Below are 42,069 nucleotides of genomic sequence, written 5' to 3' on the forward strand. Positions count from 1 at the left end.
TATATGCACCTTTTTATAAATTTCTTTATTATAAACTTCTTGATATACTGTAAGTCCATCTACTCCTGCTTCTACTACTTTTCTGTAACTCTCTTCATTCATTGGATATATTTCTATAGATACAGATGGGAAGTATTTCTTTAAAATCTTTGTAGCCTCTACTATATATTCAGTTGGATTATGGTACTCGCTTTCCCCAGTAAGAATCAATATATGCTTAAACCCTTGACTTGATATAGCTTTAGCTTCAACCTCTATTTCTTCCATAGTTAGCTTTCTTCTTTTTATTTTATTTTTAGCACTATAGCCACAGTAAGCACATAAATTAACACAGTAGTTAGCTAAATATAAAGGAGTGTAAAGTAAAACCGCTCCTCCAAAATACTGTTTAGTCAATTTATTAGCTCTTTGAGCTATTTCTTCTAAGACCTCTACAGCCTTAGGTGAAAGAAGATTTAAAAGATCCTTTGGTGATAAATTATCCTTATAGATGCTTTTTCTAACATCCTCTATAGTCACCTTAGAAAAGTATTCATCAAAATCAAAATCTTTATAACTATCTACTACCTCTTCATAACTACTATAGTTATTCATTTCTATCGCCTACCTTTAAAAATCCTGTTAATGGAGATGATGCCTTTGCAAAATCTGATACGTGTCCAGCTCCAGCTAAGTAGGATAATCTGCCTGCTTTTATAGCCAATTTAAAAGCTTCTCCCATAAGTACTGGATCATCTGATGAAGCTATTCCTGTATTAACTAAACAAGCTGCCGCTCCCATTTCCATTGCTTCTGCTGCATGAGATGGCTTCCCTATACCAGCATCTACTATAATTGGGGCATTTATTTCTTCTATCATTATTTTTATTATTTCTTTTGTCTTAATCCCTCTATTTGATCCTATTGGTGCACCTAGAGGCATTACAGCTGCTGCACCTGCTTCAATCATCATTTTTCCAAAATATATATCTGGATTCATGTATGGTAAAACTACAAACCCCTCTTTAGCTAAAACTTCTGTAGCCTTTAAGGTTTCAAGGTTATCTGGCATTAAATATTTTGAATCTGATATAACTTCGATTTTTATCCAATTTCCACAGCCCATAGCCTTAGCTATCCTAGCTATTCTTATTGCCTCCTCAGCATTTCTTGCTCCTGAAGTGTTAGGAAGTAACACCATATCTTTAGGAATATGTTCTAGTATGTTTTCCTCTTTGTTATCAAAATCTACCCTTCTTATAGCTAACGTAATAACCTCTGCACCTGATGCTTTAACTACTTCTGGTATTAATTTGTTTGATGAATATTTTCCTGTTCCAATTAATAATCTGCTATCTAATTCTTTACCTGCTATAACTAATTTATCCATTTTAAAACTCCTCATTTAATAATTTTATTTTGAGCCTCCGCCCATAAAACTAATTATTTCTATAGAATCATCTTCATTTAATAATCTGCCTTCAATGTCTTCTCTATTAACTATTTCATAATTAATTTCTACTACAATTCTATTTGGATCTACATTAAGATCTCTAAGTAAGTCAATTAAACTTCTACGCTCTTTAAGTGCATATTCTTTTCCATTAACCTGCATTCTATCACCTCCTCTAACTTTATTTATATATCTTGAACCTGACCGGTTGACTACTTGACCGGTCAACCGGCCAAGTAGTCAACCAGTCAAATTATCATAAAAAAGTGGCTCCGCCACTTCGCTAGGGAACCCTATGTCCTTTCAGGCCTGGGTAAACCCGTTAAAGACCATTTAGGTCTTTAACCCTTCGACGACACTGCGTGTCTTGCCCTCTTAGCCAAGCTTTGCTGGTACATAAAGATTATTAATCTTTATGCCCTCCTTAAGAGGTGGGGAGCACAACCTCCCCTGCACCCCTTGCATTTTTATTGCATAGGAAGAATACACTTTCCTATGCAATAAAAAAAGACTTCCCGAAGGAAGCCTAAAGTTTTCTAAAAGTAGATACTATGTGTATACACTTATAAATCTGCTTCCCTACGGTGGTACTAACCACGTCAGGTTCTTAGAGTTAGAATATCAATTCCTCTCAGCCAAAAGGCACCCCTAGCAAAAAATTATTCTATTTTGGTACATTATACATCTTATAACTTTATATGTAAATGCTTGTTTTATAATTTAATATATTAACATAAACTCCACATGTTGTTTAGTTTATCTCTAAATCGGTCTATAGCCTCTTTTGTTTCTTCTCTATCTTTTTTTGATAAGTTTCCTCTACCACATCTATCTGCATAAGATAATAAGGCAATCTCTTCTACAGAAGTTTCTTCAACAAGTTTTCTTGGGTTCCCAAAAGGAAGATTTTTTTCAACATAAAGATAATGCATATGATATTTTACTAACTTACTAACTTTATCTATAAAATCCTGGTCATCCTCAACTTCTCTTAATAATCTTATAACCATCTCTGCACCTACTGTATCATGATCATAAGACGTCCATCTCCCTTTTCTCTTGACTGTTGTTTTAATCTTTCCTATATCATGTAACAAAGCTCCCCACATAAAGGCTCTTTTATCTGTACTCTTTTCTCTAAGCAGAGCCGCCTCATCTACAACCAACATAACATGGTTCCACACATTTCCCTCTGGATGATATTTAGGCTCTTGAGGTATATCCATTAGTTCTCGTATTATACTAAACGATGTGTCATCTATTTCTTTAGATGCAATTAATTCATTAAGCTTATTTGATGGTTTTTCTTCTTCCAAAAGATATTTTTCAATTTTATTAAACACTTCTTTATTGTCCATATTTACCTCTCACTAATTTAATATTCTTTATTCTTATTATTACCTAAGCTCTTTAGCTGTATTCAATGGCTCAAAAAGCAAAAAAAGTTGCAGAACTATTATATAACTAGTTCTACAACTTTTCATCTAAATTAAATTATTTTCTTTTAAGAACTCTCTTGCAACTGCATCTGGATCCATATTCTCTTCATCAACTTTATAATTTAAACTTCTCATTTTTTCCTCTGTTAACACCCCTGCTAACTTATTTATTAATGGTTTTAGCTCTGGGTATTTTTCTAAAGTATCTTCTCTTACAACTGGAACTGCATCATATGGTGGGAAAAAGTGTTTATCATCTTCTAAAACTTTTAACTTAAAGCCTTCCAGTAATCCATCAGTTGAGAAAGCATCTATTACGTCTGATTCATTTGATTGTATAGAGGTATATCTTAAACCTCCATCTATTCCCTTTGTATCTTTAAAGTTCATGTTATATGTCTTTTGAAGTCCTAAATATCCATCTTCTCTATTCAAGAATTCCATAGTTGAACCTAACCTAAGTTCACCACTTACTTTAGCTAAATCAGAGAAGGAATTAAGATTATATTTATCTGCTGTTTCTTGTTTAACTGCAAGTGTATAAGTATTATTAAAACCTAATGGTTCAAGCCAAGTTGACCCATAGTTCTTCTCAAATTCATCTTTAACAGTATTATAAGCTATATCCTTATCGCTTGTACTTTCCATTCCAAGTATGTTAACTAAGGCTGTTCCTGTATATTCTACATACATATCAATTCCACCAGCTTTTAAGGCATTAAATGCTATAGATGAACCGCCCAAATTCATTTTTCTTTCTACTTCTATATCTGTATTTTCTTCAATAAGTGTTGCTACCATATTACCTAATATTAGCTGCTCATTAAAGTTTTTAGAACCTATTACAATTTTATCTTTATTTACAAACATTGTTTTTGAAAAATTAAATAATATAACTAAAGTCAATACTCCGCATGTAACAGCTAATATTTTTTTAGTTAGCTTTCTATTTTTAATAGTATTATCTACAGCTATTCCTTCTGGAGTAACAACATCTTCTATCTTACCTATTAAGAAATCTATGACTAAAGCAAGTATACAGGCTGGAATTGCACCTGCTAAAATCATATTTGAATTAACAGTTTGTACACCTGAGAATACTAGGTATCCAAGACCTCCGCCTCCAACAAAGGCTGCTATAGTCATTAACCCTACAGCTGTAACTGCTGATATTCTAATACCTGCCATTATTAAGGGAAGTGATAGTGGTAATTCAACCTTTAATAACATCTCTGTTTTGGTCATTCCCATTGCTCTTGCAGCTTCCATAGTATCTTTGTTTAAGTTATTTATTGCTGCATAGGTGTTTTTAAGTATAGGTAAAAGTGAATATAGTAGTACCATTAATATAGCAGGCTTAGATCCAATCCCAAGTATAGGAATTAAAAATCCTAATAGGGCTAAGCTTGGTACTGCTTGAACTAAATTAGCAAATCCAATTATAGGCTTTGCCAAAGAACGCTTTCTAGTTATAAATATTCCTAATGGTACACCTATTATTATAGCTAAAAGAACTGCTATAAAAGTAAGCTGTATATGCTCAATTACTAAACTTATAATTTGATCTTTTCTACTTATTACAAAATCTATAAATGCCTTCATAAGATATTCCCCCTACTCTAAATATTGATTCGATAGTACTGATACCAATGTTGATTTGGTTATTAATCCTAATAACTTTTTATTTTCAACTACTGGTACATACCCAATAGATTTTTCATTCATAGTTTCTAATATCTCTATTATTGAGGCATCCTTAGATACTGATATTATATCCTTTTCCATAACTTCTTCCACAAATTCTTTATCTTGATTTATTCTTATGGATTTCATGGTTATTATACCTTCAAGCTCTCTCTCTTTATTTACTAGTAGTAGAGAATCTACTTTTTTACCTCTCATTAACTCAAGCGCTTGGAATAGAGTTCTTGCTTTATTAGATACTACAGGCTCTTCTATCATTATATCTGTAGCCTTTATCATTTCAGGATTGTTCCATATTCTGCTTTTTCCTATAAACTCTTCTACAAATCCTTCTGCTGGATTTTTAATAATATTTTCTGGTTTATCTAACTGCAGTATGTCTCCATCCTTCATTATGCAGATTCTATCTCCTATTTTTATTGCCTCATCCATATCATGAGTAACAAACACTATTGTCTTTTTAAACTCTTGTTGTATATTAAAAAGCTCTTCCTGTAATTGTGCTCTTGTAATAGGGTCAAGTGCACTAAATGGTTCGTCCATAAGTATTACTTCTGGATTTGTTGCAAAGGCTCTTGCTACTCCTACCCTTTGCTGCTGACCACCACTTAAATCTCTTGGATATCTATCTATATATTTTTGTGGCTCTAGTCCTACCATATTTAATAGCTCTTCAGTTCTAGCTTTTATTTTTTCTTCATCCCATTTTAATAACTTTGGAACTAAAGCTATATTTTCACCTACTGTCATATGAGGAAATAATCCGGTTTGTTGTATTACGTACCCCATATTCCTTCTTAAAGCTATGGTATCTATATCCTTAATTGCTGTATTATTTAGCAATATTTCTCCTTCGGATGTTGGTATTAATTTATTAATCATCTTTAATAAAGTTGTTTTTCCACATCCACTAGGACCAATTAGCACCATCAACTCTCCTGTGTTTATGGTTAGATCTATATTCTTTAGTACTTTTGTTTTCCCGTAGCTTTTGGAAACATTTTTAAATTCTAGCATATATTCTTCCCCCTTTTAAACTGACAACTTTTTTATAAATGTAAGTTGTCTCCAACTAGCAACTCTATGATATCACAAAGTTGTTTCTTTTGCAAATCACTATATCCCTTTTCTAAATGTAAAAAGCTGTTAAATTTTATTATTTCAATAAAATCTAACAGCTTTTTTGCCTTACATCACTATGTTATTTTTACTCATACAGGAATTCATTTACCTTTTCAAAAACATCATCTTTTCCTATTACTACTATAATATCCCCTTCTATAAACGTGTAATTTGGACCAGGAGATACTATTATTTCTTTATTTCTTCTATAGGCTACTATAGTTGCCCCAGTATTTTGCCAAAACCTACTATCATTAACGCTTCTTTCTAAAAACTTACATGTATTCTTTATAGGTATCTCAATAAGCAAAAAAGGAGATATACTTTTAAATCTTTCTAAATAGTCATATATTTCATTTAAGTTTTCTTCTAATCTTCTATCTAAATCATTTTTTGTATTTATTATTTCAACTATATCTTCTCTTATTGAGGATATGTACTTTCTATCTTGGTTTGAAGAAATAAACCTTTCTGCATTTGTAACTGATAATATCTGAATTCCGCTTCCTGGGTTAGCTTTAACTACTTCCATTCCCTCCAAAAGTGCTATTGCTCTTCTGATTGTTTCTGGAGATACATTGTATAGTCCAGCTAAGGTAGAACGCCCACTAATTTTCTTATCTGTTTGGATTTCTCCCCTTACTATTTTACTTGCAATGTCTAAGGCTATTTTTTTATATATTGGAACTAATTCTTCTTTCATCTTTTCACCTACTAAAATCATTCATCTTAAATATTTTATTCCAACCTTATGTAAAAAGCAATTACTTAACTAGGATATTTTATAATATTTAAATTTTCAGAATATATATTCTTTATTGCCTCTACATCTCTTATTTACTAGGTTTCAGCAGAAAAATAATGACTTAGATAAATTTTTAACAATTTTTCTCTTGAACTTCTGAATAAAGATGATAAAATTTAATTGTCGGTATTCATTTTGAAACTGAACTAAATTTATTTCAATTCCTTTAACCGAATTATATCTATAAAAGGAATAAGAACGGAGGTTTATCAATGGAAAGAGGAAAAACTACTACTATGAGTGTAAGAAAGCTTGTAGTAACAGGAATGCTAACAGGCATTACTATCTTTATGGGACTTACAGGACTTGGCTTTATAGCTATTCCACCTGTAAAAGCAACTATCATGCACATACCAGTAATAATAGGTGCAATTATTGAAGGACCACTTGTTGGTGCTGCTGTCGGACTATGTTTTGGATTATTTTCTATGTATCAAGCTTTTGCAAATCCACTTCCAACATCATTTTTATTTTGGAATCCTATTATTGCAATAGTACCTAGAGTATTAATCGGCTTAGTTGCTTATTATGTATATACTTTAGTTAAAAAGAAATTCCCTAAGCTTGGTGTAGGTGTTGCCGCTTTAGCTGGAACTTTAACTAACACTATCTTAGTTTTAGGACTAGCTTATATATTATACGCAGCAAAATTTGCTGAAGCAGTTGGTATAAATCCTGATACAGTTGGAAAAGTATTATTAACAACAGGAGTTATTAATGGTATTCCAGAAGCTATAATTTCTGCATTAATAGCTATCCCTGTAATAACTACCTTAAAAAAAATTAGAATATAAATTTAATATAAAATTTATGGCATCCAAGATTATGTATACTTGGATGCCTTTGTAATAAGGAGATTTACATGTTTGAAATTAAATTTAATGATATAGATGGTATTAAATTAGGTCACGCTCACAATAGAGATGCAGCTACTGGTTGTTCAGTAATTATATGTCCTGAAGGTGCTTCTGGTGGTGTAGATGTACGTGGAGGCTCACCTGGGACTAGAGAAACTGATCTTTTAAATCCAGTTGAATTTGTAGATAAGGTTCATGGGGTTGTTTTATCTGGAGGAAGTGCTTTTGGTTTAGATGCTTCTGCTGGAGTAATGAAATATTTAGAAGAAAATAATATTGGGTTTGATGTAGGTGTTACAAAAGTTCCAATAGTATGTAGCGCTGTACTTTTTGATTTAGTTATAGGTGATTCTAGTATTCGCCCTGACAAAACTATGGGATATGAGGCTTGCATAAACTCTGAACAAAATCTTGATGATATAAATGGTAATATAGGTGCTGGTATGGGTGCTACTGTAGGTAAGATTAAAGGACCTTCATTTTCCATGAAAGGTGGGCTTGGAACCTATGCTCTTCAAGTTGGAGAGCTTCAAGTTGGAGCTATAGTCGCAGTTAATGCTTTAGGAGATATTTTAGATTCTGAAAAAAACTCCTTTATAGCAGGGGTTTTAGCTGATGATAAATTAAGTTTAGATAATACAGAGAAGATTATGATTTCACAATATGATAATCAAAAAAATGTTTTTTCAGGTAACACTACTATTGGAGCTATAGTTACAAATGCTAAATTAAATAAAGCTCAAGCTAATAAAATAGCTACAATGGCTCAAAATGGTTTTGGTAGAGCTATAAGACCTGCTCATACCATGTTTGATGGTGATACAATCTTCTCACTATGCACAAATAAGATTGAAGCTGATATTAATGTTGTAGGTTTACTTGCTGCAAAAGTTATGGAAAAAGCTATAATAAACGCTGTAAAAGAGGCTGATACACTACATGGCATAGTTTCTGTTAAAAATTTAAATCAAAAAAAATCTTAATAAGAATTATTAATTAAAAAGAGTTTTCCATTTTTATGGGTATACATGTACACTTTTCCTCCATTGCCTTTAGTTATATAGATTATTTATTTTATCTGTGCACACAATAATAGTGCAAAGCAAATAAAGCTTAGCAAAAACAAAAAAAATTATAAATCCTATAAAGGATAAAAGGAGGAAACTATTATGGCAAGAAACAATAAAACTTTAATACCAGAGGCAAGAAACGGACTTTCTAAGTTCAAAAATGAGGTAGCAAGTGAATTAGGTGTTCAATTAAAAGACTACAACGGAGACTTAACTTCAAAACAAGCCGGATCAATCGGTGGAGAAATGGTTAAGAGAATGGTTGAACAATACGAAAAATCAATCCAATAATAAATTTTAAGGTGTTTTCCTATTGGAAAACACCTTTTTTATTTTATCTTTCTATCTTATAATAGTATAGAAATAATCTTTCCTTAAGGAGCTGTTATATTGAAGAAGAATTTAAAATATAAATTTAAAATTCTCTTATTTTCATTAATTGCAATAAATGGATTAATGATTTTTCTATCTATATTTAAATTATTTAATATAAGAAAATCTGTGGACGAACTTATGACTTATAACTTTGAAAGCATAATTGCTATAAACGATATGATAAACTATAGTGAAAAACAAAATATAGCTTTATTAAATTACATAGCTACTCAAAATCCTTCTTACAAAATGGATTTTTATAATATGGAGGATTCTTTTATTAATAGCTACGAATTTCAAATAAGTAGAGCAAAAGAAACTGGAGAGCCAGAAATAACAAAAGAAATATATAATAGTTATAGAATTTATTTAAATTCATGTGATGATATTTTCTCTAAAGAAACTTCTGAAATCGTTAGTGTACATTTAACAGATTATTATGATAAAATACAAGTTAATTACATAAAGTTAAAAGATCATTTAAAAGCTTTATATGATATTAATAAAGATGCTCTTACTATTAAAATGACTCATGCACAAGAAGAAATTCGTTTGTCATTTAATTTATTACTTTTTATATGTTTATTTACAGTTGTTTTTAGTTTAATAGTGTCAAACAGATATTTAAACAAGCTTTTACTTCCTTTATCCACTTTGCATAAAGCTATAAAGAGTTTTAAAGATGGTAACTTTTCCTTTGAATCACAAGTATATTCAGAAGATGAAATAGGTGAATTATATAAGGAATTCAAAAATATGTCCGATAAAATAGTTGAATTTAAAAATTCAACCTTAGGACAATTAGTTGAAGAGAAAAACAAATCTCTTTCAATTGTTAAAAGTATATCAAACCCTTTAATAGTATTAGATAGTAATTTTAAATGTATTTTAGTAAATAACTCATGTGAAAATTATTTTAATATTGAGGAACAAAATATACTTGGAGAGCACATTTTAAATTTTATCCCTAATAAAGATTTATATGATTTTATATATGAATCAAAAAAAGAAAGAGTTCAAGGAAAAACTAAGATCATGAGTTTTGATGAAGAAAAATATGTCTTTAACATATCAATATCCACAATTATAAGCATGAATTCTGATTTAAACGGAATCATTATATATTTTCAAGACATAACTAAAATCAAAAAACTAGATCATGTTAAATTTGATTTTATAAGCACTTTATCTCATGAGCTTAAAACACCACTTACTTCTATTATGATGGGAGCTTCCATGTTAGAAGAAGATAGTATCATAAAAAACGAAGAAGAAAGTGGAAAAATAATTGAAACACTTCAAGAAGACTCGCAGAAACTTTTAGATATGATTGATAATCTTCTAAGATTAACTGAACTTGAAAATGAACAAAATTATTTAAACTTAGAAGCAACCGATATATCCGAAATAATAAATAATTCTATAAGAAACTTTATAACTATTGCCCTTTCAAAAAATATCAAGATAGTTTTTGAAAAAGATAAAAATATTCCTCTATTAAATATTGATAGGGAAAAGTTCTTTTGGGTTATAAATAACTTACTTTCCAATGCAATTAAATATTCTCTTCAATATGGAGAGATTATTATAAAATTAAAATATAGAAAAAAGGTTGTAATTCTTACAATAAAGGACTTTGGTATAGGAATTAGTCCTGAAAGTATACCTAAAATATTTGATAAATTTTATAGAGAAAATGAACTTTCTAATGGAACGGGGCTCGGTCTCCCATTATCAAAACAAATAATTGAATTGCATAGCGGAACTATTTCATGTGAAAGTAAGCTAGGAGAAGGTAGTATATTTGAGGTAAACATACCAATTACAGGAGGAAATTTATGAAAAAGATTTTAGTAGTAGATGATACAAAAAATATTAGAGAAATGTTAAAGACATTTTTGGAGATGGAGGGTTTTACTGTTTTTGAGGCAAAAAATGCTGAAGAAGCTTTAAATATATTTAACACTGAAAATATAGATTTAATATTTACAGATATTAAACTACCAAATGTATCAGGAACAGAGTTATTAAAGCAAATAAAGAAAAATAATCGCTTTGTGACAATTATAGTTATGACTGCTTTTGGAACTATAAAAAATGCTGTAGAATGTACTAAATACGGTGCTGCTGCTTACTTACAAAAACCATTTACAACTAAAAGAGTCAAAGCAGTTTTAGAAGAAGTATTAAGAAAAGATACATTAAAAAAAGATTTAAATTCTTATATAACTTTATCTAAAAAACTGATAGAAGAAGAGGATTACCCAAAAGCTGAAGAAGTTTTAAATAAAGCTTTAACTATAGATAATCAAAATTGGGAAATATATCATTTAATTGGGAAAATATCTGAACTTCAAGAAAATGAGGAAAAAGCAAAAAAATTCTATTATATGTCTGACATACTTAAACAGGGTTAATTATTTTATTAAAATAATTAACCCTGTTTCTTTAAATTACTGTGAACTTTAAATTATCCTCTTCTCCATCAATAATAACTTTAACTCCGTCATATACTTCTCCACTTATTATCTTTCTAGCTAAATTTGTTTCAAGAGTATTTTCTATATATCTTTTTAGCGGTCTAGCACCATATATAGGATCATATCCTTCATTAGCTATAATCTCTTTTCCTTTATCAGTTATTTCTAGGTGTATATTTCTTTCTGTTAACTTGTTTCTAACCTTTTCTAAGAAGATATCTATTATATGCTTTATACTATCTGATGATAATGGATTAAAGGTTATTATATCATCAACTCTATTTAAAAACTCTGGTTTAAACCTAGCTTTCATTTCCATCATAACTTTCTCTTTTGCTTCTTTAGTTACCATGTTCTCTCCATTTTCAAGGATATAAGAACTTCCTATATTAGATGTCATTATTATTATGGTGTTTTTAAAATCCACAGTTTTTCCTTTATTATCTGTAAGTCTTCCATCATCTAGAATTTGAAGAAATATATTAAATACCTCCTCATGGGCCTTTTCTATTTCATCAAATAATATAACTGAATAAGGTTTTCTTCTTACAGCTTCTGTTAATTGTCCCCCTTCATCATAACCCACATATCCTGGAGGTGCTCCTATTAATCTAGATACTGAATATTTCTCCATATACTCTGACATATCTATTCTTATTATATTCTCCTCAGAATCAAATAAAGTTCTTGCTAATGTTTTAGCTAGCTCAGTTTTACCTACACCTGTTGGTCCTAAAAATATAAATGAACCTATTGGCTTATTTTCATCTTTTAGTCCAGCCCTTGCCCTTATTACTGCATTTGTAACTGATTTTATTGCTTCTTCTTGCCCTACTACTCTAGTTCCAAGCTCCTCTTCAAGCCTCAACAGTTTTTGCTTTTCCCCTTCAACTAATCTAGTTACAGGTATTCCAGTCCACTTCGAAACAATATCTGAAATCTCATTTTCAGTAACCTCTTCTTTTAATAAAGCGCCTTGGTAGTTTTCCTTCATTTGAGCTTCTTTTTCTTCTATTTTCTTTTCAAGATTCGGAACTAATCCATATCGTAATTCTGCTACTTTATTTAAATCATATTCTCTTTCATATTTTTCAATTTTTCCTCTTACATCCTCAAGTTCTTTCTTTAAGTTTCTTATTTCAGTAATATGATCTTTTTCTTTTTCATATTTAGCAGTCATTTCATCATTTTTACTTTTTAATTCTTTAAGCTCATCTTCTATAGATTTTGCCCTAGCTTGTGACGCAGCATCTTTTTCTCTACCTAATGCCTCTTTTTCTGTTTCTAATAAAAATATCTTTCTTCTTATCATATCTAGTTTTGTTGGCAGAGAATCTATTTCACTTCTTATCATAGCTCCAGCTTCATCTATTAAGTCAATTGCTTTGTCTGGAAGAAATCTATCTTGGATATATCTATGAGATAGCTTAGCTGCTGCAACTATAGCTGAATCATGTATTCTAATTCCATGATGTATTTCAAATCTTTCCTTTAATCCTCTTAAGATTGAAATAGTATCTTCAACTGTAGGTTCATCAACAATTACAGGTTGAAATCTTCTTTCTAATGCCTTATCTTTTTCGATATACTGTCTGTATTCATCAAAAGTAGTTGCTCCTATACAGTGAAGCTCTCCCCTTGCTAATAGCGGTTTAATCAAGTTCCCTGCATCCATAGCCCCTTCTGTTTTACCTGCACCTACAATAGTATGAATTTCATCTATAAATAATATTATTCTTCCTTCAGAACTTTGAACTTCTTTTAGAACAGCTTTTAGTCTTTCTTCAAATTCACCTCTGTACTTTGCTCCAGCAATTAACGCACCCATATCTAGAGAGAATATTATTTTATCTTTTAATCCTTCTGGAACATCTCCTTTAACTATTCTATCTGCTAATCCTTCTACTATAGCTGTCTTACCTACTCCAGGTTCACCTATTAATACAGGATTATTTTTTGTTCTTCTAGATAAAATTCTTACTGTTCTTCTTATTTCTTCATCTCTTCCTATAACAGGGTCTAGCTTATGTTTTTTAGCTAAGTCTACTAAGTTAGTTCCATATTTAGCTAACGCATCATAAGTTCCTTCTGGATCTTGAGATTCCACTCTTTGACTTCCTCTTATTTCTCTTAATACCTTTAAAAAACTATTTTTATCTATATTAAACTTCTTTAGTATTTCTCCTATTTGTCCTTTTGATTCTATCTGCATAATACCAAGCATAACATGTTCAACACTTATATAAGAATCCTTAAATTCATCAGCATATTCTTCTGCTTTAATAAGAACCTCTTCTATTTTTCTTGTTGCATATACTCCTGAAGTAGACGCTCCACTACCTAAAACTTTAGGCATTCTATCTATTATTTTATCTAACTCATTTCTTAATAAACTCACATTTACATTCATTTTTTCAAATAAGTTAGGAACTAATCCATCATTATCATTTACAAGAGCATAAAACAGATGAATAACATCTAAATTTTGATGATTAAATTTTACAGCAGCTACATGGGCATCATTTAAGCTTTGCTGTACTCTTTTTGTCATTTTTTCAATATTCATATGATCACCTCTTAAACTTTTTTTCTTATTTTTTACTCTAATAAAATAATAATACAAAGGTCAAAGAAAGTCAAAGTGTATTTTTTCTTTTTATTATAATATATATTATATGATATAATATATATTAGGAGATATGAGAATGAGGTGAGATTTTGAGAAGAGAACACATTAGTTATCCCTTAGATATGCCAGTTTCTATTTCCTATTGTTCCATTAAGGAATATCCTATCCACTGGCATAATGCTATAGAGATAATTTTTGTACTTAAAGGTACATTAAACATTACTATAGATACAGATACTTATGAAATAGAAGAAAAAGAACTTGAGATAATAAATATAGATGAAGCTCACAGAATTTATTCTGATGACCCAAATAACAGGGTTCTTATGTTTCACATAGATCCAAACTTCTTTGAAAAATACTATAGCGATATAGAAAACATGTTTTTCTATGTAAATACATCGGATGAAGGTGCCCAAGAAAGTGAAGAATATGATGATTTAAGAATATTTTTATCTATAATACTATGTGAGGCTATTCAAAAGAGAGAAGATTATGATGAGGAAATTGAAGATAATTTAATAGATTTATTATATCATTTAATCAATAATTTCCACTACTTAATCTATGAAAAAGAAGAACTTAGAGAAAATGAAGAACAGTTAGAGCGTTATCATAGAATAGCTAAATATATATTTAATAACTATAATAATAAAATAAGTCTTCAAGAAATAGCAAAAAAAGAATTTTTAAGCGCAGATTATCTTTCCCACGAAATTAAAAATGCTACTGGTTATAGCTTTACTGACCTTCTTAATCTTACAAGAGTAGAAGAATCAATAAAGTTACTTTTAGATAGTGATTTAAGTATTTCTGAAATATCAGATGAGGTCGGATTCTCTCATACTAGATATTATAATAAGAATTTTAAATTCTATCATAAATTAACGCCTCTTCAATATAGAAAGAAATTTAAATTAGATGAAAAGGCATATGAAAAAGCTAAAAAAGTTACTCAACTAGACAGTAATGATTCTTTAAAATATCTTTATCCTTATTTACAAGACTATGATAGATTTAATTATGAAAATAAAATTCATAAAATCAATATAAATATGGATGAGGAGTCTTCTGAATGGACTCATAGGTTTAAAGAAGTAATAAATGTTGGAGATGCTTTTGATTTACTTATAGAAGAAAATAAAGATAATTTAGAAGAACTTCAAGAAGAAATCTCTTTTGAGTATGGAAGAATATTTAATTTGTTTGATAGAGACATGGGTATTTTCCCCGGCAGTCAATTTTACAACTGGAATAAGACTAAAACAGTTTTAGAATTTATGCAGTATATAGAACTTAAAGCACTTATACTTATAGATCAAGGGGATTTATCGCAAGAAGAGTTTATAAATGCTTTAAAAAGTTATATAGAATATTTCTCTGAAATCGAAACTGTAGATTTTTTTAATACTAAATATCAGTTTAAAAATTCTCTTGATAAAGCATTCAAAACTTCTATAATTGAGATTTTAGAAGATGCTGGTTTAGATTATTTTAGTGATGATTATGAAGGCAATCATTTAGAAATTAATAAAATATATGATACAGCTTATATGATACCTTATATTATTCATCAAGTTATTAACTACAAAACTCCGCTGAACTTTATAAGGGCTTTTGATGTTTTAGAGAAAGAAGTTATGCTTACAAACGAAGTGTTTTTTGGCTCTTCTGGTTTAGTTAATGATATGGGAATAAAAAAACCTTCTTATTACGCCTTTTATCTTCTAAGTAAACTTGGAGATGTTTTAGTTCAAAAAGGTGATGGTTATATAGTTACTAAAAGCGATGATGAATTCCAAATATTATTATATAACTATGGAGAAGAACTTGATTATTTAATAAGCTCAGAAACCCTAGAAAAAAGAAGAGGAATAAAAAATACTACTGAAAAAAAGATTTCTTTAAATATAGTTAATATAAATAGTGCTAACCAAGTTACCACTTATATGATTAATGAAAAAATAGGTTCTTCTTATAACTATTGGCTTGGTATGGGAAAACCAAATAGATTAAATAAAGAAGAACGGGAGATACTTCATAAGGCATCTTTCCCAGGTATAAACTTTATATATAACAATAAAAGTACAATCTTAAACCTATTACCAAAACTAAAAGGTTATGGAGCCCAACTTATTTTAATAAAAAAAGTACAGAAACACCTTAAATAAGGTGTTTTTTTGTTTTTTTATTAATTATAAATAACTTAAAACCCCTTAATTGTACCTATAATTCATCATAACTATCAATGATTTTTATAATAATTAGAAATATAATATAGACAAGAAGTAAGAAAGCGAGCGTGGATTTATGAAAACACTAAAAAACATGTTTAAATCTGTTAAATTAACTTCATTTAGTCCTAAGTTAAGTTTATTCCAATTAACCTTTGACTTAATTAGCAAAAGATATTAATTAAACTTAAATTATATATTTTATAAAAAAGCTTTAGCCACTTAATGCAGCTAAAGCTTTTTTTATCTGATGTCTAGCCACTGTACCACTCCCACACGCTGTGTGAATGGGAGTTAGCAGTGGCACGACCCTAGATAANNGTTCAACTAAGATTCAGATGGAGATCAAACCCCACCTGAATCAAGTTTCACTTGATTTAAATTCAAGTATTATATTTACTAATTCAGATCTACTTCCAATCCTTATTGGTGGCCCCCAAGTTCCAAACCCTGATGAAACTATAACATTTAAATTTTCTTTTTTAAGATATCCCCAGTCTATTTCAAATAATCTTTTAGTTATTAGATTACTAGGAGATAACTGTCCTCTATGAGTATGTCCTGATACTTGCAAATCTACCCCTGCATCTACAGCCTCTTGAAGATACTTAGGCTGATGATCCATAACTATTATAGGTAAGTCTTTATTGATGTTTTTTGTTATGTCGCTTAAATCTTTTCTCTTTGTTTCCTGATAACTTCCTCCAGAAACATCATCTCTTCCAACAACATAAAAACTTCCGTTAATCTCTGAATAATCATCTCTAAGAACCTTAACATTATTCTCTTCTAAAATTTTTACAAACTCATCAACTTTTCCACTTATATATTCGTGATTACCAGTTACAGCATAAATGCCTAATGGAGCTTCAATTTGTTTGAAATATTCTCCAACATTTCCTTCTATAAAGGGCTCTACTCTGTCATCTATAATATCTCCAGCTAATAAAACAATATCTGGCTTAACTGAATTAGTTAATTCAACTAACTTCTCCATTCTATTTCTATAACCTACACTTCCTATATGTATATCTGAAGCCATTATTATATTTAACTTTTTCATATCTCCTGCAGTTTTATCAACACTTAAGGTATATTTATTTATTACTGTACTTGATCCACTCCAAGTTCCATATATAAGTACAAAGGCTAATATACAAACTATTACTATCCCCATATAGGTTTTAAAGGTATCATTTACTCCTAAAATATTAAATTTCCAATTAACCAACCTAAATAAATCTACTATTACAATTATTATAATTGAATATAAAAGTACAGCCATATAATAGGAACCTAAATAATTAAACACCCCTGAAATCTTATTAGGCATATATCTCTCCAAAAGCTTACTAACAATGTAACTAAAAGCAAATAAGTAAAATATAACCCAATATATTACCCTATTAATGTCTTTATTAAAAATCCCTACTAATTCTAAACCTCTTATCCCTATGTAATAGTTCAGTAATGTATACACAATAAGCATTGCTGCCACAACTAAAAACATCATCTTTTTATTCAAATTCCTTCCTCTTCTCTATAACGTTTATATTTTAATACTTGCCCAAAAGGGAGCTAATCAGTACACCTAATATGCTCCCTTTTAAATATTCTATAAATTTTTTTCTAATGCAAATGCTAATGAGAAATATTTTAATGCATCTCTTATATCACCCAAATGATAATACATATTCGCCATATCTATATATCTATTATATCTTTCTTCTTTACTTCCAAACTTAAATAATGAGTCCAAAGAAAGATTCATATACATTTCAGCTTCTTTATATTTACCTTGCTTTTGTAAAATACTTCCCTTTAAGTAATATGATTGCTCAATTAATCTTATATTATTACAATCTATTGCTAAATTTAAAGATTCATCTGAAACCTTATAAGCTTCATCATATTCACCATTCTCTATAAAAAGCTTGATGAAATTATTCATAAATTCCACATATCTAACCTTGTTGAATTTAGGAAAAATATTTAAACCTTCATTAAACTCAGCTTTAGCTTTCTCTTTTTCACCTATTTCAAAATAACATTCTCCATAATTACCTTTAGACAAAGCTAAATAAACTGGATTATCCTTTTGATATTCATAAGCTTTTTCTATAAACTCTCCTGCTTCTGGTTTTCTTAATTTAATACAAAGTGTTGCTAGCAGATTATATATTTTCCCTTTACTTATATTGTCTTCAACATAATCTATATATTGAACTACTTCTTTCATATTTTCAAGGGCTTGATTATTATCTTTTAGTTTATAGTAGCATAACCCTTCACTGTAAAGTGCATATGCATATTCACCTTTATCATTTAATCCATTCTCTTTTAGAATTTCTTTAAGCCTTGAATAGTATGATAAAGCTTCCATATACTCTTTGTTATTAAAGAAATATTTAGCCATATCATAAAAATACTCAATTACTTTCTCAGAATTTTTATTACTTTGATGAAGGAAATAATATTGAGATACTATTATTTGTATATTTTCATATTTCCCTTCTTCCAGGTAATAATTAAATAATAAGTGCATTAAATCGAAAGCAAGATCATAATATTTATATGCCTGTGCAAAATCTAGATTATACTTTATCTTACTTTCTATGTCCTTATCTGAGAAAAGACCTTCTTTCAATAATTCTAAATTAGAAATTAACTGCTCCCTAACATCTTTTAATAAATAATCTACATCAATTAAGAGTTTAGATGAAACATATTCTAGGATTTCAATTTCTGCTTTTATCTTCTCATTCTCAATACAACTCATCTTTGATATAGATATTTTATCTCCGCAAAGTTCCTTTAAGGTAATCCCCTTATATATCCTAGCACGTTTTATTTTTTCTCCTGTTGAAAGTATCTCCATTACTTACCACCCATCTGCCATTAATTTCTTAACAACCCAATACTATTAAATATATCAATCCCGTAATCCAAATATTTAGCAGCTTCTTTTTCCCTTTTACTATCCATATAGAATTTCCCTAGCATTATAGCAATTTGTCCTGCTCTCTTATTGCAATCATTATTAATTGCATATTTATATGTATCTATAAGTATGTTTTCAGCTTCATTTTGAATGTCTTTAATTAAGTTAACTCTATACTGTAATAAATTACATTCTATTCTATTTTCATGGTCATCATCCCTAATATGTTTATGTATCTCTTTTATACCCTCTTCGCATTTATCTACATCTTTTATCTTTAAATAGTTTTCACATATGTTAATAAGGGTATTAACAAGTTTCTCATCATTATTACTAAGTCTGATGCCTTTAGCCAAGTTATAATGAATAAAGGATTCTTCAATATTTTCGAATTCATAAAATAGCCTTCCCAAGCTATTTTCTATTTCTGCTATACTGGATATGTCTTCTAACTCTTGATATACTTCTAAAGCTTTTTTAGAATATTTAATAGCATTAATAAGGTCTCCACTTTCACTATATTCATCTGAAAGCAATAAAAGTGTTCTAGCATAATCTTTTTTATTATATATCTTTTGGAATTTTTCCTTAGCTAAAAATGCATAATCTATTGACTGCTTAACATTATCCGTCTTAAAAAATGAATTTGCCATATAATAATATATTTCTCCAAGTAGCTGATCATTACCTATATTATTATCTATATAAACTTTTTCTGCTTGTTTTAAATAGGAGCTTGTAGAATGGTATGCTTTTAATTTTAGTGTTATTTTCCCTAAACAAAGAAATGTCTTAACTACCTCTTCAAAATTATTATTTTTTATAAAGATTACATTAGAAGACAAGAAGTATTGTTGAGCTGCAACCAGTTCATCTTTTAACATATGAATTTTGCCTGTTAAAAACAATATTCTAGCTTTTCTATATTCAAGATTATACTTTTCAGAATAGTATAATCCATTTTCTATATACTTCTCTCCCATAAAATAATCTCCAGATAGTATATATGCTTCAGCTACCTGCTCATAATACATACATATCTTCTCTGCTTGAGTTTCCTCAGATTCCATTAAGTACTCTACAGAGGTTTTTAAAGCATCTGCTAAATATTCTAAAAGATCCATTGATGGATTTGAACGCCCAGATTCAACTAAAGATATCTGTCCTGGAGTTATTCTATCCCCTGCCAAATCTTTTAGAGTCATATTTAACTCTTTTCTTTTTCTTTTAATTTTTTCCCCTAATGAAAGAATTTCCATAAATCACTCTTCCTTCTCTTATATCATTGCTATAGCATTACGAAAATATTAAATTTATTCTAAAAATTTATTTAAATTATACCATATAACCTTATTTTTTAATATATTTTATAAAAAAATTACCTGTTAAAATTTAAATTTTCTACAAAATTCTATGAAAAAGATTTAATTCTGTCAAAAAAAAAGTTCGAGAGAATCTCTCGAACTATTTCATCCATCCCATCATGTCTCCGTAGGTATCGCCTGCCGCATTCATGACTTTTTTGCCAGCTTTTCTAAAAGCTTTTTGTGTTTTTCTATCTAGCTGTGGTAGGACCATCATACCGAAAGCTGCTCCTACTATTGCCCCTGTAGTTATTCCGCTCACAAATTTTCCCATACTACTGCACCTCACTGTAATATTTTATTTTTTTTTGTCGATTATAGTATATGCAGTAATAAATTTAATACTCACTGAAAATTTTGGATTAATTGTTTGTATTATCTAGTGCTTCCTTTGCAAGTTTATCTGCTAAATCATTATATTTATCACCACTGTGACCTTTGATTTTTTTAAAGTTCACCTGTATAAGGTGCATATTTTTTTTCATAAATTCATGATAATATTTAGTTAAATCCTTATTTCTCTGCCAAGTTCCTTTAGCCCAACATTCGATTCCTTGATAATCATAGCATATTGTAATCTCCTTATAATCATTATTAATAGCATATTCAACTGCCTTCATGGAACCCATAACTTCTCCTGCAACATTTCTTAGAGAAATATCTTCCTTTTTATAACCTACGCCCTTATCCTTATGAATTACTTCCCCATCTTTTACAACTACTAATCCATAAGAATAATTGTTTTTAGCTTCCATAAAGCTACCATCAACATATATAAAAACTCCATTTTCAGGCTCTTCACCCTCAACCTTATCCCCTAGATGAAGTGCTATGAAATTTTCTGCCTCTTTTCTATTTCCAAAACTTTTATATATAGCCCCTTTACAACCTATAACTTCCTTTTTACATTCATCCCAGCTCTCAAGAATAAGAGGTAAATTACTCTTACCTTGTGCTACAGCATAAAACTTTCCCATTTTATCCTCCTTACTAAGTCAAAGCCTCAACTACTGAATAAAATTTATCCAAGTTATTTGCTTTAGTAAATCTCTTTACGTACTCTAAAGCATTTTTTAAAACTATTATATTCTTTTCATTACCTGCCCAATTTTCTAATATAACCTCTAGTGGAACATCATTTATTAACTTATTTAATGCAAATAATACTACCGCCATATCATCTATACTTCCCACTATAGGTATTTTATCAAAAATAATATCTTTAGGAACAACAATATAACCAATTGATGCTGCAACTGCTATCTTTGTTTGATTATTAATTCTGTTGTCTTTCATAAGCCTTACTATTAATGCAAGTATATCTGGAACTAATAATATGTAATCCTCAACAGACTTAAACCTCTCAGGAATCTTATTCTCTACATAATCTCTTCCCTCACTATAGTAATCCTTTGTCTTTTCTACGATAACTTCAGTAGAAACAGCCTCCACGTTCTCTTCAATTTTCTCAGTCTCTTCTAAAGTTTTTACTTCTTCTCTTACTTCAGATATTTCCTCTATAACTTCTGATTTCTCCACAAGACTTTTATCCATTAACTTCTTTACTTCTATCTTTGAGTTATATAAATTTACTGTTAGACTATCTTTATCTTGAACTATATTTAATGAACCTAGTCTTAAGAATTTAAAATCTTTAATTAACTCATTTAAGTGTATAATTACAGTATCATTTTCAACTTCAATTCCTAACTTTTTAAAATCAGTAAGTATTTTTCTAAGGATCAACTTTCTTATTGGCTTTATTGCTGGAATACCAAGAGCTTTTAATTCTGATAACCTTATAACTAAATCCTGCTCCCTTACTTCAACAATATTAAAGAAAATCGAAAATTTTATATTAAATAATTTTTTATATGTACCTTTTATTCCTATTTTATTATCTAGCTCTATTGAGTTTATAATCAATCCTTTTAAATCAATTACCTCTCTTAATAAATCTAACAAATCCTCTTTTGTAAGTTTTACTTTTACTTCTGATATGTTCATGGTTCCCCCTACAATTACACATTTTAACTTAATTAAGTATAACTCATATTTGGTCAATTATCCATAACTTACATTACCAAAACTTATGTAATTCATTAGACAATATCTATTAAAAATATATAATTTAAAGTATATAATCGTTAATATTCTAAAAACTGGGGGGCAATTATGAATAAACTAAAGAAGAAAATACTTATAATACCATTAATAACAGCCTTACTTTCTATAGTTTCTCTTATATATGTAGATTTAGGCTTTAACTCTTATGAAAAAAAATCCTATTTAAACTTTAAGGAAGACTTTCAAAGTAGAAATATTCAAAAAGTTGAATTAAATAACACAGATAATATCCTTGTAATTTTAAACTCTGGTGAAAAATATATAACAACTAACCCTCAAAGCCCTGATTTTCAGGAAGAACTTCTAAGTAACGGAGTTATAGTAAAAAGACAAAGTAGCACCCCCTTGGTTAAGACTATCCCTGCTTTAACTTTAGTTGCTTCAATACTTTTTATAGTATTATATTCTGTTAATACTAAGAGATTACCTATAGGATCTTCATTTTCTCCTGAAGATGTTTCAACTGATATGAAGACAAAATATGATTTTTCAAAAGTTGCTGGAAACGATGAAGCTAAAGAAAGTCTTCAAGATGTGGTAGATTTTCTAAAAAACCCTGACAAATACGCACGTTATGGAGCTAGAATTCCTAAAGGAGTCATTTTATATGGCGAACCCGGAACAGGCAAAACACTACTTGCAAAAGCAGTTGCTGGAGAAAGTAATGTTCCTTTTTATGCTATGAGCGGTTCAGACTTTATGCAAATGTATGTAGGTGTGGGCGCTTCAAGAGTACGTTCTGTATTTAAAAAAGCAAGGGATAAAGGAAAAGCTTTAATATTTATAGATGAGATTGATGCTATCGGTAAAAAAAGAGATGGTTCTAAAAACTCTTCTGGTACAGATGAAAGAGATCAAACATTAAACGCCTTATTAACTGAGATGTCTGGATTTACTGAAAAAGAAGGTATTGTAGTTATCGCTGCAACGAACAGATTAGATATATTAGATCCTGCACTATTAAGACCTGGAAGATTTGATAGACATATAGAAGTCTCTCTTCCAGATATAACTGCCAGAGAGCATATACTTAATCTACATCTAAAAAATAAACCCTATAAAGATTTAAATATTAAGGACATAGCTGAAAAAACAGCTTATTTTTCTGGTGCTAAACTTGAAAGTTTAACTAATGAAGCAGCTATATTAGCAGCAAAGGAAGAAACAGAATTTTTAACTAATGAGCATATAAATTCAGCTTACGATATAGTAATTGCAGGTTATGAGAAAAAAAATAGATCTCATATAACTGATTTAGAGAAAAAAATAACAGCTTATCACGAAGCTGGACATGCTCTTTGTTCTTTATTAAAAACACCTGAAGATAAAGTATCAAAGGTTACTATTATCCCCACCACAAAAGGTGCTGGAGGATATACCTTAACAGTTCCTAAGGATAAAGCTTATCAAACTATTACAAATTTAAAAAATAAAATAATGGTTTTACTAGCTGGAAGAGCTGCTGAAGAATTAATCTTTGGGAAAGATAATATTACTACAGGAGCATATGGAGATTTAAATTCATCAACTGAGATAGTTATGTCTATGATATCTGAGTATGGAATGGGACAAAATTTAGGCTTATTAAAAATGTCCTCTTTAGGTTCACTTTCTACTTCCTATGGAAATGTAGTAATTGAAGAAGCTAAAACCCTTTTAGAAGAGCTTTACGAGGATACAAAACTTTTACTTAATGAAAACATGGATCAGCTTGATAAGATAGCTAGAATGCTACTAAAAGAAGAAACTATTTACTACGATGATTTAGTTGCTATGGCTTAAATAAAATGCAGAAGAACTTTTGTACAAAGAGTTCTTCTGCATTTTTTACTTTTCTACCAAGTCTTTGCATGTTTCTTAGGAGAATTCTTTAATTCTTTAATTCTTTACTTCTTCGGAACTTAAGTTCTTTACTTGTTTACTTCTTAAGTTCTTTACTTCTTTGGTGCTTAAATTCTTTACTTCCTTGTTTTATTTTTATATAATGCAAACCCTAATAAGACACCAACAATTAATCCACCTAAATGTCCTAAGTTATCTATATTTGGAAGCATAAATCCTATTACTAGATTGGTTGCTATAACAGATATCAGATTCGTTAAATACCCTTTACCTATTCTACTTCTCTCTTTAAATGCAAAAGCAGCTATTGCTCCAAGCAACCCAAAAATAGCACCAGAAGCCCCTACTGAAAGTGACTGGCTATTCACCATAGATAAAGTTGAGGCGCCTACAGCACTTAATAAATACATAAGTAAATACTTTTTATTACCATATATCCTACTTACTTGGTTTCCAGCATAATATAGAGAATACATATTCACAGCTATGTGTACAATCCCTCCATGTAAAAAAGCTGATGTTATAAGTCTCCAATACTCTCCATAGTTTAATATTGCATAATTAAATTTGGCCCCCATTATATAAAGAACACTATAATCTATATTAACTATACTTTTTGAAAAATAAGCTGATATTAAAAACACTATAACATTAATTGCTATAAGTCCAAAGGTTATAGTAGAATTTTTATCCTCTGAATCTCGAGATGTTTTTTTATAAATAGAATCTATCATCTGTATAAACGGAGTCTCATTATTCCAAGCAGCTACTACTCTCTTTTCTTCTGGAGAAAAATATACATCTCCTTGCTTTAACGGTTCTCCATCATAACTTCCATATATAACCCTAATAAAAAAACCTTCCTCTACAGCTATTTCTAAATCCTTATAAGTTTTATCTACTACTCCTACAGCAAGTTCCCCATTATCAATTTTTAATTTTGCTACCCACTTTAAGTGTTCATTTTCAATCTCTTTTATGTAGAAATTATATTGGTTTACTAAAGTATCAAATAATCTTTTTTCAAAATTCTTCATCTAATAAATTCCTTTCAACTTCTTATAGACTGTTTTTACTTAACCCCATTCTATCATTAAATTAAGTTTATAGATATTTTTTATAAAAAACAAGTGCTGCAAATTATGCAGCACCTAAAATTCTTATCTAATTTCATTTTCAAGCATATCTAATAATTCTTTAAATCTTTCCATAGTCGCATCTATAGGTTCTGGTGTAGTCATATCAACCCCAGCTTTTTTAAGTATATTAATTGGATAATCTGAACCACCGCTCTTTAAGAAACCTATATAGTTTTCTACTGCATCCTTTTCTCCATCTAATATAGAATTAGCAAAAGCAGATGCCGCTGCATAACCTGTAGCATATTGATATACGTAGAAGTCAGTATAGAAGTGTGGAATTCTACTCCATTCACTTTCTATTTCATTGTCAACCACCATATGCTCTCCGTGATATTTTTTGTTTAAATCTAACCATATCTTATTAAGACTTTCTGAAGATAAAGGTTCTCCTTTTTCTATACTTTCATGAGTTATAAGCTCAAATTCTCCAAACATCAATTGTCTAAATACTGTTGTTCTTATTTGCTCAAGTTCTTGATTAATTAGATATAATTTTTTATTTTTATCAGCTTCTTTATTTATAAGATGATGTATTAATAAAGCTTCATTGGTAGTTGAAGCAACCTCTGCACAAAAAATTGTATATGAGGAATAAAAGTGTGGTTGATATTTTCTTGAATAATATGAATGTATAGAGTGACCCATTTCATGAGCTAAAGTTGATACATCATTAATGTCATAATTGTAGTTTAAAAGTACATAAGGCATTGTATCATATGCACCCCAAGAGTAAGCTCCGCCTCTTTTTCCTTTATTCTCATATACATCAATCCAGCCATTATTTATTCCTTCTTTAAAAATGCTTAAGTATTCTTCACCTAATGGTTTTAATCCTTCTAATATTATATCTATTCCATCCTTATATTCTATGTGTTCCTTTGGAACCTCTATAGCAGGAACATATAAATCATACATATGCATTTCATCTAATCCAAGTAACTTCTTTTTAAGTCCTATATATCTATGAAGTAATGGTAAGTTCTTATTGATTGTATTTATTGCATTATGATAAACCTCTAATGGAATGTCGTTAGGTTTTAGAGCATACTCTAGAGAATTTTTATAGTTTCTAGTTTTAGCTCCAAATATAAAGTTTTTTAATGATGCACTTAAACTTGTTGCTAAAGTGTTTTGAAGTCCTTTATATGAAGTATATAGAGTTTTAAAAGCACTTTCCCTTACTTCCCTATTTTTACTTCTAACGAAAGAAGAATAGTTACCTTCTGTTAACTCAACATCATGACCATCCTCATCTTTTATGTTTCCAAAGGTCATATCAGCATTTGTAAGCATATTGTGGATATTATATGGTGCATCTAAACAATCAGAAACTGAAGCCATTAACTCTTCCATTTCTTTTGTAAGAGTATGTGGTTTCTCCTTAAGTATATCTTTAAATAAAAACTCATATACTTTTAGTTCTGGGATTTTATTTATTTCTCCCATTAAAAACTCTTCTGATAATTCTAATATTTCTGGTACAAAAAAAGCTCCATAGCTACCAAGTTCTGAAAGATATGTATCTATCTTATCTTTTAAAACTTGAAACTCCGAATTAGCTGTATTTTCATCACTTCTTAAGTGAGCATAAATTAACAACTTCTCTGCTTTTCTAGATATTACTTCATTTAATTTTAAATATTCTAATATCTTTTCTCCCGTAGTTAACTTCCCAGAAAAATCTTTAAGTTTAATTCCCTCTTCCTTTAAAGATTTGAAGTCATTTTCCCAAGCTGTGGTATCTTCATAAACCTTTTCTATTTTCCATTTATATTCACTAGGAATTTCTTCTCTAAGTTTAACTTTTTTTGTTTCACTCATAAATTTCACCTCTTAGTTATTATTCTTCATATTCTGCTTTTTTATCTTGTATATTTTCAAAAACTTTTTCTATATTATCCTTAATTAAAGTACATAATTCATTTAATATAGCTCTTACTTCTTCATGCTCCTCATCAAAAGGAAATGATATCATCCAAGTTGGATTAAACTCATCATCAACTTCTTCAATGTCATATCCTAAGGTTTCAAAAGCCTCAACATCAAAAAGATCATATACTGCTGAGTATTCCCAATCCTCTACATCTTTATTTACCTGAAAATATAAGTTTACTTCTCCATCTATTACATATAGTTTATTAACATACACAGCACCTTCATTAACTGCATAACTTCCTATCTCTTTCATAAGGTGACCTGTATCTTTATCTTTTTCCATTAATACTAATGCCGAAAAATCCATCTTCAAATACCTACCTTTCACAAATGTTATGATTCTATTATATTGTTTTTTGCCACTTCTATGCAACAACTGTATTTTTATTTTACAATTATTGGAATATTTAAGATTTATTCATTTATTTTTATTCCATTATTTGGTAATATATTTAGAGGAGGTGGATATTATGTTAAATTCTCAAGTTCAAGTCCAAAGAAAATATTCAAAAAAACTTAGAAAGAAAAAAAGGATTTATAAGTTTCATAAATATAAAAAAATTAGACTTCAAAGAAGATTATTAAAAATATTAATAACTTCAATAATGTTAATTACTCTATTTGTCACATTTAAAGCTTTATATATAAGAAATAAATGCAAGGACATCTATTATTCTATAGATTACTACATGACATCCTCTTACTCTAAAGATAACAGGCTCCTACGAGTTAAGGAAATGAATGTACTTTATTCAGATGATAAAACTGCTGTTGTTATTGCCTCAGGTTTAGATGATAAATCACCTCATAAATATTTAACTTATCGAGTCTCTTTATCTAAAACTGAAAAAAAATATTGGAAACTAGAAAATATTGCTTCCGTGGATTAACTTTTTATTGTTGCAAACAATTCGCATTTAGTTATATAATTTAATATATAATTATAAATACAGGAGCTGATAAATTTTGCTAGAAGTTAAAGAACTTTTCTTTTCTTATACTGGAAAAGATCCTTATATATTAAATAACGTTAATCTTAACATTCCCCAAGGTGGATTTTTATCTATAATAGGTGAAAACGGTAGTGCAAAAACTACTTTACTCAAGTTAGTATTAGGACTACTAAAACCTATTAAAGGTATTATAAATACTTCTAATTACTCTGTAGGTTATGTTCCTCAGCGAATGGACAGCTTTAATAGCAGTTTCCCTATTACTGTAAAAGAACTATTAAAAGTTCACGCTAAAACTCTAGGTATTAAAGATAATAAAGCCATAGATGAAGTTTTAAGATATGTTAATATGACCGCTTTTAAAAATAGTCTCATAGGTTCCTTATCTGGAGGACAGCAACAAAGAATTTTTATAGGAAGAGCTTTATTAGGTAATCCAGGACTACTTGCACTAGATGAGCTTTCTTCAGGATTAGATGCTAAAACTCAACAAGAACTTTATGAACTACTTAGAACTTTGAATAAAGAAAAAGGGATTACAATTCTTTCTGTTGAACATAATATTTCTAAAGCTTTAGCTTATTCTACTCATATAATAAACGTTAAAGACTGCTGTGCTAATCTTTATACTATAAATGATTTTAAAAATACAATATATACTCAACAAGTACTTATATAATAGTTAAAGGCACAAAATAATTTTGTGCCTTTAGTTATGTTTTCCTTTATTGTTTTTATCATTACAGTCTTCACATATTCCTTTTAGGGTTATAGAATGATCTGTTATCTTAAAATTTGCTTCTGAGTTAATTAGTTCTTCTATTTGTTTAAATGGGCAATGAACTAATATTTCCTTATTACAAATTTCACATTTTAATCTATGTTTGTGATCATCCTTCTTTAATGAAAAACCATTAACACCTTCTGGAAGGAACACTTTGTCTACAATATTTTTTTCCTCAAATAATTCTAGACTTCTATATATAGTCGATATGTTTACATCTTTATTATGCTCACAAAATATAGAGTAGATATGTTCTGCTGTCATACTTTTTTGGCATTCTTGTAGTATTTTTAAAATATCTATTCTAGCTCTAGTAACTTTTATTTTTTTATCTTTTAATAAATTCTCCCAATTCATACGTTCCCTCTATTGTTACTTTTCTTTTCATTATATCATAAGTATATGTCATTGTATTCAAATTTTTATTATTATGATTACATATTAAACATCATTTTCATTCCAAAAAACATTAATATTATTCCACCTAAATAATCTGCATATTTAGCTACAAAGCTTATCCTTTTAGCATATCTAGATAAGTAAAAAGAAAAGAGACAAAGTATTAATGTTACCCCTCCTATAACTAGTGTATCCATAAGTATAAGCACAGGATTTATTATATCATGTAGTGCTGTGAATCCTACTACTAATGCATCTATACTTACAGACAGTCCTAATATTATATACATTTTAGGATTTAATAAAATACACTCATCCTTACTTTCCATTCCCTCCTTTATCATCATAACACCAACTATAGCGATAACCCCTCCTCCTAATATATTAGGTATGTCTGCTACATAATTATTGAAGAAGTATCCCCCTACAGCTCCCATTAATGATAATAAAAACTGAAACACTCCAAATGATAATGCAAAATAAAATTTATTTTTTCTTTTTACTGCACAATTTATACCTATACTAAGAGAAACTCCAAACGCATCCATTGCTAGAGCTAATGCAATAATTAAAACCTTCTCCATTTCCGTCTAATCTCCTCATTAATACTATCTTTATATAATATTTCACATTAACATAATTATTCTCGAAATTTTTAATATTTTTAATTTCTATTAAATTTATATAGTATAGCACATTTAACTCTTTTTCTTATATTAACTATGTAAATTCTGAGTTTTTTCAACAAAATTCCTTTGACATATTATAATAATACATATATCATATAATAGGATAACATTTAAAAGAAATAGTATAGCACATTTAGAGTGATATACCATTTAATATAGGGAGGAAAAAATGGCTAATTGTATTATTGCACAATCTGGCGGACCAACGTCAGTAATAAATTCTAGTGTTGTAGGTTTAGTTGAAGCAAACCATAATTTAAATGCATTTGATACTGTTTATGGAGGACTACATGGAATTGAAGGTATCTTAAATAAAAAATTTATTAACTTAAGTGATGTATCACAAAGTAAATTAGATATATTTAAGTACACCCCATCTTCTGGCTTAGGTTCTTGTAGATATAAATTAAAAAGTCACACAGAATCCCTTGAAGAATATGAAAAATTAATGGAAATATTTAAAGAATTAGATATAAAGGCCTTTTTCTACGTAGGTGGAAATGATTCTATGGACACAATTTCAAAATTAAGCGCCTATGGAAAAGAATATAATATAGATATAAAGTTTATAGGTATTCCTAAAACTATAGATAATGATTTAATGTATACTGATCATACCCCTGGATTTGGTTCTGCTGCAAAGTTTATCTCTACTACAGTTTTAGAAACAAATTATGATGCTTCTGTTTATATGAATAACGGAATATTCATTTTAGAAACTATGGGAAGAGATACTGGATGGCTAGCTGCTTCTGCTGCTTTAGCTAAAGAGAATGGTTCTTCAGCTGCTGATTTTATATATTTACCTGAAAAACCTTTTGTTGTAGGAAAATTTCTAGAAGATGTTAACACTCGTTTTAAGGAAAAAAACAGAGTTTATGTGGTTGCATCCGAAGGTTTAATAAATGAACAAGGTGACTTTTTAGCTCAAATTAACCCACTTGGTTCACATGATAACTTTGGACATGCTCAGTTGGGTGGTGTAGGAAATTACCTAAAATCCACAATTGTTGATGCTGGTATTACAACTAGAGTTAAAGCATTAGAGCTTGGAATACTTCAAAGATGCTCTATGCATTCAGCTTCTGATCTTGATATTGATGAGGCTTACCAAGTAGGCTATGATGCATTAAAGTATGCTCTAGAAGGCTTAACAGGTATGATGGTTGCTATAAAAAGAGAGTCTAATACTCCTTACGAATACTCAACTTTCCCTATAGAGACTACTAAAGTTGCTAATAAAGTTAAGTATTTCCCAAGTGAATGGATTAATGAGGCTGGAAATCATGTAACTGAAAAAGCCCTAGACTATTTAAATCCTTTGATTTCAGGTAATCCTTCTTTACACTTTGAAAATAGTCTTCCAAAGTATAAAGCTTTTAACAAATAAACCCACTTTAAAAGGTGATGGATTAATCCATCACCTTCTACTTATAATTTTTTGCAATATACTCTAATATATTTAAAAACCTCCATACTTCATCTAAGGTATTATAAACTCCAAAGCTTACTCTTACCATACCTTCCTTTACTCTATGAGGATTCCTAAAATGTTCTTCAATAGTTTCATTATCTATATTTAATAATCTTTGGACATATGGCTGAGCGCAAAAACATCCATTTCTGACACTAATCCCTCCAAGCTCAGATAAAAGACTAGCTACGTGCCCATGCCATAAACCTCTTACATTAAAAGCCCCTATTCCTAATCTATTGCCATCATAATATGGATATCCATATATATCAATATTACCAATATTATTCAATCCTCTTAATAGTTCTCTTGTTAGCCACTCTTCTCTTTTTTCTATTGTCCTATAACTAATTTTATTAATTTCATCAATTGCAGCAAGTAAAGCTATTACACCTAAAAGATTTGGAGTTCCAGCTTCATCTCTACTAGATCCTTCCCCCCAAATAACATTATCATCAGTTACAAAATTTACAGTTCCGCCACCCTTATAATCAGGCTCTCCATGTATAAACCCTTCCTTCAAAGCTACAATAACGCCTATTCCAAAAGGTGCATACATTTTATGAGCTGAAAATACCAAGTAATCTATCTCTTCCCCAGGCTCTAATCCTGCCATATTAACTCTTTCATGCGGAATAAGTTGAGCTCCATCAACTATGATTTTACCACCGTATTTGTGAACTAATTTAGCTATCTTATTAACCGGATTTACATATCCAGTTACATTTGATGCTCCAGTAATAGTTAAATATTTAAATTGTCCTTCATTTTCTTTAAGCTTTTTTTCTATATCATCTACTGATAATCTTCCGTATTCATCCACCTCAATATAATCTAATCTGCATTTTCCTCTCCATGGCAAATCATTTGAATGATGTTCCATTCTAGTGCTTATAACTAAATCATTTGGGGAAGTTATCAATCTATTTGATAACTTATTTAGTCCTTCTGTTGCATTTTTTACATATATTACTTCATAATCTGTCCTACCTGATAAAGAAAATAATTCAAGAATTTTTTCTCGAGACTTTTCATATATATCTGTGCTTACTTTAGATTTAAACCCTTCCCCTCTAGAAACGCTTCCGTAATAAGGTATAAAATTATTTACACTTTCTAGAACTTTTTTAAAAGCAGGAGTGGTAGCTGCATTATCAAAATTTATTGATTTTGTGAATTTTCCATTGTTTATTCTTACAGTTTCCTCTATACCAATAAAGGTTTCTCTTATTCTTTTATCTTCAGGATACATGCTCATTACCTCCTTATAAACATCATATTCTTATGAAAAACTTTTGTTGAATTAAAAGTTCTAATAAATAAATTAATTTCATAATCTTTAATAATAAAATAGTTTCTAAGGAGGTATACAATGGTTCCAGCAGATAAATATATGAGTGATGACCTTGTTTTTGAAGTGTTTAGAGATCCATTAAGTTTAATGATGTTTTCCAAAGGGTTTTCTTCTACCATAACAAAATCTAAAGATTTAATAGGAGAGTTTAATGGCAAAGTATTCTCAAGCTCTGCCCCAAATACTATAGTAACTGATATTCCTAATACTTTTTCATTAATAAGAAGTTTAGATGAAGATGATGACTTAGATTTTCGTCAAGATAACTCAAAAGAAACTGATACAGTTTTTGATATAATAGAAAATGACTATCAAAGTATTATTTCTAATTTTAGATCCTATAAAATGCCTGATCATATGATTAAGTTATTTACTAAAAAAATAATTTCAATAACATTGGAACATCATAATAAATCACTTATTAATTATTTTGAAGAAAAATAAACATAGAAATAAACTTCTAAGAACATAATAAAGTTTTTTATAAATTAAGCACCCAATATTCTTTTTATTGGATGCTTAATTTTTTTATCTACTCATATTGTGTTGTTTGATTAAATCATGTGAGGATAGTATAATGGTATAAGTATTTTTATTTTCCATAAAGGAGTATTAACTATGATTATTTTAGGTTGTAAAAATCTTGAAAAAAGTTATGGAACGAAGGTTGTTTTAAATAAAATAAGTTTTTCTATAAATGAAGGGGATAAAATAGGTATTATAGGTGGAAATGGTGAAGGCAAGTCTACTCTATTTAAGATTTTAACTGGTCAACTTTCTGCCGATTCAGGTGATGTGTTTTTAGATAAAAATAAAACTCTTGGTTATCTCTCTCAGCATCTAGAACTTTCTGAAGAAAACACAATTTATGATGAGACTTTAACAGTTTTTCAAGAACTATTAAATATAGAAGAAAGACTTTTAACCTTAGAAGAAAGGCTAAAAGAACCCTATGATGAATCTAACTCTTCTTATCATGACAAATTAATTAATGACTATACAACTCTACAAGATATTTATTCTCATAGAGGTGGATATACATATAAAGGTGAAATCTCGAGAGTTTTAAAGGGATTAGGCTTTACAGAAAATGATTTTAATAAATATATTTCTACTTTAAGTGGTGGACAAAAGACCAGAATTGCTTTAGTAAAACTGCTTCTAAGAAACCCAGACATATTACTCTTAGATGAACCTACAAATCATTTAGATTTAGATGCAATAGAATGGTTAGAAGAATACCTATCTACATATAAAGGCACTATTTTAGTTATATCCCATGATAGATTCTTTTTAGATAAAGTAACTGCTTCCACCTTTGAAGTAATTCAGGGCACTATATATTGCTATAATGCATCCTATACTAAGTTTTTAGAACTAAGAAAAAAAGATCAAGAAGCTAGAGCCAAAGCCTATAATCTTCAACAAGCAGAAATTAAAAGACAAAAAGAAATAATAGATAGATTCCGTTCTTTTAATAGAGAAAAAAGTATAAGAGCTGCTGAAAGTAGAGAAAAGGCTTTAGATAAGATTGAACTACTTGATGCTCCTGAAAAAGAGAAAGAAGCTTCTAGAATTAGTTTTGAAACTAAAGTAAAAAGTGGTAATGATGTACTACATATAGAAAACTTAAAAAAAGCTTATGGTGATAAGGTTTTGTTCAATAACCTTTCAATGGATTTAAGAAGAGGAGATAAAGTTGCTTTAATCGGAGAAAATGGAAGAGGTAAAACTACTTTATTTAAGATAATTTTAGAGAAAATAAAAGCTGATACAGGAGTTAAAGTAATAGGCAGAAATGTAGAGGTTGGATATTACGATCAAGAACAATCTGATCTTAATCTTGATAATACAATTTTAGATGAAGTATGGAGTGAATTTCCAGAGCTTACTACTTCGGAAGTAAGAGGTGCTTTAGCTGCATTCCTTTTTAAAGGAGAGGATGCCTTTAAGAAAATCCATCTCTTAAGTGGTGGAGAAAAATGTAGAATTAATTTACTTAAACTTATGCTAGCTAAGGACAATTTTCTTCTTCTAGATGAACCTACCAATCATTTGGACATAGTTTCTAGAGAGGCCTTAGAAGATGCTATCTTAACCTATGATGGTACTCTTATGGTTATATCTCATGACAGATATTTCTTAAATAAAGTCATAACTAAAATTTATGAGTTGAAGGAAGATGGAATAAAAGAGTATTTGGGTAACTATACTTATTATAGCGAAAAGAAAAGTAATCCTAATAGATTTGAGTCTATACTTGAAGATTCTCAAGGAAAAACTAAAACCCAAATAAGAGAAGAAAGAAAAAAGAAAAAGGAAATAGAAAAAGAATCTAAAGCTATAAAAGTAAGACTGCAGACTATTGAAAAAGAAATAAGTCAAGCTGAGGAATTGCTATTAGCTTTACAGGAAAAGCAATGTTTACCTGAAGTGTTTTCTAATGGTGATGAAATTGTAAAAATCAATAAAGAAATTTCTGAAACTCAAGATAAGATATCCTCTCTTTATGAGGAATGGGAAACTCTTGTAGAAGATTAGAAAAGCAGGATATATTCCTGCTTTCTTTATATTCCAGTATGTCCAAAACCGCCACCACGATTTTCACCTATAGCTTTAGGGTTTTCATGCTCTATAAAATTTGCTCTCTTATATTTACAGAAAATCATCTGAGCAATTCTTTCTCCTTTTTTTATGTATATACTTCCATAAGGATTATCATTTTTATCTAAGTAAATTTTGTTATTTAAAATACTACAATTGCTATTACTCTTAACTATCTCTGATAAACTTACTTCTCTATATTCTTTCTCTAAAACCTCTATTAATTCAGGAGATTTCATTATTTCATAAGGCAAGTTTTCTATACTATAGTTATTTTCTATTATTACCCCAACATTATCTCTATAATCAGCATCTATAGTTCCAGGTGAGTTAGGAATCCTAAGTGTTGTTTTTAATGATAAACCGCTTCTTGGCCTCACTTGCGCTTCACAATCCTCTGGTATTGCCATAATAAAATCCAGTGATAACACCTTAATTTCTCCTGGTCTTATTACTAAGTCACTAGCTGCATATAAATCACAACCTGCTGCATTAATAGACCCATATTTAGGTATAACCCCATTCTCTCCTAGCTTAATATATACATCAATATTATTTTCCATATCATATACCTCTTTTCATTAAAATACATATAAAATTGTATATTAAAAAAGCTTTTTATTCAATAAAATAAGCACAGTTTAAAACTGCGCTTATTTCAATATAGTATAAAATTATTACCAGAAGAAGCCAAATCCACAGAAGCCAAATAAAAGTATTAATGCTAGCCATCCTAAACCGTCATCACAGTTATTATTACAATTACATCTGTGTCTATTTATTACTGATGGGTTAAGTCTATTTACTACTGTAATAGTTGAGTTTCTTGTATTTCCATCTATATTTACTTCATTCCAAGGAATATAGCATGGTTTTTGGAAATAGTTTCTATCAATTATTTGGATAACTCTATATGATCCTTCTTCTAAATTATTAAAAACTACTTTCCCTTGACAATCTGTTACTTCACATTGAACTAATTTAGGGCAATCTCCAAGCCTATAAAGATTTACTTTAACGCCTTCTAAAGGTTCTCCATCTTGAGTTCCAAGTTTAGAAAATACAGTTATTGTTCCTCTTCTTGTTGGTGGAACTGGGCATGGATTTGGTATTGTATCATTTGTGTCCTCACAGCTATTAACTGTTTCCTCACATGGACTGTATCCATCGTATATATTATAGTATCCGTCTTGATGATTGTGACTCATTTTAATTCCTCCTTAGGTTTACTTTCCCTACATATTATGATTAAACTACAGCTTTGGTGTCTAAAATTGGCGATAAAAAAATGCCGTACTATATAAAAGTACAGCATTTTTTTATTTAATTATTTGTTTATTTCTTCATACTCTACATCAACAACATCCCCATCTTCATTATGTTGAATGTCATTAGCTTGATTACTATTATATCTATAGTTACTTGAATTTCTTTCTCTCTTACTATATTTCTTTCCTTTTATAAGTCTATATAACCATAAAACAGCTATAATAATGATTATGTATGGAAGTAAGAAAGCTACAATGTTTATTACTCCTAATATTACAACTATAGTTAGTATTATATAGACAATATTACTAAAACCTCTTCCCATATAGATCATCCTTTTCTTATTATTTATATAATTATTATATCACATTTCATGGTTTTTAAAAACCTTTATCTACATGGTACTTATTTATTCAGCTACTCCAACTACACCTTCTCTTAGCATAAACAGAGCTTTATTATACATTTGTGGTTTAGAGAAAAAATATCCTTGTATAATATCACATTTGCAATCTTTAAGGAATTCTAACTGCTCTTTTGTTTCTACTCCTTCTGCGACTACCTTTATTTCTAAATCGTGAGAAAGATTTATTATTGTTCTTATGATATATTCGCTTTTTTTATCTACTCCAATACCTACTATAAAAGATCTATCTATTTTCAAGATATCTATAGGAAGTATATTTAAATAATTTAATGAGGAATATCCTGTTCCAAAATCATCTAGAGCTATAGAGAAACCTCTTTCTTTTAATCTCTCGAGAATAGTTACATTTCTTTCAGCCGATTGAATTAATACCGTTTCTGTTATCTCAAATTCTATATAAGAAGGATCTATATCCCACTTACTAGCTTCAAGATTTATAAATTCTAATAATGACTCGTCTCTTAATTGAACTTCTGATAAATTTATTGATAGCTTAAATTTTTTATTGGTTTCATTTATCATGGTTCTACATCTTTCCATGGCTTCTTTTATAATATACTTCCCTAATTCAATAATTATACTGGAACTTTCAGCTATTGGTATAAACTCTGCTGGAGAAACTACTCCTAATTCTTCGCTATTCCATCTTACTAAACATTCAAAACCTTCTATACTCTCATCATTACTTCTAACTTTAGGTTGCATTACTAAATACAATTCTTTATTTTTTATAGCATTTCTCAAACCTTTTTCAATTAAATATTGCCTGTTTATAGAGTTGAGTATGTCCATATTGAAATATCTATATGTGTTTTTACCTTCATTTTTAGCACTATACATAGCCACGTCTACCCTCTTTAATAAGGTTTCTAAATCCTCACCATCTTTAGGATATAACGCTACTCCCATGCTAATAGTTGTGTAAATCTCTTTATCTCCGACTCTTATGCAATTCCCTAAGTCCTCTATTAATTTTTTCAAATAGGTATTTAATAGATTTAAGTCTAAAATATTTCTTTTTAATATTATAAATTCATCTCCGGCATAACGAGATGCAAAACTATCAGCATCTCCATTTTCTTTTAATAAACTTCCTATTTTTCTCAGTACTTTATTTCCAATTTCACTTCCAAATGCATCATTAATATATTTAAAATTATCTATATCTATAAATATTAATGCTATATTTTCGTAAGTATCTTTTATCTCCATAATAATACTATTAGCTTTTTGCTTGAAAAGATGTCTATTTGGTAAACCTGTTATTTCATCATGTAGTTTTATATATTCTATCTTGGTTTCTTGCTCTTTTTCATGGGTTATATCAAAAATAACCACACTTATATTATATTCACCATGACTATTCTTTTGACCTTTGCCTTTTATGGATAAATATTTCTTTTTGTTATCTTTAGTATATAACTCACTAAACAAGCTAAATTCTTCTTGTTTTTTATATAAAATATAATCATCTAAAACATACTGCAAAGCTTCTTTATACTCATCTGAAAACATTGATAATAAAGTTTTATAATTTATATCCTCACTAATAAGCCATTCTTTCTTTATAATTTCTGAAATATATAATACTTTATTTGATTCATAAACCTCTATTAACATTGCATTTAAAGAATCTAGGGTTGTCTTAAACCTATAATAATAGTGATCTTTCTCATTATTTAAATTATAAGTTTTTTTCACTAACAATTTATATATTTCGAAAAATACAAACCCTAAAATCACTATCATTAATATGCTATTAAGCATACTATTTTTATAAATATAAGTTATTATAATAGAAAATAATATACAAAAACCTATAAATGCACTTCTAAAATTAATTCTACCCACGTAAGCACCACCAATTGCATTTATTCTTTATTACTCTAATTAATATTTCGTTACTTTTTATAATTTCTAAAGTGTCTATATTGTTTTATTATAAATTAATATTAAAAACTTCTTATAGTTTTATTTACTAATTTTAATATTTAATATTTTTTACTCAATAGTACATACTATAAAAATGAAATGGAGGTAATTGAGATGTCAAAAATAAAGTTTCTAATATTATTCATAGTTGCTCTACTTTTAAATTCTAATATAGTATTTGCAGAAGAATTATCCAAAGAAAATCCTCAAAAAACCATATACTTAACATTTGATGATGGCCCTACTAAACTATCGAATGATATCTTAGACATTTTAAAAGAAGAAAATGTTAAAGCTACCTTCTTTGTTATCGGAGAACAAATTAAAGACAATAAAGAAACCCTCATACGTATGAACAACGATGGTCATAGTATAGGTTTACACTCTTATACTCATAAAAGAGAAAACCTTTATTTAAGTAAAGCTTCTTTTTTATCAGAAATGAAAAAAACTCAGTCTGAAATCAAGGACTTAATAGGTCTAGAAACAAATATATTAAGATTTCCTTTTGGTTGCAATAATATTAGCTATAAAATTAATAACTCTATGGTTGAATTATTACATGAAGAAAACTTAAAAATTTATGACTGGACTCAAGATAGTGGAGATGGCGCTAATTATACTCTTGAACCAAATAAAATATTTAAAAATTCAATTAGTGAAAAAGATTCAATCATCTTATTACTTCATTGTAGTAATAAACATAAAAATACAGTAAAAGCACTTCCTTATATTATTAAATACTATAAAGAAAAGGGATATACTTTCAAAACTATAGATGAACAAACCAAAGAACAGTTCCATATAATTAAATAAATCAATAAATTGAGTGTTATTTAAATGAAGGAATTAAGTAGAAATAAAATGGTAGATTACGCATATAAATATGCTTTAATTCCAAATGATAAATATGTTTATTTAGGGTCTAAAAGCACAGGTGGAAATGATTGTTCCAATTTTATATCTCAGATAATGCATTTTGCTGGTGCTCCTATGAGATATATTTCTCCTTATTGGTACTATAAATCTGATAAAGATTATTCAGTTTCGTGGTCTACTGCACACAGTCTATTTTGGCTTTTAAGAGAGAATTTAGAGTATTTACACCAAGGTCCTAAAGGAGTACTTATTAATGATGATTCAATAGAAATTGGGGATCTAGTATTTTTCCAACACAAAAACGGACATGTTTTCCATTCAGCTATAATCACATCTTTCACAACTAGACGAGAACCTCTAATAACACAACATAGTATTGATGCTATTAACAAAAAAATTAATCCAGAATATTTTTTATTAAATATGTATTTTATGAGAATATATATCTAATAAATTAAAGGTAGATTAAAAGATTTATTAATCTTTTAATCTACCTTTTTAAGATAATTTTTCAATTAACTTAATATATTTATCCTGTGTGCCATTCTTTTTTGCATTTTCTTCAAACTCTAAAGATTCTTTATCTAATTTGTCTAAAGTATCCTTAGATAAATTATTTATAGCGTATTTATATAATATGTTATCCTCTTTATCAATATGCCTTTGTAAAAGATGTGTGTATGATATAGCATTAGCTATTATATCAAGTTTAGCATCTTCGTCACCATCTTTGTATCTCTTAAGTGCCTCTTCTAAATCTCTAACATACATTCTTCCCATATCATGCTCTACTAACATACCATATCTAATTGTTTTTTTAATAGCTTCCACACATTCTTCTTCCATCTTATTAAATAACATTTCTTCTTCTTTTCCGTGATGATGTTTATCTGCATAGTTTCTAATGAAATCTATTATTTCATTAAATACATTTAAATCAAAAGCTTCATTATTTAAAAGCATATTACAATACTTTCTTGTAATAACAAGCATCTTTTTGATATTCTTATGTTCATCTACCATAATATCAATTGCATTCATACTTATCACCTATCTTCTATAAATTTCTCTTACATTATCAGCTGTTTTTCTAAATCCAAAAGCTTCATTTAATCCATTTACAAAAGCTTCTATCCAGAAATCTCTTGCATCATAAAACCATTGTACATTTCCGCCTTCTGCATTCCAATAATCCTCATGAACATCTAGTGTTGTTTCCCATGATAGTTTTACTTCTGAGTTTTCTAATATCTCATTAGCTCTATCACAAGGCATTCCATCTAAAATATAGTTATTTAATGCTGTAAATATTTCTGCTGAATCTTCTACACTAGCGCCAGTCTCTAAATATTCTTTAGCTGCCTTATCCCCTTGAGCTTTATAAGCTTCTTTTATAGAATCTAGGAACCCTTCCCCTAATTCATTTACACCCTTAGTAATAAAGGCTGCCTGTCTTCCTTCTGCTGAAGCTATTTTCCCTTGTAGCCATCCATGAATATTAGATGTATCTATCATATCTTCTAAAGGTTTATCTTCTGTTGGTTTTCCATATTTGTTATATATATCTTCTCTCCAACTATTTAAAGGAAGATTTTTTTCTTCTATTACCTTTTCTACTTCTTTTTCTAAACCTTCAAACCAAACTATTTTATTAAATAACCAAAAATGAACTTTTCCTAAAAATAAACTCATTCTATTCAACCTCTTTCCTTGACTTCTTTAATCATAGTATAATTCATTCTCAAATTTTTATCAGTAACATAGGTTACAAACAAAAATTGCTTTTTAGTCAAGTACCACCGGCTCA

The 42,069-nt window shown here is 29.0% G+C and carries 40 protein-coding genes and 1 riboswitch (1 of these 41 running past the window's edge); of the genes, 14 read left to right on the top strand and 26 right to left on the bottom strand.

Features of this window, described 5'->3' with window-relative positions; genetic code table 11:
• The 7 genes from thiH to B3N22_RS05875 all read right to left on the bottom strand — a co-directional run.
• Positions 1–594 carry the 5' portion of a 2-iminoacetate synthase ThiH gene (gene thiH / locus B3N22_RS05845; RefSeq protein WP_286905392.1) on the bottom strand. 525 nt of this gene lie to the left of the window's left edge, so 594 of the gene's 1,119 nt are visible here — the first part of the coding sequence; the start codon lies at positions 592–594; its stop codon lies off the left edge, out of view.
• Positions 587–1,369, bottom strand: a complete 783-nt coding sequence (locus tag B3N22_RS05850) for a thiazole synthase (RefSeq protein WP_073017923.1) — start codon at positions 1,367–1,369, stop codon at positions 587–589. Before B3N22_RS05850 ends, thiH begins: the two co-directional genes overlap by 8 nt.
• 24 nt (positions 1,370–1,393) lie before the next feature.
• On the bottom strand, positions 1,394–1,594 hold the full coding sequence (gene thiS / locus B3N22_RS05855) for a sulfur carrier protein ThiS (RefSeq protein WP_286905394.1): 201 nt from the start codon (positions 1,592–1,594) through the stop codon (positions 1,394–1,396).
• 397 nt (positions 1,595–1,991) lie between these two features.
• Positions 1,992–2,092: riboswitch (TPP riboswitch) on the bottom strand.
• 68 nt (positions 2,093–2,160) lie between these two features.
• The gene (locus tag B3N22_RS05860; RefSeq protein WP_286905396.1) at positions 2,161–2,790 is read right to left on the bottom strand and encodes an HD domain-containing protein; all 630 of its coding nucleotides are present in this window, start codon (positions 2,788–2,790) and stop codon (positions 2,161–2,163) included.
• Between the two features lie 126 nt (positions 2,791–2,916).
• Entirely contained in the window at positions 2,917–4,473 is a 1,557-nt protein-coding gene (locus tag B3N22_RS05865) for an ABC transporter permease/substrate-binding protein (protein ID WP_286905398.1), read from the bottom strand.
• A 12-nt stretch (positions 4,474–4,485) separates the two neighbouring features.
• On the bottom strand, positions 4,486–5,592 hold the full coding sequence (locus tag B3N22_RS05870) for an ABC transporter ATP-binding protein (protein ID WP_286905401.1): 1,107 nt from the start codon (positions 5,590–5,592) through the stop codon (positions 4,486–4,488).
• A gap of 190 nt (positions 5,593–5,782) precedes the next feature.
• Positions 5,783–6,400, bottom strand: a complete 618-nt coding sequence (locus B3N22_RS05875; protein WP_073017934.1) for a GntR family transcriptional regulator — start codon at positions 6,398–6,400, stop codon at positions 5,783–5,785.
• Positions 6,401–6,714: 314 nt separating this feature from the next.
• Between B3N22_RS05875 and B3N22_RS05880 the strand changes: the two genes are divergently transcribed.
• From B3N22_RS05880 to B3N22_RS05900, 5 genes are all read left to right on the top strand, one after another.
• Complete coding sequence (locus B3N22_RS05880; protein ID WP_286905403.1) at positions 6,715–7,296, top strand: ECF transporter S component; 582 nt, start codon at positions 6,715–6,717, stop codon at positions 7,294–7,296.
• A gap of 68 nt (positions 7,297–7,364) precedes the next feature.
• Entirely contained in the window at positions 7,365–8,342 is a 978-nt protein-coding gene (locus tag B3N22_RS05885) for a P1 family peptidase (RefSeq protein WP_286905404.1), read from the top strand.
• A gap of 186 nt (positions 8,343–8,528) precedes the next feature.
• The gene (locus B3N22_RS05890; RefSeq protein WP_073017941.1) at positions 8,529–8,720 is read left to right on the top strand and encodes an alpha/beta-type small acid-soluble spore protein; all 192 of its coding nucleotides are present in this window, start codon (positions 8,529–8,531) and stop codon (positions 8,718–8,720) included.
• Positions 8,721–8,819: 99 nt separating this feature from the next.
• The gene (locus tag B3N22_RS05895) at positions 8,820–10,646 is read left to right on the top strand and encodes a sensor histidine kinase (RefSeq protein WP_286905407.1); all 1,827 of its coding nucleotides are present in this window, start codon (positions 8,820–8,822) and stop codon (positions 10,644–10,646) included.
• Entirely contained in the window at positions 10,643–11,221 is a 579-nt protein-coding gene (locus tag B3N22_RS05900; RefSeq protein WP_021802937.1) for a response regulator, read from the top strand. Before B3N22_RS05895 ends, B3N22_RS05900 begins: the two co-directional genes overlap by 4 nt.
• A gap of 31 nt (positions 11,222–11,252) precedes the next feature.
• Here B3N22_RS05900 and clpB read toward each other — a convergent pair whose 3' ends face one another.
• Positions 11,253–13,850 carry an ATP-dependent chaperone ClpB gene (gene clpB, locus B3N22_RS05905; protein ID WP_286905410.1) on the bottom strand — a complete coding sequence of 866 codons (2,598 nt, stop codon included), beginning with the start codon at positions 13,848–13,850 and terminating at the stop codon, positions 11,253–11,255.
• Between the two features lie 152 nt (positions 13,851–14,002).
• Here clpB and B3N22_RS05910 point away from each other — a divergent pair, with 152 nt between their 5' ends.
• Positions 14,003–16,084 carry a helix-turn-helix domain-containing protein gene (locus tag B3N22_RS05910; protein ID WP_286905412.1) on the top strand — a complete coding sequence of 694 codons (2,082 nt, stop codon included), beginning with the start codon at positions 14,003–14,005 and terminating at the stop codon, positions 16,082–16,084.
• Between the two features lie 424 nt (positions 16,085–16,508).
• Here the strand turns inward: B3N22_RS05910 and B3N22_RS05915 are convergent, their stop codons facing one another.
• From B3N22_RS05915 to B3N22_RS05940, 6 genes are all read right to left on the bottom strand, one after another.
• Positions 16,509–17,672 carry a metallophosphoesterase gene (locus tag B3N22_RS05915; RefSeq protein WP_286905414.1) on the bottom strand — a complete coding sequence of 388 codons (1,164 nt, stop codon included), beginning with the start codon at positions 17,670–17,672 and terminating at the stop codon, positions 16,509–16,511.
• Between the two features lie 90 nt (positions 17,673–17,762).
• Positions 17,763–19,025 (bottom strand): tetratricopeptide repeat protein, encoded by a 1,263-nt coding sequence (locus tag B3N22_RS05920; RefSeq protein ID WP_286905416.1) that lies wholly within the window; start codon positions 19,023–19,025, stop codon positions 17,763–17,765.
• 20 nt (positions 19,026–19,045) lie between these two features.
• Complete coding sequence (locus tag B3N22_RS05925; protein ID WP_286905417.1) at positions 19,046–20,347, bottom strand: helix-turn-helix transcriptional regulator; 1,302 nt, start codon at positions 20,345–20,347, stop codon at positions 19,046–19,048.
• Between the two features lie 205 nt (positions 20,348–20,552).
• On the bottom strand, positions 20,553–20,726 hold the full coding sequence (locus tag B3N22_RS05930) for a hypothetical protein (RefSeq protein WP_021802943.1): 174 nt from the start codon (positions 20,724–20,726) through the stop codon (positions 20,553–20,555).
• Positions 20,727–20,814: 88 nt separating this feature from the next.
• Positions 20,815–21,429 (bottom strand): ribonuclease H1 domain-containing protein, encoded by a 615-nt coding sequence (locus B3N22_RS05935; protein WP_073017950.1) that lies wholly within the window; start codon positions 21,427–21,429, stop codon positions 20,815–20,817.
• 13 nt (positions 21,430–21,442) lie between these two features.
• Positions 21,443–22,459, bottom strand: a complete 1,017-nt coding sequence (locus B3N22_RS05940) for a YkvA family protein (protein ID WP_286905421.1) — start codon at positions 22,457–22,459, stop codon at positions 21,443–21,445.
• A 168-nt stretch (positions 22,460–22,627) separates the two neighbouring features.
• Here B3N22_RS05940 and B3N22_RS05945 point away from each other — a divergent pair, with 168 nt between their 5' ends.
• A complete protein-coding gene (locus B3N22_RS05945; RefSeq protein ID WP_073017952.1) occupies positions 22,628–24,361 on the top strand; it encodes an ATP-dependent metallopeptidase FtsH/Yme1/Tma family protein in 1,734 nt (577 codons plus the stop codon).
• A 176-nt stretch (positions 24,362–24,537) separates the two neighbouring features.
• Here B3N22_RS05945 and B3N22_RS05950 read toward each other — a convergent pair whose 3' ends face one another.
• The 3 genes from B3N22_RS05950 to B3N22_RS05960 all read right to left on the bottom strand — a co-directional run bounded on the left by B3N22_RS05950 (position 24,538) and on the right by B3N22_RS05960 (position 27,805).
• On the bottom strand, positions 24,538–25,458 hold the full coding sequence (locus B3N22_RS05950; RefSeq protein ID WP_286905424.1) for a rhomboid family intramembrane serine protease: 921 nt from the start codon (positions 25,456–25,458) through the stop codon (positions 24,538–24,540).
• A gap of 123 nt (positions 25,459–25,581) precedes the next feature.
• Complete coding sequence (pepF, locus tag B3N22_RS05955) at positions 25,582–27,384, bottom strand: oligoendopeptidase F (protein ID WP_286905426.1); 1,803 nt, start codon at positions 27,382–27,384, stop codon at positions 25,582–25,584.
• 19 nt (positions 27,385–27,403) lie between these two features.
• Complete coding sequence (locus B3N22_RS05960) at positions 27,404–27,805, bottom strand: DUF6762 family protein (protein ID WP_286905428.1); 402 nt, start codon at positions 27,803–27,805, stop codon at positions 27,404–27,406.
• A 163-nt stretch (positions 27,806–27,968) separates the two neighbouring features.
• Between B3N22_RS05960 and B3N22_RS05965 the strand changes: the two genes are divergently transcribed.
• Together B3N22_RS05965 and B3N22_RS05970 are read left to right on the top strand one after the other, a co-directional pair.
• Entirely contained in the window at positions 27,969–28,388 is a 420-nt protein-coding gene (locus B3N22_RS05965; protein WP_238903137.1) for a hypothetical protein, read from the top strand.
• A gap of 76 nt (positions 28,389–28,464) precedes the next feature.
• Positions 28,465–29,130, top strand: coding sequence for a metal ABC transporter ATP-binding protein (locus B3N22_RS05970; RefSeq protein ID WP_073017958.1), 666 nt, complete (start codon positions 28,465–28,467; stop codon positions 29,128–29,130).
• A gap of 30 nt (positions 29,131–29,160) precedes the next feature.
• Here the strand turns inward: B3N22_RS05970 and B3N22_RS05975 are convergent, their stop codons facing one another.
• Both B3N22_RS05975 and B3N22_RS05980 read right to left on the bottom strand, forming a co-directional pair.
• Complete coding sequence (locus B3N22_RS05975) at positions 29,161–29,592, bottom strand: Fur family transcriptional regulator (protein ID WP_073017961.1); 432 nt, start codon at positions 29,590–29,592, stop codon at positions 29,161–29,163.
• A gap of 77 nt (positions 29,593–29,669) precedes the next feature.
• On the bottom strand, positions 29,670–30,218 hold the full coding sequence (locus B3N22_RS05980) for a manganese efflux pump MntP (protein ID WP_073017963.1): 549 nt from the start codon (positions 30,216–30,218) through the stop codon (positions 29,670–29,672).
• A gap of 274 nt (positions 30,219–30,492) precedes the next feature.
• Here B3N22_RS05980 and B3N22_RS05985 point away from each other — a divergent pair, with 274 nt between their 5' ends.
• A complete protein-coding gene (locus tag B3N22_RS05985; protein ID WP_286905432.1) occupies positions 30,493–31,713 on the top strand; it encodes a 6-phosphofructokinase in 1,221 nt (406 codons plus the stop codon).
• A gap of 37 nt (positions 31,714–31,750) precedes the next feature.
• On the opposite strand, the gene B3N22_RS05990 is transcribed toward B3N22_RS05985, so the two are convergent.
• Positions 31,751–33,049: an aminotransferase class V-fold PLP-dependent enzyme gene (locus B3N22_RS05990; RefSeq protein WP_286905434.1), complete on the bottom strand. Its 1,299-nt coding sequence runs from the start codon at positions 33,047–33,049 to the stop codon at positions 31,751–31,753.
• Between the two features lie 120 nt (positions 33,050–33,169).
• Between B3N22_RS05990 and B3N22_RS05995 the strand changes: the two genes are divergently transcribed.
• Together B3N22_RS05995 and B3N22_RS06000 are read left to right on the top strand one after the other, a co-directional pair.
• Positions 33,170–33,595: a hypothetical protein gene (locus B3N22_RS05995; protein ID WP_073017967.1), complete on the top strand. Its 426-nt coding sequence runs from the start codon at positions 33,170–33,172 to the stop codon at positions 33,593–33,595.
• A gap of 174 nt (positions 33,596–33,769) precedes the next feature.
• On the top strand, positions 33,770–35,692 hold the full coding sequence (locus B3N22_RS06000) for an ABC-F family ATP-binding cassette domain-containing protein (protein WP_286905437.1): 1,923 nt from the start codon (positions 33,770–33,772) through the stop codon (positions 35,690–35,692).
• 26 nt (positions 35,693–35,718) lie between these two features.
• Here the strand turns inward: B3N22_RS06000 and B3N22_RS06005 are convergent, their stop codons facing one another.
• The 4 genes from B3N22_RS06005 to B3N22_RS06020 form a co-directional block, all read right to left on the bottom strand.
• Positions 35,719–36,318: a dUTP diphosphatase gene (locus B3N22_RS06005; protein WP_073017973.1), complete on the bottom strand. Its 600-nt coding sequence runs from the start codon at positions 36,316–36,318 to the stop codon at positions 35,719–35,721.
• Between the two features lie 114 nt (positions 36,319–36,432).
• The gene (locus tag B3N22_RS06010; protein ID WP_021802958.1) at positions 36,433–36,963 is read right to left on the bottom strand and encodes an MSCRAMM family protein; all 531 of its coding nucleotides are present in this window, start codon (positions 36,961–36,963) and stop codon (positions 36,433–36,435) included.
• A gap of 119 nt (positions 36,964–37,082) precedes the next feature.
• A complete protein-coding gene (locus B3N22_RS06015) occupies positions 37,083–37,349 on the bottom strand; it encodes a hypothetical protein (RefSeq protein WP_286905440.1) in 267 nt (88 codons plus the stop codon).
• Between the two features lie 84 nt (positions 37,350–37,433).
• On the bottom strand, positions 37,434–39,302 hold the full coding sequence (locus B3N22_RS06020; protein WP_286905442.1) for a putative bifunctional diguanylate cyclase/phosphodiesterase: 1,869 nt from the start codon (positions 39,300–39,302) through the stop codon (positions 37,434–37,436).
• Between the two features lie 195 nt (positions 39,303–39,497).
• Between B3N22_RS06020 and B3N22_RS06025 the strand changes: the two genes are divergently transcribed.
• Both B3N22_RS06025 and B3N22_RS06030 read left to right on the top strand, forming a co-directional pair.
• Positions 39,498–40,199, top strand: coding sequence for a polysaccharide deacetylase family protein (locus tag B3N22_RS06025; RefSeq protein ID WP_286905444.1), 702 nt, complete (start codon positions 39,498–39,500; stop codon positions 40,197–40,199).
• Positions 40,200–40,223: 24 nt separating this feature from the next.
• Positions 40,224–40,712: an amidase domain-containing protein gene (locus B3N22_RS06030; RefSeq protein WP_286905447.1), complete on the top strand. Its 489-nt coding sequence runs from the start codon at positions 40,224–40,226 to the stop codon at positions 40,710–40,712.
• Between the two features lie 48 nt (positions 40,713–40,760).
• Here B3N22_RS06030 and B3N22_RS06035 read toward each other — a convergent pair whose 3' ends face one another.
• Together B3N22_RS06035 and B3N22_RS06040 are read right to left on the bottom strand one after the other, a co-directional pair.
• Positions 40,761–41,303, bottom strand: coding sequence for a hemerythrin domain-containing protein (locus B3N22_RS06035; RefSeq protein ID WP_286905449.1), 543 nt, complete (start codon positions 41,301–41,303; stop codon positions 40,761–40,763).
• 9 nt (positions 41,304–41,312) lie between these two features.
• Positions 41,313–41,954 (bottom strand): hypothetical protein, encoded by a 642-nt coding sequence (locus tag B3N22_RS06040; RefSeq protein ID WP_286905451.1) that lies wholly within the window; start codon positions 41,952–41,954, stop codon positions 41,313–41,315.
• Positions 41,955–42,069 lie beyond the last annotated feature (115 nt).

The sequence above is a fragment of the Clostridium sp. UBA1652 genome (assembly GCF_002320975.1).
GTDB classification, from domain to species: domain Bacteria; phylum Bacillota; class Clostridia; order Clostridiales; family Clostridiaceae; genus Clostridium_T; species Clostridium_T intestinale.

Excerpts from the sequence above, each read along its gene's own strand:
- B3N22_RS05850 (WP_073017923.1), bottom strand. The coding sequence starts at position 1,369 with ATGGATAAATTAGTTATAGCAGGTAAAGAATTAGATAGCAGATTATTA.
- thiS (WP_286905394.1), bottom strand. The coding sequence starts at position 1,594 with ATGCAGGTTAATGGAAAAGAATATGCACTTAAAGAGCGTAGAAGTTTA.
- B3N22_RS05860 (WP_286905396.1), bottom strand. The coding sequence starts at position 2,790 with ATGGACAATAAAGAAGTGTTTAATAAAATTGAAAAATATCTTTTGGAA.
- B3N22_RS05865 (WP_286905398.1), bottom strand. The coding sequence starts at position 4,473 with ATGAAGGCATTTATAGATTTTGTAATAAGTAGAAAAGATCAAATTATA.
- B3N22_RS05870 (WP_286905401.1), bottom strand. The coding sequence starts at position 5,592 with ATGCTAGAATTTAAAAATGTTTCCAAAAGCTACGGGAAAACAAAAGTA.
- B3N22_RS05875 (WP_073017934.1), bottom strand. The coding sequence starts at position 6,400 with ATGAAAGAAGAATTAGTTCCAATATATAAAAAAATAGCCTTAGACATT.
- B3N22_RS05880 (WP_286905403.1), top strand. The coding sequence starts at position 6,715 with ATGGAAAGAGGAAAAACTACTACTATGAGTGTAAGAAAGCTTGTAGTA.
- B3N22_RS05885 (WP_286905404.1), top strand. The coding sequence starts at position 7,365 with ATGTTTGAAATTAAATTTAATGATATAGATGGTATTAAATTAGGTCAC.
- B3N22_RS05890 (WP_073017941.1), top strand. The coding sequence starts at position 8,529 with ATGGCAAGAAACAATAAAACTTTAATACCAGAGGCAAGAAACGGACTT.
- B3N22_RS05900 (WP_021802937.1), top strand. The coding sequence starts at position 10,643 with ATGAAAAAGATTTTAGTAGTAGATGATACAAAAAATATTAGAGAAATG.
- clpB (WP_286905410.1), bottom strand. The coding sequence starts at position 13,850 with ATGAATATTGAAAAAATGACAAAAAGAGTACAGCAAAGCTTAAATGAT.
- B3N22_RS05920 (WP_286905416.1), bottom strand. The coding sequence starts at position 19,025 with ATGGAGATACTTTCAACAGGAGAAAAAATAAAACGTGCTAGGATATAT.
- B3N22_RS05925 (WP_286905417.1), bottom strand. The coding sequence starts at position 20,347 with ATGGAAATTCTTTCATTAGGGGAAAAAATTAAAAGAAAAAGAAAAGAG.
- B3N22_RS05930 (WP_021802943.1), bottom strand. The coding sequence starts at position 20,726 with ATGGGAAAATTTGTGAGCGGAATAACTACAGGGGCAATAGTAGGAGCA.
- B3N22_RS05935 (WP_073017950.1), bottom strand. The coding sequence starts at position 21,429 with ATGGGAAAGTTTTATGCTGTAGCACAAGGTAAGAGTAATTTACCTCTT.
- B3N22_RS05940 (WP_286905421.1), bottom strand. The coding sequence starts at position 22,459 with ATGAACATATCAGAAGTAAAAGTAAAACTTACAAAAGAGGATTTGTTA.
- B3N22_RS05945 (WP_073017952.1), top strand. The coding sequence starts at position 22,628 with ATGAATAAACTAAAGAAGAAAATACTTATAATACCATTAATAACAGCC.
- B3N22_RS05950 (WP_286905424.1), bottom strand. The coding sequence starts at position 25,458 with ATGAAGAATTTTGAAAAAAGATTATTTGATACTTTAGTAAACCAATAT.
- pepF (WP_286905426.1), bottom strand. The coding sequence starts at position 27,384 with ATGAGTGAAACAAAAAAAGTTAAACTTAGAGAAGAAATTCCTAGTGAA.
- B3N22_RS05960 (WP_286905428.1), bottom strand. The coding sequence starts at position 27,805 with ATGGATTTTTCGGCATTAGTATTAATGGAAAAAGATAAAGATACAGGT.
- B3N22_RS05965 (WP_238903137.1), top strand. The coding sequence starts at position 27,969 with ATGTTAAATTCTCAAGTTCAAGTCCAAAGAAAATATTCAAAAAAACTT.
- B3N22_RS05975 (WP_073017961.1), bottom strand. The coding sequence starts at position 29,592 with ATGAATTGGGAGAATTTATTAAAAGATAAAAAAATAAAAGTTACTAGA.
- B3N22_RS05980 (WP_073017963.1), bottom strand. The coding sequence starts at position 30,218 with ATGGAGAAGGTTTTAATTATTGCATTAGCTCTAGCAATGGATGCGTTT.
- B3N22_RS05985 (WP_286905432.1), top strand. The coding sequence starts at position 30,493 with ATGGCTAATTGTATTATTGCACAATCTGGCGGACCAACGTCAGTAATA.
- B3N22_RS05990 (WP_286905434.1), bottom strand. The coding sequence starts at position 33,049 with ATGTATCCTGAAGATAAAAGAATAAGAGAAACCTTTATTGGTATAGAG.
- B3N22_RS05995 (WP_073017967.1), top strand. The coding sequence starts at position 33,170 with ATGGTTCCAGCAGATAAATATATGAGTGATGACCTTGTTTTTGAAGTG.
- B3N22_RS06000 (WP_286905437.1), top strand. The coding sequence starts at position 33,770 with ATGATTATTTTAGGTTGTAAAAATCTTGAAAAAAGTTATGGAACGAAG.
- B3N22_RS06005 (WP_073017973.1), bottom strand. The coding sequence starts at position 36,318 with ATGGAAAATAATATTGATGTATATATTAAGCTAGGAGAGAATGGGGTT.
- B3N22_RS06010 (WP_021802958.1), bottom strand. The coding sequence starts at position 36,963 with ATGAGTCACAATCATCAAGACGGATACTATAATATATACGATGGATAC.
- B3N22_RS06015 (WP_286905440.1), bottom strand. The coding sequence starts at position 37,349 with ATGGGAAGAGGTTTTAGTAATATTGTCTATATAATACTAACTATAGTT.
- B3N22_RS06025 (WP_286905444.1), top strand. The coding sequence starts at position 39,498 with ATGTCAAAAATAAAGTTTCTAATATTATTCATAGTTGCTCTACTTTTA.
- B3N22_RS06030 (WP_286905447.1), top strand. The coding sequence starts at position 40,224 with ATGAAGGAATTAAGTAGAAATAAAATGGTAGATTACGCATATAAATAT.
- B3N22_RS06035 (WP_286905449.1), bottom strand. The coding sequence starts at position 41,303 with ATGAATGCAATTGATATTATGGTAGATGAACATAAGAATATCAAAAAG.
- B3N22_RS06040 (WP_286905451.1), bottom strand. The coding sequence starts at position 41,954 with ATGAGTTTATTTTTAGGAAAAGTTCATTTTTGGTTATTTAATAAAATA.